General features: G+C 67.7%; 45 protein-coding genes and 1 pseudogene (1 of these 46 running past the window's edge). 18 read left to right on the top strand and 28 right to left on the bottom strand.

All coding sequences use genetic code 11. The annotated features are described in order from the left end of the window. Nucleotides 1-784, top strand: a pseudogene (locus F3H10_RS15920) (hypothetical protein); the annotation flags it as partial. A 121-nt stretch (nucleotides 785-905) separates the two neighbouring features. Here the strand turns inward: F3H10_RS15920 and F3H10_RS03385 are convergent. Continuing rightward, complete coding sequence (locus tag F3H10_RS03385) at nucleotides 906-1,889, bottom strand: glycosyltransferase family 2 protein (protein WP_149783428.1); 984 nt, start codon at nucleotides 1,887-1,889, stop codon at nucleotides 906-908. A 94-nt stretch (nucleotides 1,890-1,983) separates the two neighbouring features. On the opposite strand from F3H10_RS03385, the gene F3H10_RS03380 reads away from it, so the two are divergent. Beyond that, nucleotides 1,984-3,567 (top strand): hypothetical protein, encoded by a 1,584-nt coding sequence (locus tag F3H10_RS03380; RefSeq protein WP_149783427.1) that lies wholly within the window; start codon nucleotides 1,984-1,986, stop codon nucleotides 3,565-3,567. Nucleotides 3,568-3,610: 43 nt separating this feature from the next. On the opposite strand, the gene F3H10_RS03375 is transcribed toward F3H10_RS03380, so the two are convergent. Together F3H10_RS03375 and F3H10_RS03370 are read right to left on the bottom strand one after the other, a co-directional pair. Then, nucleotides 3,611-4,756, bottom strand: coding sequence for a glycosyl hydrolase (locus F3H10_RS03375; RefSeq protein WP_149783426.1), 1,146 nt, complete (start codon nucleotides 4,754-4,756; stop codon nucleotides 3,611-3,613). Next, nucleotides 4,753-6,642: a hypothetical protein gene (locus F3H10_RS03370; protein ID WP_149783425.1), complete on the bottom strand. Its 1,890-nt coding sequence runs from the start codon at nucleotides 6,640-6,642 to the stop codon at nucleotides 4,753-4,755. Before F3H10_RS03370 ends, F3H10_RS03375 begins: the two co-directional genes overlap by 4 nt. Nucleotides 6,643-6,838: 196 nt before the next feature. Between F3H10_RS03370 and F3H10_RS03365 the strand changes: the two genes are divergently transcribed. Next, on the top strand, nucleotides 6,839-7,774 hold the full coding sequence (locus F3H10_RS03365) for a polysaccharide deacetylase family protein (RefSeq protein ID WP_149783424.1): 936 nt from the start codon (nucleotides 6,839-6,841) through the stop codon (nucleotides 7,772-7,774). Next, nucleotides 7,767-8,846, top strand: coding sequence for a GNAT family N-acetyltransferase (locus F3H10_RS03360; protein WP_149783423.1), 1,080 nt, complete (start codon nucleotides 7,767-7,769; stop codon nucleotides 8,844-8,846). The genes F3H10_RS03365 and F3H10_RS03360 overlap by 8 nt, the downstream gene beginning before the upstream one ends. 642 nt (nucleotides 8,847-9,488) lie before the next feature. On the opposite strand, the gene F3H10_RS03355 is transcribed toward F3H10_RS03360, so the two are convergent. The 4 genes from F3H10_RS03355 to F3H10_RS03340 form a co-directional block, all read right to left on the bottom strand. Then, nucleotides 9,489-10,496, bottom strand: coding sequence for a prenyltransferase/squalene oxidase repeat-containing protein (locus F3H10_RS03355; RefSeq protein WP_223174179.1), 1,008 nt, complete (start codon nucleotides 10,494-10,496; stop codon nucleotides 9,489-9,491). A 476-nt stretch (nucleotides 10,497-10,972) separates the two neighbouring features. Beyond that, the gene (locus F3H10_RS03350) at nucleotides 10,973-12,061 is read right to left on the bottom strand and encodes a DUF354 domain-containing protein (RefSeq protein WP_149783421.1); all 1,089 of its coding nucleotides are present in this window, start codon (nucleotides 12,059-12,061) and stop codon (nucleotides 10,973-10,975) included. A gap of 240 nt (nucleotides 12,062-12,301) precedes the next feature. Next, nucleotides 12,302-13,249, bottom strand: coding sequence for a DUF1616 domain-containing protein (locus F3H10_RS03345; protein ID WP_149783420.1), 948 nt, complete (start codon nucleotides 13,247-13,249; stop codon nucleotides 12,302-12,304). Between the two features lie 244 nt (nucleotides 13,250-13,493). Then, entirely contained in the window at nucleotides 13,494-14,624 is a 1,131-nt protein-coding gene (locus F3H10_RS03340; protein ID WP_149783419.1) for a glycosyltransferase, read from the bottom strand. 216 nt (nucleotides 14,625-14,840) lie between these two features. On the opposite strand from F3H10_RS03340, the gene F3H10_RS03335 reads away from it, so the two are divergent. After that, on the top strand, nucleotides 14,841-15,974 hold the full coding sequence (locus tag F3H10_RS03335; RefSeq protein WP_149783418.1) for an FG-GAP repeat domain-containing protein: 1,134 nt from the start codon (nucleotides 14,841-14,843) through the stop codon (nucleotides 15,972-15,974). Between the two features lie 846 nt (nucleotides 15,975-16,820). On the opposite strand, the gene F3H10_RS03330 is transcribed toward F3H10_RS03335, so the two are convergent. From F3H10_RS03330 to F3H10_RS03320, 3 genes are all read right to left on the bottom strand, one after another. Next, nucleotides 16,821-17,705: a DUF7839 domain-containing protein gene (locus tag F3H10_RS03330; protein ID WP_149783417.1), complete on the bottom strand. Its 885-nt coding sequence runs from the start codon at nucleotides 17,703-17,705 to the stop codon at nucleotides 16,821-16,823. Between the two features lie 78 nt (nucleotides 17,706-17,783). Beyond that, complete coding sequence (locus tag F3H10_RS03325; RefSeq protein ID WP_149783416.1) at nucleotides 17,784-20,036, bottom strand: NADP-dependent malic enzyme; 2,253 nt, start codon at nucleotides 20,034-20,036, stop codon at nucleotides 17,784-17,786. Between the two features lie 199 nt (nucleotides 20,037-20,235). Then, nucleotides 20,236-21,588, bottom strand: coding sequence for a DUF7544 domain-containing protein (locus F3H10_RS03320; RefSeq protein WP_188127853.1), 1,353 nt, complete (start codon nucleotides 21,586-21,588; stop codon nucleotides 20,236-20,238). Nucleotides 21,589-21,832: 244 nt separating this feature from the next. Between F3H10_RS03320 and F3H10_RS03315 the strand changes: the two genes are divergently transcribed. After that, a complete protein-coding gene (locus F3H10_RS03315) occupies nucleotides 21,833-22,642 on the top strand; it encodes a DUF7117 family protein (protein ID WP_149783415.1) in 810 nt (269 codons plus the stop codon). 154 nt (nucleotides 22,643-22,796) lie between these two features. Continuing rightward, the gene (locus F3H10_RS03310) at nucleotides 22,797-23,024 is read left to right on the top strand and encodes a DUF7385 family protein (protein WP_149783414.1); all 228 of its coding nucleotides are present in this window, start codon (nucleotides 22,797-22,799) and stop codon (nucleotides 23,022-23,024) included. Nucleotides 23,025-23,053: 29 nt separating this feature from the next. Here F3H10_RS03310 and F3H10_RS03305 read toward each other — a convergent pair whose 3' ends face one another. The 3 genes from F3H10_RS03305 to F3H10_RS03295 form a co-directional block, all read right to left on the bottom strand. Then, nucleotides 23,054-24,619: an MATE family efflux transporter gene (locus F3H10_RS03305; RefSeq protein WP_223174178.1), complete on the bottom strand. Its 1,566-nt coding sequence runs from the start codon at nucleotides 24,617-24,619 to the stop codon at nucleotides 23,054-23,056. A 67-nt stretch (nucleotides 24,620-24,686) separates the two neighbouring features. Beyond that, nucleotides 24,687-25,694: a mechanosensitive ion channel family protein gene (locus tag F3H10_RS03300; RefSeq protein ID WP_149783412.1), complete on the bottom strand. Its 1,008-nt coding sequence runs from the start codon at nucleotides 25,692-25,694 to the stop codon at nucleotides 24,687-24,689. A gap of 57 nt (nucleotides 25,695-25,751) precedes the next feature. Beyond that, complete coding sequence (locus F3H10_RS03295; protein WP_149783411.1) at nucleotides 25,752-26,525, bottom strand: hypothetical protein; 774 nt, start codon at nucleotides 26,523-26,525, stop codon at nucleotides 25,752-25,754. 124 nt (nucleotides 26,526-26,649) lie between these two features. On the opposite strand from F3H10_RS03295, the gene F3H10_RS03290 reads away from it, so the two are divergent. Together F3H10_RS03290 and trmB are read left to right on the top strand one after the other, a co-directional pair. Further along, nucleotides 26,650-27,423, top strand: coding sequence for a proteasome assembly chaperone family protein (locus tag F3H10_RS03290; RefSeq protein ID WP_149783410.1), 774 nt, complete (start codon nucleotides 26,650-26,652; stop codon nucleotides 27,421-27,423). Between the two features lie 98 nt (nucleotides 27,424-27,521). Then, entirely contained in the window at nucleotides 27,522-28,574 is a 1,053-nt protein-coding gene (gene trmB / locus F3H10_RS03285) for an HTH-type sugar sensing transcriptional regulator TrmB (protein WP_149783409.1), read from the top strand. Nucleotides 28,575-28,636: 62 nt separating this feature from the next. Here trmB and F3H10_RS03280 read toward each other — a convergent pair whose 3' ends face one another. Continuing rightward, a complete protein-coding gene (locus F3H10_RS03280; protein WP_149783408.1) occupies nucleotides 28,637-29,758 on the bottom strand; it encodes a metal-dependent hydrolase in 1,122 nt (373 codons plus the stop codon). Nucleotides 29,759-29,883: 125 nt separating this feature from the next. Here F3H10_RS03280 and aroA point away from each other — a divergent pair, with 125 nt between their 5' ends. Further along, nucleotides 29,884-31,221, top strand: a complete 1,338-nt coding sequence (aroA, locus tag F3H10_RS03275) for a 3-phosphoshikimate 1-carboxyvinyltransferase (protein WP_149783407.1) — start codon at nucleotides 29,884-29,886, stop codon at nucleotides 31,219-31,221. A 24-nt stretch (nucleotides 31,222-31,245) separates the two neighbouring features. Here the strand turns inward: aroA and F3H10_RS03270 are convergent, their stop codons facing one another. Both F3H10_RS03270 and rocF read right to left on the bottom strand, forming a co-directional pair. Further along, on the bottom strand, nucleotides 31,246-32,331 hold the full coding sequence (locus tag F3H10_RS03270) for a sensor histidine kinase (protein ID WP_149783406.1): 1,086 nt from the start codon (nucleotides 32,329-32,331) through the stop codon (nucleotides 31,246-31,248). A gap of 83 nt (nucleotides 32,332-32,414) precedes the next feature. Then, nucleotides 32,415-33,320 (bottom strand): arginase, encoded by a 906-nt coding sequence (rocF, locus tag F3H10_RS03265; RefSeq protein ID WP_149783405.1) that lies wholly within the window; start codon nucleotides 33,318-33,320, stop codon nucleotides 32,415-32,417. 92 nt (nucleotides 33,321-33,412) lie between these two features. On the opposite strand from rocF, the gene F3H10_RS03260 reads away from it, so the two are divergent. Both F3H10_RS03260 and F3H10_RS03255 read left to right on the top strand, forming a co-directional pair. Continuing rightward, nucleotides 33,413-33,679, top strand: coding sequence for a hypothetical protein (locus F3H10_RS03260; protein ID WP_149783404.1), 267 nt, complete (start codon nucleotides 33,413-33,415; stop codon nucleotides 33,677-33,679). A gap of 95 nt (nucleotides 33,680-33,774) precedes the next feature. After that, nucleotides 33,775-34,308 carry an Rrf2 family transcriptional regulator gene (locus F3H10_RS03255; RefSeq protein WP_142987723.1) on the top strand — a complete coding sequence of 178 codons (534 nt, stop codon included), beginning with the start codon at nucleotides 33,775-33,777 and terminating at the stop codon, nucleotides 34,306-34,308. Nucleotides 34,309-34,970: 662 nt separating this feature from the next. On the opposite strand, the gene F3H10_RS03250 is transcribed toward F3H10_RS03255, so the two are convergent. From F3H10_RS03250 to F3H10_RS03235, 4 genes are all read right to left on the bottom strand, one after another. Next, entirely contained in the window at nucleotides 34,971-36,152 is a 1,182-nt protein-coding gene (locus F3H10_RS03250) for an NAD(P)/FAD-dependent oxidoreductase (RefSeq protein WP_149783403.1), read from the bottom strand. Nucleotides 36,153-36,278: 126 nt separating this feature from the next. Further along, complete coding sequence (locus F3H10_RS03245; protein ID WP_149783402.1) at nucleotides 36,279-37,121, bottom strand: nucleoside phosphorylase; 843 nt, start codon at nucleotides 37,119-37,121, stop codon at nucleotides 36,279-36,281. A 70-nt stretch (nucleotides 37,122-37,191) separates the two neighbouring features. After that, nucleotides 37,192-37,593, bottom strand: a complete 402-nt coding sequence (cdd, locus tag F3H10_RS03240) for a cytidine deaminase (RefSeq protein ID WP_149783401.1) — start codon at nucleotides 37,591-37,593, stop codon at nucleotides 37,192-37,194. 73 nt (nucleotides 37,594-37,666) lie between these two features. Then, on the bottom strand, nucleotides 37,667-38,266 hold the full coding sequence (locus tag F3H10_RS03235) for a GNAT family N-acetyltransferase (RefSeq protein WP_149783400.1): 600 nt from the start codon (nucleotides 38,264-38,266) through the stop codon (nucleotides 37,667-37,669). A gap of 420 nt (nucleotides 38,267-38,686) precedes the next feature. Between F3H10_RS03235 and F3H10_RS03230 the strand changes: the two genes are divergently transcribed. The 4 genes from F3H10_RS03230 to F3H10_RS03215 are packed head-to-tail and all read left to right on the top strand — an operon-like array spanning nucleotide 38,687 to nucleotide 43,575. Then, nucleotides 38,687-39,802, top strand: coding sequence for a BMP family lipoprotein (locus F3H10_RS03230; RefSeq protein WP_149783399.1), 1,116 nt, complete (start codon nucleotides 38,687-38,689; stop codon nucleotides 39,800-39,802). 52 nt (nucleotides 39,803-39,854) lie between these two features. Next, nucleotides 39,855-41,435 (top strand): ABC transporter ATP-binding protein, encoded by a 1,581-nt coding sequence (locus F3H10_RS03225; RefSeq protein ID WP_149783398.1) that lies wholly within the window; start codon nucleotides 39,855-39,857, stop codon nucleotides 41,433-41,435. Beyond that, nucleotides 41,432-42,565, top strand: a complete 1,134-nt coding sequence (locus tag F3H10_RS03220) for an ABC transporter permease (protein ID WP_394349700.1) — start codon at nucleotides 41,432-41,434, stop codon at nucleotides 42,563-42,565. Before F3H10_RS03225 ends, F3H10_RS03220 begins: the two co-directional genes overlap by 4 nt. Beyond that, the gene (locus tag F3H10_RS03215; protein WP_149783397.1) at nucleotides 42,562-43,575 is read left to right on the top strand and encodes an ABC transporter permease; all 1,014 of its coding nucleotides are present in this window, start codon (nucleotides 42,562-42,564) and stop codon (nucleotides 43,573-43,575) included. The genes F3H10_RS03220 and F3H10_RS03215 overlap by 4 nt, the downstream gene beginning before the upstream one ends. Nucleotides 43,576-43,617: 42 nt before the next feature. Here the strand turns inward: F3H10_RS03215 and F3H10_RS03210 are convergent, their stop codons facing one another. Genes F3H10_RS03210 through ligA form a run of 3 tightly spaced genes read right to left on the bottom strand, consistent with a single transcriptional unit; the run spans nucleotide 43,618 to nucleotide 47,217 of the window. Continuing rightward, nucleotides 43,618-44,352, bottom strand: a complete 735-nt coding sequence (locus tag F3H10_RS03210; protein ID WP_149783396.1) for an MBL fold metallo-hydrolase — start codon at nucleotides 44,350-44,352, stop codon at nucleotides 43,618-43,620. 35 nt (nucleotides 44,353-44,387) lie between these two features. After that, nucleotides 44,388-45,242 (bottom strand): hypothetical protein, encoded by an 855-nt coding sequence (locus F3H10_RS03205; RefSeq protein WP_149783395.1) that lies wholly within the window; start codon nucleotides 45,240-45,242, stop codon nucleotides 44,388-44,390. 49 nt (nucleotides 45,243-45,291) lie between these two features. Beyond that, nucleotides 45,292-47,217, bottom strand: coding sequence for an ATP-dependent DNA ligase LigA (gene ligA, locus F3H10_RS03200; RefSeq protein ID WP_149783394.1), 1,926 nt, complete (start codon nucleotides 47,215-47,217; stop codon nucleotides 45,292-45,294). Between the two features lie 82 nt (nucleotides 47,218-47,299). On the opposite strand from ligA, the gene F3H10_RS03195 reads away from it, so the two are divergent. Further along, on the top strand, nucleotides 47,300-48,841 hold the full coding sequence (locus tag F3H10_RS03195; RefSeq protein ID WP_149783393.1) for a hypothetical protein: 1,542 nt from the start codon (nucleotides 47,300-47,302) through the stop codon (nucleotides 48,839-48,841). A 104-nt stretch (nucleotides 48,842-48,945) separates the two neighbouring features. Continuing rightward, a complete protein-coding gene (locus tag F3H10_RS03190) occupies nucleotides 48,946-50,670 on the top strand; it encodes a histidine kinase N-terminal 7TM domain-containing protein (protein ID WP_149783392.1) in 1,725 nt (574 codons plus the stop codon). A 33-nt stretch (nucleotides 50,671-50,703) separates the two neighbouring features. Here F3H10_RS03190 and purK read toward each other — a convergent pair whose 3' ends face one another. From purK to F3H10_RS03165, 5 genes are all read right to left on the bottom strand, one after another. Then, entirely contained in the window at nucleotides 50,704-51,876 is a 1,173-nt protein-coding gene (gene purK, locus F3H10_RS03185) for a 5-(carboxyamino)imidazole ribonucleotide synthase (protein ID WP_149783391.1), read from the bottom strand. 72 nt (nucleotides 51,877-51,948) lie between these two features. Beyond that, nucleotides 51,949-52,866 (bottom strand): NAD(P)-dependent oxidoreductase, encoded by a 918-nt coding sequence (locus F3H10_RS03180; protein WP_149783390.1) that lies wholly within the window; start codon nucleotides 52,864-52,866, stop codon nucleotides 51,949-51,951. Between the two features lie 142 nt (nucleotides 52,867-53,008). Beyond that, nucleotides 53,009-53,752, bottom strand: a complete 744-nt coding sequence (locus tag F3H10_RS03175; protein WP_149783389.1) for a hypothetical protein — start codon at nucleotides 53,750-53,752, stop codon at nucleotides 53,009-53,011. Nucleotides 53,753-53,826: 74 nt separating this feature from the next. After that, nucleotides 53,827-54,996, bottom strand: a complete 1,170-nt coding sequence (locus F3H10_RS03170) for an FtsZ/tubulin family protein (protein WP_149783388.1) — start codon at nucleotides 54,994-54,996, stop codon at nucleotides 53,827-53,829. A gap of 25 nt (nucleotides 54,997-55,021) precedes the next feature. Beyond that, on the bottom strand, nucleotides 55,022-56,088 hold the 3' portion of the coding sequence (locus tag F3H10_RS03165) for an AI-2E family transporter (protein ID WP_149783387.1). Its footprint extends 163 nt past the window's final position; the window shows 1,067 of its 1,230 coding nt (coding positions 164-1,230); its start codon lies beyond the right edge, outside the window — the gene reads right to left on this strand; its stop codon occupies nucleotides 55,022-55,024.

Below are 56,088 nucleotides of genomic sequence, written 5' to 3'. Positions count from 1 at the left end.
CTGGCACTCGTTCGTCATCGACGGCGTGGACTCGAGCACGTGGACCGACTACGAGTTCATCGTCGACGGCGAGGCACGCGAGAACACGGAACTGAGCGAGTACGGCTCGGTCAACACGATCGAGTCGCTGAACGACGGGACCGTTCGGGTCGCGGGAACCATTCGATCCGGCGTCGACGCGTTTGATTACGCCGGATACGTCCGGAGCTTCACGGCCGGCTCGGACGTGCTGTTCGAGCGCGACGGAGAGCCGATCGGCCGCGACGAGGTCGTCGACCGAGAGTTCGAACACGACCTTCGGGTCGTCGGCACCGGAACGGCGTCGGAGTACGAGTTCACGGTCGACGGAGAACTCGTTGCGGACCCGGCGTGTGGAGACGTCTGCGTGGACACGGTCTCCGGAGCGAGCGCCGCCGGTGAGGTCTCATCGGAGGCCGTCAGGTTCCTGTTCGACGGATCGGTCACCGAGTTCGCGCTGGAGGGCGATGCCGCCGTCTACGTGGACGGCACGCAGGTCGACGCCTTCCTCCTCGGAACCGGCGAGGACCCGGTGCTCGACAACTGGCTGACCGTCGACGGCGTCGAGAGCGAGACGTCCTACCAGTTCTCCGTCTCCGGGAGCCTCTACAAGTCGCCCGACCTCGGATCGACCGAGGCCGACGACACGATCAGCGGCGGAATGGTCGTCGGATCCGTCACCGACGACGTCGACGGGTACCGGTTTAGCGGGAACTTGACGATGATGCGGATCCAAGGAACCGCCGACCTGGAGTTCAACGAGTAGCGACCAGCCTCCACACCGGACCGGTCAGTCACGCTAACGGACCGACCGGCGATCCGGACCGGGTCGCCAGCGAGGATCGCGGCGCGAACCTGACGGGCTCCCTTCGACCGTTCGCTGCCCGTTAGGGGGCGTCGGACGTCATGGCGCTTAGCTTCCGCTTGAGCCGACTCGCCGGCTTGAACGTGATCGGACCGCCGAGGGCCAGACACAGGTACAGGTACGCCTTCGGATCGAGCGGGTAGTTCTTTACGGCGATCAGCAGGTACTTGATCGCGTCCCGGTAGTAGCCGTTCGAGAGCCCGGAGAACCCCAGCGCCCGCGAGAGACCGGCGACGAACTTCCGCTCGGCGAGCGGGCCCTGCTGGGCGGCAAACGCTCGATGCTTCTCGAGGAACCGTGGATACGAGACGTCCCGTTTCCGTTCGAAGTCGTCGCTGATACGACCGTTCGAGTCGATCCGTCGCTCCACGAGGATCGACCGTTCGGAGGCGAACGTACCGTGTTTCGCGAGCCGGAGGTACCATTCGCGGTCCTGCCAACTCGGAAACGACTCGTCGAGGAGCCCCGCCTCGGAGATCGCGTCCGCCCGGACCATCACTCGCGAGAACGATCCGACCATGCCGCCGTACAGAAGCGATCGAACGGCGTTGCCCTCGACGGAGGACCGTTTCTGCCCGAGTTGGTTGCCGTCCTCGTCGACGATCCGGCTACCGACCGTGACGACCCCCAAGTCGTTCGGGCCCTCCCGAAAACGACTGACCTGTCGCTCGGTCTTCTCCGGGAGCCAGCTGTCGTCGTCGTCGAGAAACGCGATGAACTCACCGTCCGCCAGGCGGATTCCGGTGTTACGAGCCGCGTTCGCGCCGCGGTTTTCGTCGTGACGGACGCACCGAACGCTCCGTATCGAGTCCGTGTTCACCTCCTCCAGCGTCTCGGCTGCGGGCTCGGGCGACCGATCGTCGATCACGAGGAGCTCGATGGCGGGATACGTCTGGTCGGACACGCTTCGAATCGCTCGTTTCAGGTACTCCGGGCGGCCATATGTTGGAACGACGACACTAACGAGGGGCGAGTCGTCACCGAGTCTTCCGTCACTCTTCGTCACGGTACGGGACGTGACCGGTCAAATTCTTAGTTAGTTCTCGGCTAACGGAGAAAACAGCAGCTAACAATATACGTAACCGTAGAATCGATCGGAAATGAGGTTGAGTCGCAGGAAGGCCCTCGGAACACTCACAGCCGGCATCGTCTCGTTGAGCGGGTGTAACAGCGCCGACGACACCGACGACGGAGACGGGAGCTCTTCGATCGATGAGAGGGACGGTGACGGAGGAGAAGACCCGGTTGACGACGACGGAGGAGGGGCCCCAGCGGCTGACGACGAGGTCGCGGGCTTCGATGCCGAGGGGTACGGTATCGAGTTCGATCGCGTCGTGAACGCGGTCGATGACCTCGGCATGGACCCGACCGGTGAGGAGCCCATCGACGACGCCCTCGACGACGCCATCGAGACCGGGACGCGTATCGAGTTCCCTCCCGGGGACTACACCGTCACCGAGGAGCCGCCCACGAAGCCGGCTCGCAGCACCTCTCGACTCGGTCTGGTCGGGCTGGGCGAGTCACAGCGGGACGTCCAGTTTCATTTCCCCACCGCCGGCGAACGGGAGGACGGGTTCTGGTTCGTCAACCAGGCCGGAGGGGAAGACGTCCTCCTCGCCAACTTCTCCATCCAACTGTCCGACGACCTCGAGACGTCGGTCTCGATCCGTCTGGACACGAACGACAACGGGATCGCGGAAGACCTGGAGTGGCTCGGGTTCATTCCGGCACAGATCCAATCAAAGGGGTCACTGCTTCGCATGAATGTCTCCTCGCGGAACGGCGCGACGACGGATGGCGTGAACGTCGTGCGTCGGGTCACGATGGGGCGACAGGGGTCGTACATGGGCGGTCACGCGGCGGACACCGGAACGACGCCCGGATCGACGTTCATGCGTCACACTCCGAACCACGTCGGCGAACTCCGTCTCGAGGACGTTCACTTCGAGCAGTGCGGCCACAACGCCGTGCGCTCGATGAACAATCCGGGCGTCGTGACCGTCAAGGGCGGCTACTTCCTGAATTGTGACGTGTCCACCCTCCGGTTCCAGGGCGGGGGTCATCCGACGAAGACGTCGCTCATCGAGGGGGTCCACATCGAACAGGACCACTCGAAGCTCAACCGGACCGCCGGAACGGAGCCACACGAGGCCATGGGGATCCTCGTCGACAGTTACGAAGGACACTCCGGGCTGGTGATCCGCGACTGTGACATCGAGTACAAGGACGTGTCGGTGGCGACGGAGAACGCGGGGGCACTGTGGGGAATAATCCGCTGTACGAACACGGGTGCGAGTAATCCGGGCGGGTTCACGGTGGAGAACTGCCGGATCCGAAACGACACCCGGGCACAGACGTTCTGGATCCAGTCCACGAACGACGGAGTCGAGGGTCCGCCGGGAGTCAAACTGAAGGACCTGGACGTGACGATCACCGCCGACAGACAGGCGAGAGGGTCCGTCTGTGCCATCATGGACGGGCGCGACGGGTCCAGCGTCTCGAACTGCTGTATTCAGGCGCCGAACGGCAACTTCCACGGGATCACCGTCAACGGCTGTTCGGACGTGGTCGTCGAGGACTCGAACATCAACGTCAACGGATTCGCCATCAGCATGATCGACTCCGACGGCGATACCCGGAACATTAGCGTCAACGAGTCCTGTGACGACACGACCGTCGAGTAACGCCGGGGGACTTCCCCCTTCACCTATCGTCTCATCGAGCCCGTTACGCCACGTCGCCGGCGCCCGTCGACGACCGAGGTGCCTCCGTGAACGACTCCGGACGACGAGCGAGTACGTCCCCGTCGTTCCGCCTGGTGTTATACGGGTTGATCAGGAGCGTTCCGTCCGGGGTCGTCCCGAGGAACGCGTAGGCGTTCGCGGTCGGGATCCGCGGTGTAACCCGGCCGAGCGTGACCGCCCGGTCGACGGCGACCAGTTGGTACCACCGCTCGTATCCGGACCGCCGGGAGGCAGCGACGACTCTGACGGGCTGTCCCCCGGTTCCGGCCGTTTCGGGTCCGGTACTGTCGGGTCCGGTCGTCGACGCGGTCGAGATCACGACCCAGGTCGTCCCGTCCCCCCGAACCGTCTTCGCGTAAAACACCGGCGCGTCGACGGTCCCGACGACCTCCGGAACGGGCGGGTTCGCTGGCGTCTCGTCGGCGGGTGGGATCTCGTCTCGCGGGAGACGGAGGACCTCGATCCGCGGGGCGTACGCACAGTCCATCCCCCACAGTATCGAGTCCGGCGTGAACGCCAGTTCGACGGCCCGCCAGGTCTGGCTGCCCGTGCCGACCGCTCGAAACTCGCCGTCCACGAACCGCCCGATCGCGCTCTCGTCGTCGGTATCCCCCGTGGTCCCCCAGAGCGAGTCGGAGTAGGGGTCGTGAAACACCCCGTGGAAGTGTCTCACGTCGGACCGACGCACGAACGTCGACCAGCGCCGCCCGTCCTCGCTGACCAGCACCTTCGCCGCCTCGCCGTCAAGCGGGTATTCGGCGAGGTAGACCCGCCCGTCGTGACGACAGACGGCGGTCGGGAGCACACCCATCGGACCGGACGACTCGGGAAGCCGATGGACCAGCCGCCACGACCGCCCCCGGTCGGTCGACCGGAACACCTCGTTTCCGACGGTCGCCAGTAGCCGGTCGTCCCCGATCGGCCAGAGGTTCGTCGTCGTGATCGACCCGATGACACGGTCGAGCACCGGCCCGACGGCGGGCGCGTCGGAGAGCCGCGCGACGACATCCGACGCCGGGAGCGACCCGTGCCGCTCGAACCCGCGGGCCCGACTCCAAGTGCCGGTCGACAACCCGCGCGTCGCGTGGACGATCCCGTCCGCGACTCCTCCGAGCTTCAGTCCGGTCATTCGGTCTCGCCGTCCACCGTTTCGCCGTTTCGCGGCGTGACGTAGTAGAGATCGAACTCGCCGTTGTCGTGGACGTGATGGACTCCGGCTTGGCCGCCGACCGACTCGAGCGTCGCCGCCGAGTAGCGGATCTCGCGGTACGCGATCACCTCCCGGTCGATATCGGTCTTCGTCACCGCCAGATACCGAGGCTCGTCCGCCGCTCCCCCGAGCAGCAACCGGAGTTCGTCGTCGCCGTTCGTGGACACGCCCGTACTAACCGCGGGGCGGCTGTACATTCCGACTCCCGGCACTAAGGCGTCGAACTCCCGGCCCGGACCTCGCCGGATTCCACTCCACTGGACGTCCTCAGCGCGGTTCTCGATCGCCGTCTCGTAGCCGCTCATGTGCTGGTCGCTCACGTGGTGTGAGGCGTTATACATGTACGGCGAGGCGAACAGCGTCAAAAGCGACAACACCAGTGCGACGGCCAGGAGGCCGAGCACGAACGGCTTGGCCGCGGTCAACCACCGTCCCGTCGGAATCAGCGCCCCGAGCCGATGGATCATGACGGCGCCGAGAACGGCGACGAACACCATCGCGAACCCGTAGTGTCTGAAAAAGAGGTGCGATATCGGGCCCATGAAATGCGCCAGGAAGAACGGACCGAGAACGAGGCCCGCGGACCCCAAGTAGGTGACGACGGACCGACCCGCTCGTTCTCCCTCCACGGACCGGTCGCTTCGATCGGTACCGACCAGGGGACTCCGGAGCGACACCACGACCGCGAGGAGCCCGAGCAGCGAGTACACCGCCGGTACGAGAAAGAGCTTCGCGAACAGCTCCAGGAGAGTCGCCTCGACCGACCGCGCCGAATCGACCTGCGTTCCGACGTTCCCCCCACCCGCCTGTGCCGCGCCGAAGATCGTATCGTACGTCGCCAAGAGAACCCGTTCACCGACGTTGAACACCTGGCCGAACTGGAGCACCCACGCCCCCCAACAGACGGCGAGGAGAACGAACACGCCGTAGACCGGACGGAGATCCGAGATGAACAGATCGTAGCGATTCCGGAGGGCCAGGTGTAACGCCACGAGAGTTCCGAGGAGGATGACGACGTTTAACGCCAGTTGCGGATGGATGAGGATCAGGACGGTTCCGAGGACCGCGAGCACGACGTTCCACACGCCGATGCGTCCCAGGATCGATCCCGTATCCGGCCTGCTCGTGAGGTGTTTCACCAGCGCGTAGAGGAACACCGGGAAGAACAGCATCGCCATCGAGTAGGAGTGGAAGTAGAGCCCGCTGCTGATCTGGTTCACCGGTAACACCATAAACGCGGAAAACGCCGCGATGACCGTCAGACGACGGTCCTCGAAGAGTGCCATCGCAACGAGCGGAACGAACACTACGTGGAGCACGAAGTACAGCGCCGCAAAGAGCAGCATTCCGCGTTCGATCGGAACTCCCATCGTATCGGTCAGCAGCGCGGTCGTGCTGTGTCCGCCCGGATAGAACACCTCGGTGAACCGCATCCGTCCCGCCATCAGTTCGGCAGCCCAGCCGAGGTGGGTCATCGAATCGGCGCGCCCGTAGAACCGGTAACTGCGAACGACGGGGAGAGAGCCGATCGCGACGGTCGTCAACGTTCCAAGTCCTACCGCTATCCCGGCGACCCCGTCGCGACACGACGCCAGCGTGACGACCGCCGCGGAGAGAAAGCCGATCGACACGCCGACCCAGAACGGCAGTGGCGTGCCGGCATAGATGGACACCTCATATCCCGTCGCCGGCGACCGCCACGCGACGACCGTGCCGACGGCCACGGCGACGAACCCGACGGCGAGGAGCAGCTTCCGCCATTCCTCGTTCGAACCGCCACGATCCGGCCCCGTATGTAGACTCATCAAGCACACCACGGGGTTCAACGACGATTGTTATCAGCGTCCTAATCGCATCGATGCGGCTCGGAAGGCGAACTCGTCTCGATTCGACGCGTATCGGATCCTTTGCCGCCGCCGGACGTCGAACCATCGAGGACCGAAACCGTCCGTGTTATCGTCTATATAGTAAATAGATTACCGACGGTCGTAGGTATAGCCCATGTTCCCGGACAGAACGGTCGTTCTCTCGCTGGATGCGGAACTGATCTGGGGGTTTCACGACCACGCCGAGATCCCGACGGAACGAGTCGAGCACGCGCGGGAGTCGTGGGTATATCTCCTCGAACTGTTCGACGAGTACGGTCTTCCGGCAACCTGGGCAGTCGTCGGACACCTGTTTCTCGACAGTTGTGACGGGGTTCACTCCGACTCGCCCGTCGGCGAAGACTGGTACTCGCGCGATCCGGGCGGCGAACTCGCACCCGATTCCGTGTGGTTCGGGCGGGATCTGATCGACGCCATCCGTGACAGTAAAGCCGATCACGACATCGGGTCACACTCGTTTTCTCACGTCGAGTTCGGTAGCAAACGGGTTTCGGAGGAGGTCGCCCGAGCAGAGCTCGAGCGGAGCGTCGAGGTCGCCGAGGAGTACGGTATCGATCTCGAGTCGTTCGTCTTTCCGAGAAACAAGGTAGGACACCGCGGTCTGCTGGCCGAGTACGGATTTTCGTGCTACAGAGGTCGTTCACCCGATCGGTGGTACGACACGGCACCGATCAGACCCCTCGGAAAACTCGCCACCTACGCGCTCGGCGCGTCGAGCCCGCCGATCGTTGACCCGAGAGTCGACGACTACGGCCTGGTAAACGTCCCGGCGTCGATGTATCTGTTCACCTTCGAGGGGTTCGTGAGGAAGGCCCTCGAAACCGTCGCCGGCGACCCCGTCGCCAGACAGGTCGAACTCGGTCTCGAACGGCTGAAAGAGGAGGATCGGGGGGTGTTCCACCTCTGGCTCCATCCGAACAACGTCACGACCGAGCAGGATCGGAGACGACTGGAACGGATCGTTTCGATGATCGCCGAGTACCGCGACCGGTACGACATCGACGTGATGCCGATGTCTCGGGTCGCAAACCGGGTGAGAACCAATGAGTGAGTACGAGGTCCGTGAGTACCAGCAGAGCGACAGGAGCGGGTTCCTCTCCCTGTACCAGACCGTTATGGGAGACGAGAAGAGCGGGGACTGGTTTGACTGGAAGTACGAAGGGAATCCGTACGTCGATCACGTGCCGATGATCGTTACCCTCGACGAGGGGACGATCGTCGGAGCAAGGCCACTGTTCGCACTGCCGATACGGCTCGGTGGAGAGCGAACGGTGGCGTTTCAACCCGGCGATGCGATGGTCCATCCGGACCATCGACGACGGGGACTGTTTTCACGCATGATGGAACGGATGATCGAGCGATACTCCGGAGAGTACCCGTTCTATTTCAGTTTTCCCAACGATCTATCGGGACCGGCACACATCAAACACGGGAGTCGGGTCGTCTCGAAGCGCTCGTCCTACTATCGGATCGAGGACCCGGCGAGCATAGCGGACGCACGGTCCGACCGAAGCGCGATTCGGCTCATGAGCGGACTCGCCACGCCGATCGTAAGCGCGTACTATGGCATTCGAGACCTCACTACGGCGGGAGAACGGGGCGTTACGGTTCGAACGGAATCGGAACCCCCCGCCGGAGAACTCGCGGCCATATATCGGACCGCGGTTCCCGAGGGGATCCACGCGGCTCGCGACGAACGGTTCTACCGGTGGCGCTTCGAGAACCCGGACTGGGAGTACGAGACCTACCTCGCCGACGGGAACGCCGGTCCTGTAGCGGCAATCGTCGCTGGGACCTCCGTCGGTTCCGACTCGACGACGACGAAGCTGACCGACGTCGTCCCGTTAGAGACGGCTCCGGAGCCCGTTCTCGTGACCTTACTCGACCGGATCCTGCGGGATCACTCCGAGACCGATCTGTTCGTCGCACCCCCCCAGGGGATCCCCTATTCGGTGCTGAGGAAGTTCGGGTTCCACGCGGACACCACCCCTCCGCTCCCGTACCTTACGTCTCAAACGACGCACGTCGTGCGAACGCTCACGGACAGATGGACACCGAAGGGCGTGGACATCACGAACGCGGACAACTGGCTGTTGACGTTCGTTGAGGAGGACACGAGTTAATAGATCACGTCTCGATTCCGTTGAAACGTACGGCATCTGGTGGGTTTTGGCTCGGTTGCGGTCAGTACAGACGAAGGAACAAGCGATCCGCGGTGCGGTGGCGCGCCTCCGAGTGGCCGCGTGGACGCGGCCACGAGGAGTCCGCGAGGGACGCGGCGAGCGGTGAAACCGCGAGCCGCGAGGCTGGGGAGGCGTGAGGTGCGGTTGTGGTGTGGTTCAGGGGGGACTCAAAGGGGCAGTCGCGAGGGCGAAGTCCGACGAAGCAAGCACCGAAAGGAGCGAACGGAGTGAGCGACTGAGGAGCACAGCGAGTCGCACGAATCCTCGCGACTGGGGCTTTGGCGGTATTCTTCCCAATCGAGTTCACCGCCCCAGCAACGATCCCATTCCAATCAGCCCGATCCCCATCGAAACAACCGTACTACAAGCACTTTTCAGTGACCGGTATATTCCGAGGAGAAGGTCCCCAATAATACCGCTTCATCGGAGCTGATCTATCGTATAGACGGAATCGGACGCTCGTTTCGACAACTGAGGCGTGCTCCGTTGGGCCGGTTACTGCCGAAACGCCCCTCAGTCGAGATGTCTCTCAGTCGAACGTCTCTCGATCGAGACGTCCCTCAGTGATGGTGGAGAGACGTCTCAGCGACCGCCCAGATACTCCGACAGCGCCAGACACATCCAGCCCTGACTCCAGCGGATGTAGGGCGTCTCGTCGGTTCTCATCCGCCCGATTCGACGGTAGAAGTACCCCTCGGAGTCGTACAGCCGGTCCAGCGTCCACGCGAGGACCGTACTGGCGAGCGCGGCATCGTCCGGGTCGTCTCGCCGAGTAAACGTGATGAGCGCCTGCGCGGCGGCATGGACGTCGTAGGGACGTGACTGGTCGTCCTCGAACTTCGGCGCACCGTCCGTCTCGAAGTGGTTCTCCCGGTGGAACTCCATTCCGCACTCGTACGCCTCTCGGGCGGGGTGGTCGGCGTCCTTCTCCCGAGCGTACCGGCTAAGGCTCTCGAGGACGAACCCGGTGTGGAAGTTGTCGTACCCGAGATGCGAGTCCGAGGCCGGGACCGAATAGTGCCACCCGCCAACCTCGGTCTGGGCGTCGACGACGAACGCGAACAACTCCCGCGCGCGGTCGAGAAACCGCTCCTCATCGAGTCGCCGACCCACTCGCCAGAGGAGGTCAGCCGCGAGAGCGTTCGCGTTGATCGCCACGTACGAGTCGTACGGCGTGTACGTGAGCACCTCGTAACCGTTGACGAACTCCGTCCCGATGTCTTCGAGGAGAAACGTGGCTGCGTCTCGAGCCACCTCGAGCGACCGATCGAAGCCCGTCAGGTCGTAGTGCCGGAGGAACGGTCGGGCACAGAACACGGTGACGACCCCGCAGGGGTGGGTCGCCGGGAGGTAGAACTTCGTCGAGTTCTGCCAGTCGAAGTTGTATCCCCACGACGAACGGTCGAATGCCGGCGACCTGTTGTCCGCGAGCCACTCCAGCAGCCGTTCCGCCTCTCGGAGCGCGGCGTCCCCGTCCGCCCGTTCGTCCTCGTCCGCTCGTTCGTACTCGTTCAGGTACGCACTGGCGAACAGACCGATCCCCTTCGGGTTCCGTTGCTCGGGGATGCCGAGGTACGGTCTGAGGTTCATCGGAAACTTCTGAACGCCGTGGATCGACAACAACCGGAGGAGCCAGTGCCGGGAGACGGCTGAAAGAACCGGACTGTTCAGTCCGTCGTACGGGTCATACCCGGCGTAGTCACGCTCGCGAGCCCAAGCGAGAGCGGTTCGACGGACGGCCGAGACGTCGTATCCCGCGACGACCGGTCCTCCTCGGACGCCGGCGTCGTCATCGGACTCCCGATCCGCTTCTTCGGGGAGATCGGGGTTCGGTCGTCTCCGGTCCGTCGCCACTGGAGGTTCCCATTCCGGCGCGGTCGCTCCGTCGGCAGCGTCGGTCCCGACCGCCGACCGCGTTCTCGATCGAAGGGTGTCGTCATCCGTGGTTCGGGCGTCCTGATCCATCCTGTCCACCCTCGGATCGGTTTCGGAAAGTTATGGGGCCGTTTCCATCACGTCACGTCGGGCCTCGATCGGGTCCTACGGAGCGTTCGCTCGGTCCGGCTTCAGGCCCAGTCGTTCGACCGGCTCGGATACGAGCCGAGCGCCGGGTTCTCAGGGTTCTCGATCAACGCGCGTACGAGCGAGGACGCCTCCTCTCGGACCTCGAAGCACCGGCTCCGATCCGGCGTCCGGTCCGTGGTACCGACGGACTCCAGATACGAGACCATCTCGTCGGGATCACGGGAGTGAACGATCATCCCCTCCTCGACCATCGATCGGTCGACCGACAGCAGCGGCCCGGGAAAGAAAGAGACGGCCGGCTTCCCCATACAGGCCGCCTCTCGGGCCATCGTTCCCGATCCGGTCAGGACCCCGTCCGAGTGCCAGGCGAGCTGTAGGCCATCGAGCGCACCGTCGGGGACGTACACGCGGTCTTCCGGGTAGGGATCCGCGTACGCACGATCCCCCTGTCTGCGCGGGAGGTAAACGACGTTCGTTCCCGTCGCATCGAGCGCCTCCAGCAGGTGGGGGACGAGCGATTGCCCTTCGTCGACGTATGCCGCACCCAGCGCCTCGGGACGGAGCACCACGAAGGTATCGAACGGCAGCCTCTCGGGAAACGTCTCGTCGGGCTCGAAGCTCGCGACGTAAACGTCCTCTTTGTAGCCGTCGTACGTGTGGATCCGTTCCGGGTCCGCACCCCACCGCGTCAGCTCCGAGGTCCGAAACGCCGACGGCACGACGTGGTGGGTGGCGGTCGACCTGAAGCGACAGAACGCCCGCTCGACGAGCGGTGCGTCAATGTATGCCGTGATGTCGTTATCGGTGAAGTGGATCGACGGGAGTCGCCGCGCTCGCGACGCCAGCACGCACATCGCGTTTCGAGCCGACAACGACACGTCTGCCGTCGGTGCCTGTACGGAAGCCTGGATCGTTCGAAGCGGAACCGCCGCCGTCCGCAAGGCGACGTTCTCGAAGTCGCGTCCCATCGTCTGGAAGTCGAATCCCGCCTCACGAGCCAGGTCGACGGTCTCGGTCTTCCGTCGGACGGTCGTTCGAAGCGTGACGTCCTCCATGTCGTCCAGTAACCCCGCAAAGAAGAACGGATGCGACGGGCTGATCAGATCGAGCCACGCCGTGACCTCGGTCATCTCGGATCCCACCGAGTCCCTCTTCCGTTCGCACCGATGGCGAGGACGCCGTTGGCCGGGTTCGATTCGGATCGACGCTTCGGGTCTCGAGAACGTTTTCTGTACATGATATGTCTCGTCTAATATACCGCAGGCGTGTCCCGACCCTGCGACAGTACTCGATTTGACTGCCCATACACACTTCGTTATGGACGGCCTCACGGATGCGGCCGAGACCGCTCGGAGCGTCCAGTCGTTCGGCTATTCGCCGTCAACCCAGACGTGAACCGTCCGGTAGGCGGTTTCAGGCTGCGGTTCGGTCGGCGGTTCGTCGCGGTACAGGAGGAATCGCAACCGGACGTCGTCACCCGTCATCGATCGGGTCACGCCGTAACTCTCGACGACGGTCTCGCCGGACTCCACGGCCACTGAGAACCCATCCGCGTCCTGAATATCCGTTACAGTACCGTCCTGAACCCGCTCGAAGCGGGCGACGACGTGGTACTCCGTGGATTCGCCCTCGTTGTTCTCGATGAGCACGGCCGTCTCGGTGCTCTCGCCCACCGCGAGGCCCTCGGGATAGCCATCAGTGACGAACTCGCCCCCCTCCTCGGTCCCGACGGCGAAGTCGGTGAACGTCGCACCGTTCTGCGGGACGGCAAAGCCGATACCGACGGCCCCGACGGCCAGCACCACGCTTCCAGCGAGCACGACGTTGACCACGGCGGTCCTCGTCGAATCGTCTTCCACCGCCATCGCCATCCCGTCGAACCATCGTACGATCGGGATCTCGAAGCGGTCACGCTCGAGCAACCGCGACCGCCGGACTCCTCCGAGGAGCGCCATAACGGCCGAGAAGACGGCGGTGACGACGACGATCGGGCCGGCGACCCGGCCGAGAACGAGGTCGAAACCGAACGCGAGAAGCGGAAGTAGTCCGGCGCTCAGTCCCACGGAGAGTGCGACACGTTCGATGAGACCGAGCCGGGAGACCTCGGTTTTCACGATCGACCCGTCTTCGGCGGGTCGTCCCGGGAACAGCACCGTGCTGAGGGTGAATCCGGGCAGGAACAGCAACATCGGCGTCAGGAGAACGATCCGGATCGGTGAGGGAAGTACGATCCACTGGAGCGGGACGACCGCCGCGGCGTATCCGAGGACCGCGATAACGTCCCACGAGAGTGTTCGTTTGGATGGGATTTCGATCATCTGTGAGGTCTGTTGTGCCGTCCCGCCTACACGCTCGTTCGAGAGATCCCTCGGTCGAGCGGACCGTCGAGGGATCGATGCCGATGCCGATTCGACTTCGATGCGGGATCTGAGGCCGGACACACGGCTCTTTCGTAGCCACGATAGGTCGACCGTGGGCTTCGTTAAGCGGTACCTTCACCCGGATCTCGGTCCGTCGCGTGACGGTACCCCTTCCGGGCTGACACGATCCGACGGTGTTCCGTCATCCGCTATCCGCCGACCGGTGACCTGCTCCCCCTACATCGAGCGTGTACACGTTCCGCGTCCGTTCTGCGACCCGATCCCAGTCGAACGCTTGAACGGTTTCGCGGTTTCGCCGTCCCATCCCTCGTAACTTCTCGCGATCGTCCACCGCCCGTCGAAGCGCAGTCCGGAGCCCTGCGGAGTCTCCGGGGTCGTACAGATATCCACCCTCGGATCCGATCAGTCCGGGGAGACACCCCATCAACGGCGCCACGACGGCGCGGCCGAACGTCATCGCCAGCACCGCGCTGCCGGAGGTGAGCACCGAGTCGAAGGGGAGCACCACCGCGTCCGCAGCGTACATGTACACCTGAATCTCGTCCTCGGGGACGTACTCGAGGACCGTGTGTACCCGGTCATCACCGGTGCTGGCCGCGCGCACGCGACTCGCCACGTCCTCGTTCCACGGGTTCCCGACGACGAGGAGCCGCGCGTCCCCGGGAACGCGCTCGAACGTCTCGATCAGTTCTGGGACGTTCTTGTAGGGTCGGATCAGTCCGAAGAAGGCCATGACGGGCACGTCGGGTGGAAGTTCGAGTCGCTCGCGGGCCGTCGACTGCGATACGTCGTTCTCGTAGACGCCCAGGAAGTTGCCGTGGGGAACGACACGGACACGATCCACGACACGTTCGGGAAGCCGGTACGTCTCTTCGACCGATTCGACCGCCTCCTCGCAGTGAACGACGATCCTATCCACGAGGCGCGCGACTGCGTGTCTGACCGCGAGTTCGCTGCGCGGGGTGACCCGCTCGTGGTCCAGGAGGTTGTGAACGGTCCAGACGATCCGGACCCCGAGCGCCCGCAACAGCACGAGTTCGAAGACGAGCCTCACGCCGAGCAGCACGGTGAACACGGCGGCAAACCGGCGTTCCGTGATGACGAAACGGTGGAGCCAGTGGAGATGGAGGACGTCCGGCACCCCGTGACGACGGACGCCCGCGAGGAGCGGAAACGCCCAGCCTGCATCCGTTGCCCCGACGTCGACGCCGCGGGCCTCTAACGCCGCGATCAGCTCGGACTGATACGGGTTCGATTCCCTGTAATCCGGGCACATCAACACCGTGATCCGGTCGTCGTCGGGATCAGTCATGCCACCGTCCGGCCGTGCTCTCGAAGGTCATACAGGCGAGGAGACCGACCACGGATATTGTTATGGGGTTTTGAACGTCGGCATCGCCGTTTTACACCGGGAGTCGCGTACTGATCCCGGACTCGACGGCAGGCCGGACGATGGACGGAACGGATCGAGCGGGCCGGTTTCGTTTAACGCCAGCCTACCCTTAACCGAACGTCCCGAAACGCCGGTATGGAGTTCCAACACGAACGCATCGATGATGACCCTCCCTGCGGTCGGCTCTCGTTCTGTCTCACGTCCGATCTCACCGGAAACGGGCGACCTGACGTGATCGTCGGCGGAATGGGCGCGAAGAAGGAGGTGAACGTACTCGGGAAACGGGTCATACTCAGGTACCTGCCGGTCGTCGGGACCGCGCTCAAGCGGCTGGAGTCCAACGTGTTCTGGTACGAGAATCCGGGTTGGGAGCGCCACGAGGTCGCACGGATTCCCGATCTCTCGGTCGGCGGATCGCTCGGCGACATCGACGGCGACGGGACGCCCGAGCTGGTGATCGGACAGAACGGCGAGACCGACCTCTACTGGTTCGACATCCCGCCGGACCCGCGGCAGACCTGGACCCAACACCTGATCACCGACGAGTTCCGGAAGTACCACGACACGGCGATCGCCGACATCGACGACGACGGCGACCCGGAGGTCGTCATCCTTTCACAGCAGAGCGAGACGGTCTGCTACTACGACGTTCCCGAAGACCCCGCCGTCTCTCCCTGGCCCGACGATCACCGGCACGTGATCGCCGAGGACCTGAACGTCGAAGGCGTCGCCGTGATCGACCTCGACGGCGATGGGACCACCGAACTCGTCGCCGGACCGAACGTGTTTCGTCGGAAGGGGTCCGGGGACGACTGGGACCGCGAACGCCTCGGCGACGACTGGCAGTGGACGCGGGTCGACGTCGCGGACCTCGACGGTGACGGCGACATCGAGATCGTCGTAACCGAGGGTGACCTCCCGTACCACGGTGACCGACGGGGACGGGTCGGAGTGTTCGATCCGCCGGACTGGTCCGTGACGACGCTCGACGACGGCCTGTCTAACCCACACACGATCCAGATCGCCGATTTCGACGGCGACGGCCGACCGGACCTGCTCGTCGCCGAAATGGGACTGGAGGGCGGGGAGATTCCACGGATGTTCGTCTACCGGAACGGAGACGAGGGGTTCGACCGCGTCGAGATCGACCGCGGAGTCGCGACTCACGAGGCGAAGACGGCCGACCTCACCGGCGACGGTTCGCTCGACATTGCCGGAAAGTCGTACGGTCCCGACTGTCACGTCGACGTCTGGTACCGCCGAGACTGAGCCTCGTAATGGAGTCGTGGAGACACACACCGTGTTTCCGGTGAAATGGGGTGATCGGTGGGGTGTGGGGATTCATCGGAAACGAGGTGTGGATCGGATCGAAGTTCAGCGGAGAGGAGATCGCCAAAGCACGAATCCACAAACAAAGCACGAATCCACAAACAAAGCACGAATCCAACGGAGAAGGAACCACGAGTCCGCTGGGATCACGAACGATCGAGGGTCCCACGGGTCCGGACGCGACTCGCATCGAACGCGGAATAGCCGTCGAGACGGGGCAACTCTCACCGCAGGACCGTACGAAACCCGAACCGAGCGCCGAGCGCAAGTACAGTGAGTACACTGACACCGGGGGCACACCATCACCGCGAGCACACCGATACAGCGAGCACCACAGAAACGGGTCGATCGTGAGAGAAAACGAGCAGACATCGAGCGGCATCGAGTAGATCTCGACTTTCTAGCAGTACGGGCGATGAAACACCACTACCAACGACAGCACCGACGTGAATAGGTCGAGCCTTCCGCTGAACGGTGGGTGACTACACAGTGTTCGTCTAATGACTACATCCGACTTACTGAGATTTTCTCAGCTACAGTATTTAATTACTTTGGAATAAAACCATGTTTCTTCAGAGTAGAGAGAAAGGAACTCGAGACGAGAGACCACCGACCCCCATTTCACCGGAAACACGGTGTGTCCCTCAATCGCTTCATCAACGCATTCGGATCACCGGATCGGATCGGATCCGAGGCGGTCCGTCGAAGGCTGCGCGGATCAGTACTCGACGTCAGTACTCGAATCGAGTAGGTAAACGAACGTCCGGACAGGAAGGAACGGTGATCTCAGGAGGAGTCATCGAACGGGTCGTGTACCTCGTATCGAACCCCGCGTTCTCGAAGCTGGGTCGTGTGACGCGAGAGTTCGTCGGTGGACACGAGGAGCAACACGTCCAATCCGCGGAGCGCGGCCTGTGGGACGGCGTCGACCGTCCCGAAGCGGATCTCCGGACGGATCCCGGCCCGCATCGCCAGCGCGTACGCCTCGGTACCGGCTATCGCGACGAACTCCCCGCCGTTCATACGCTCCGTGACGGCCTCGACTGACGGCGGCTCGCCCTCGGTCACGGCCGGAACGGGGATCACGGTCACGACGCCGGGATCGTACTCGACGACGCCCTCGAACTCGGTTACCCCGACCGCCTCCCCGGCGGACCCGCCCGAGACGACGACCCCGGTTGCCGATGTCCCTTCGACTGCCGTATCCCCGTCGACTGTCGTATCCCCGTCGACTGTCGTATTCTTCTCAGCGGTAGTCTCTCCTCCCCGACCGGCGATCGCGTGAAGGACGCCGTCGCGCATCGCCAGTCGAACCTCATCGCCCTCCGAAACCGGGTCGACGGCGATCGCGGCGTCGACGTCGACGCTCCCGAGGACGTCCTCGGATACACGAGAGACGAACTCCGAGAGCGCGTCCGTCCGCGTGATGAGCCAGTCGACGCCCTCCTTCGTCACCTCGTATCTCCCTCGCCCGCGTTTCTCCACGTACCCCCGCTCGACGAGTTCGCGAACGTAATCGCTCACCGCCTGTGAGGTGACTCCGAGAACGTCGGCGATCTCGCCCTGACTCACCGCCGGCTGACGAGCCGCGATCTCGACGAGCACTCGGTACTTGCTGGCGTCGCGCTTGTTATCGAGCACCCGTGGGGCGACGGTCCCCTCGTCGTCCATAGCAACGATAGTGGTGTTGAAAACAAGTATGTTTGGTGTTCGGGACGACCAGGACGATCCGGGGAAGGATCGCTCCCCTTACTCCTGTGCGTCGACGACGGCGACGCCGGCCAGGTTGACGATGTCCTTCACTTCGTCGCCGCGCTGGAGGACGTGGACCGGCTCGTCCATCCCGACCAGCATGGGGCCGATCGCCTCCGCACCGCCGAGCCGCTGGAGCAGCTTGTACCCGATGTTACCGGCCTCGAGGTTCGGGAACACGAGCACGTTCGCGGCCTCGTCGAGCTCGGAGAACTCGTAGGTCCCGTTGAGTATCTCGTCGACGACGGCGGTGTCCGCCTGCATCTCCCCGTCGACCGGGAAGTCGACCTCGGGGTCGTCATGGAGGAGCTCGACCGCCTCCCGGGGCTTTCGAGTCCCCTCGTTGTCGACGCTCCCGAAGTTCGAGTACGAGAGGACGGCCGCGCGCGGCTCGACGTTGAACCGACGGGCGAGGTCGGCGGTGTGGCGGGTGATCTCCGCGAGCGTCTCCCGATCGGGGTCCTGGTTGACGGTCGTGTCCGCACAGAACACCACCCGGTTCTTGAACGTCAGCATGTAGACGCCCGCGACGGTATCGGTATCGGCCGCCGAGCCGATCACCTGAAGCGGCGGTCGCAACGCCGACGGGTAGTGGTGGGTGAGTCCGGTCAACATCGCGTCCGCGTCGCCCGCCTTCACCATGACGCTCCCGAGGAAGTTCGTGTCCCGCCGAACGAGCTCGTTCGCCTCGCGTCGGGTGATCCCCTTCCGTTTCCGGAGTTCGTACAGCCGGTCCCCGTACGCGCTGACGTCCCGCTCGTCGGGGTCCACGATCTCCGGTTGGAACGAGAGCCCGAGGCCGTCCGCCGTACGAGCGATCTCCTCGGAGTCGCCGAGCAGCACCGGCTCGGCGATCCCCTGCTCCGAGAGTTGGTAGGCCGCCCGGATCATCTTCTCGTCGGTCCCCTCCGCGAGCGCGATCCGCTTCGGATCGCTTTTCGCCTTGTTCAACACGACCCGCATCATCTCGCGGGACTTCCCGAGACGTGCCTCGAGCCGCTCGCGGTACTGCTCGAGGTCGATCTCGGTCCGCGCCGACCCGGAGACCATGGCCGCCTGCGCGACCGCGGGCGCGACCTCGAAGAGCACGCGGGGATCGAGCGGTTTCGGAATGACGTAGTCGGGGCCGAACTGGAGCGGGTCGTCGCCGTACGCCTTCACGACCGCGTCCGGAACGTCCTTACGCGCCAGTTCCGCGAGCGCCTCCGCCGCCGCCCGCTTCATCTCCTCGTTGATCTCCGTCGCGCGCACGTCGAGCGCGCCGCGGAACAGGAACGGGAACCCGAGGACGTTGTTCACCATGTTCGGGTAGTCGGACCGCCCCGTCGCCATGATGACGGTGTCGTCACGGGCGGCCTTGGCGTCGTCGTAGGTGATCTCCGGGTCCGGGTTCGCCATCGCGAAGAGGATCGGGTCCGACGCCATCGAACGGACCATCTCCTGTGAGACGATCCCGCCGACCGAGAGCCCGACGAACACGTCGGCTCCCTCCATCGCGTCCGCGAGGTCGCCGCCCTCACCGTCGCTCGCGAACTCCCGTTTGTACTCGTTGACTTCGCCCGCGTCGGCCCGCTCCTGTGTGATGATGCCCGAGGAGTCACACATCGTGATGTTCTCGCGTTTCGCGCCGAGGGAGACGTAGAAGCGCGCGGTCGCGATCGCGGACGCGCCCGCGCCGGAGAAGACGATCTCGAGTTCGGAGAGGTCCTTGTCGGCGATGTCCGTGGCGTTCATCAGCGCCGCGCCGGAGATGATCGCGGTCCCGTGCTGGTCGTCGTGGAAGACGGGGACGTCCATCTCCTCGCGGAGGCGCTCCTCGATCTCGAAGCACTCGGGCGCCTTGATGTCCTCGAGGTTGATCCCGCCGAAGGTGGGCTCCATCGCGGAGACCGCGGTACAGAACGGGTCGACCTCCTCGATGTCCAGTTCGATGTCGAAGACGTCGATGTCGGCGAACCGCTTGAACAGGACGCCTTTCCCCTCCATGACCGGCTTCGACGCGGCCGCGCCGATGTCGCCGAGTCCGAGCACGGCCGACCCGTTCGAGACGACCGCCACCATGTTGCCCTTGGCCGTGTACTCGAAGACCGACTCCGGGTCGGCGGCGATGTCCCGACACGGTGCGGCGACCCCCGGAGAGTACGCCAGCGAGAGGTCTCGCTGGGTGTTCGTGGGCTTCGTCGTCGAGATCTCTATCTTCCCCGGCGGCTCCTGCCGGTGGTACTCGCGTGCGTCATCGTCCAGTCCCATGGTTACCCCCTTTCGGGAACGGAGTAAAAAGCTATCCGTACCCGTCGAAGCTTACGTTCGACGTTCGTCTAACCCACCGACACGATCGATCCGCTCGATCCTCGGACCCGTCTCCGTTTCCCAACCGGTCCCGCTTCCCGACCGGCCCCGCTTTCCTGACCGACCCCACTTCCCGACCGGCCCCGCTTTCCGTTTCCGCTCACGGGTCCTTCTCGAAGAGGTCACCGGATCGATCGGTCGAGTCACGGTCCTCGTCCGCGGAACCCCACAGGTCCGAGTCGTCCGCGTCCCTCGATTCACCGGATCCATTCGACCCGCCGGAACCGTCCGGCCCGCTACCGTTCCCCACACCACTCGACTCACCAGAACCACCAGAACCACCCGAACTACCTGAACCACCAGAACCACCCGACCCACCGGAACCACCCGGTCCGTCCGATCCGTTCGGATCGATCGCCGGGTCCAGCAGCGCGAGTTCCGGATCGATACCGCCCAGCGTCGAGACTTCGTAGGCGATCAGGTACGTCCGTGTGAGGACGCGGACCGGAAGCAGGAGGATCAGGAGCGCGATCAACGAGACGGCGACGACGACCACGAGCATCGCGACCCCGGCGGTCGTTCCGGTCACCGCGGAGAGCCCTCCCAGTAGCCCCCCGGCGATCAACACGGTGACGCCGGCGAACACCGCGACGAGGCCGCCGACGAAGAGGAAGACGAAGCTCTCGGCCACGGATATCCCGACACCCAGGAAGAAGTGGACGACGAGATACAGGAGGAACTCGACCCACGACCCGCGGAGCGTCGGCCAGAACCGAGTCCAGCCCGCGAGGACGCCCTCCTCACGGAGGACCATCACCGGGACGACGAACTCGTAGGTGAACCGGAGCACGAAGAGGACGACGATCGCGAGCAGCACCGCGAGCGCCACGAGCACCCCGGTCCCCCACGTCGGAAGCCCGGCGACCGCCGCCCCGAGCGCGTCCGCGGGGCCCCAGCCGACGGTCACCTCCGCCAACACGGCGACCACGACGGGGATCGCCATCGTCAGGCTGACCAGCGTCGAGAAGACGAACAGCCCGAGCGCCTGCCGAAGACGACCGACGAACGGCCGCCAGAGGCGGACCTCGTTCGTGCGTAACGCGTCGTAAAACACCAATCGCAGCGAGAGCGACGCGATCGAGATCGCGATCGCGACCACGACCACGACCGCGACGATCGCGACGAGGAGGTTCACGTCGGCCGCCTCGAGTCCGGAGAACTCGCCCTGGACGCCGTTCGGTCCGAAGAGCGGTTCCCCGTTCATACCTTCCGGAGCACTCGTCCCGCCCGATCCGTCCGCCCCGCTTCCCCCGTCCGAGCCACCGGGAGTTCCCGGACCGGTTATGAACTCGGGGTTCGGGAAGAACGGGACCGAGACGTTCGTCTGTACGCCACCTCCCATCAGGAGGACGAGGAGGGCGAGCTTCGCCCAGCGAACGAAGCTGAACGGGAACAGGAACCGACGGGTGGCCTCGACCGCGTCGTCCACGGCGTCGACGGCACTCCAACTCATGTCCGGCGTTTCTCGGGCCTCACATATATATCATCTTCACGGCGATCGAACGTGAGACTCGATCTCGATCCGACGCACGCGCCACCCACGATGGGGCCCCACACCCACGACGGGATCCCACACCCACGATGGGGCCCCACACCCACGACGGGATCCCACACCCACGACGAGTTCTCACACCGACGACGGGGTCCCGGGATCCCGACCCGCAGTACTTTACCGCGGAGGCGACGAACGGCAGGCAATGAAGGTCCGCGGCGAACGGGAGTGTCGCGACTGCGGGAGCCGCTGGTCGTACTACGAGACCGGAAGCGTCGAGTGTCCCGACTGCGGGAGCCTCAAGAGCGTCGGGACCGCCGATCGCGCGGTTCACACCGACGCGCCCGTCTCCCTCGAGTTGAGCCCCCACCGTACGCGGTTCGGCGAGGCGCGCGGGACCCTCCCCACGGAGGGCGTCGACGACCTGAAACGCGACCTCCGGGAGTACGTCCGCAGGCGAGGGTTCGTCCGCGGCGGAGAGCTCCGCCCGCTGGACTCGACGTACCTCGCGGCGCGCGAACTGCTCGAGGCGGTCGACGTCTACGACCGCCTCCGCGACCCGACCGACGCGGACCGGGAGTACCTCCTCGCGCTGCTCGCCGGTGCCGACGAGGGGGACCGACCGGCAGCGGCCGCGGTTCCGGAAGCCATGCGCGAAGCGAGGGGAACCGCCGCCGTTCGCGCCGTCGACGAGTACCGCGAGGACCTCGCGACGTTCCTCGAGGAGCTGGCGCGTGAGGGATCGGAACGCGATAGGGGATCGGAACGCGACGAGGGATCGGTGACGGTCTCCGACGCCGACGGCGACCCGGCGGAACGCGTCGCGCCGGCACGCGACGTCCTCGAACGCCTCCGCGACCGAGCGAAGCGCGTCGGGGCGCTCAACGGCGACGTCGGGCCGGAATCCGCGGACGCCCTCGTCGACGCGGCAAACGCCCTCGGCGACTACGTCCGGTCCGGGGAGACCGCGTCCCTCGACGGCGCTCGGGACCGGATCGACGAGATCGAGCCGTAGCGGATCGATGGGATCGAGCCGTAGCGGATCGACGAGATCGAGCCGTGGCGGATCGACGGGATCGAACCGTCCTCGGCGGTCGTTTCCACGTCCTCGCTCTCACGGCTGATACTCACGTGCGTACGTTCAAACGCTCGGCGTCGAAGCCCGGAACATGCCCGGCTTCGACGTCCACGAGCACCGACACGCCCTGAAACAGCTCCGGGACACCGGCGACACGAGCCTCTGGGAGAACCGGAAGGCGATCGCGTGCCCGGCCTGCGAGGAGCCCTTCGACCGACTCTTTACGACCCGTCGGTCCGCGACCCGGTTCCCCGAGAACGACGGGGCGCGCTTCTGTCTCGTGCGCGGGGATGACGCGATCCACGTGTTCCGGCACTGATCCACTGGCACACTCCGACACAGGTCCGATCAGTCCTCGCCGACGGGATCGATCTCGGGTGCGGGCTCCTCGATGTAGCGGTTCGCCCACGTGCCGCGTGAGAACCACGCGAGCCCGACGATCGCGCCGAGGACGTTTCCGAGCGCCATCCCGACCCAGATGCCGGTCTCGCCCCACCCCGCGACGAACACGAGGTACCCCACGCTGGCGACCCGACCGACCCAGAGCGTGAGGATCGATATCACCATCGCGGTCTTGGTGTTCCCGGCGCCGCGGAACGCCCCGAGGATCACCTGTGAGACGCCGATGAAGGCGAACTCCACCGACCGGATCCTGACGTACTCGACGGCGTACGAGACCGTCTCGGGCGCGTCGGGCACGTCGCCGAGGAAGACGGAGACTATCGGCTCGGTGAACGCCACCGCGAGCACGGCGACGAGGAACATCACGCCGGCCCCGGTCGTCGCGGCGACGCGAACGGCCCGGCTCGCGCGGTCCGCGCGGTCCGCACCGAGGTTCTGTCCGACCATCGTGTCGATGGCGCGGCCGAGTCCCATCGCCGGGAGGAACACCAGCGAGATGAGCCGGTTCCCGAGCCCGTAGGCGGCGACGACGGGCGGCGAGAAGGTGACCACCATCGCGGTGAGCGTGATCATCGCCATCGCGCTCGTCGTCTGCTCGACGCTGGAGGGGAGTCCCAGCCGGAATATCTCCTCGATGAACCCGAGGTCCGGCCGGAGGTCAGCGATCCCCACGGCGGGGCCGAGGTCGGTCGCGAACATCGCCCAGATCCCGATCCCCGTGGCGACTCCCCGAGCGAGGATCGTCGCCAGCGCGGCCCCCTCGATCCCGTACCCGGTGAAGCCGGTCGCCGCGAACAGCGACGCCTCGATCGCGACCGGGTCGAGTCCGACCGGATCGAGCGCCGCGACCCCCGGCAGCGACGCGAGCCAGCCGAACAGCGGGTTGTCGGCGAACCCGAAGATCAGGAACGGGTCGAGGAGGACGTTCAAGAGCACCGAGACGAACATCACCGCCATCGGAGTCCGGGTGTCGCCGTACCCCCGCATCAGCGCCGAGAAGACGAAGAAGCCGAACATCAGCGGGATCCCGAGGAAGATGATCTCCATGTAGTCGGCCGCGAGCGGGATCACGGTCGCCGCGGTCTCGGCGTCGCTCGGCAGCAACTCCAGGGCCGGGCGAGTGTAGAAGTAGCCGCCGATCCCGATGAACACCGACAGGACCGCCACCGTGAACATCGTCTGTCCGGCGACGAGCCCCGCCGAGTCGTCGCCCTTCGCTCCCGTGTACTGCGCGACGAGGATCGCGCCCGCGGTGGTGAACCCGCCGGCGACCGCGATGAGCAGGAAGATCAACGGGAACGCGAGGCTGATCGCGCCGACGGCCTCCGCCGAGAGCCGGCCGAGGTACAGCGTGTCGACGACGTTGTACGTCACCTGGAGCAGCTGGATGACGACTATGGGCCAGGCGAGCCGGAACAGCGGCCGGAGGAGGCTTCCCTCGGTGATGGAGTCCGCGGACGACCCGTCGTCGTCAGGGACGTCTCCGGGCGGGTTGGAGGGCTCGTCAGTCACTATGGAATAACCGGGGAGTCGACGTATCAGACTTCCGATCGGAGAACTTCGACCCTTTCAGGCCGTCTCACGGGCGTTCCTCTCCTTCCATCGGACCGGCGTTCGACTCCGAGCCGGAGTCCGGGTCCGACCCGGTTTCGACCCGGACGTCGGCCGTCGTATCGGGCTCGGAGGCTCCCTCGCGGACGCCGACCTCGGCGACGCCCGAGGTGTCGTCGAAGACGAGGTGGCGGTGGGGGTACGCCATCTCGATGCCCGTGTCCGCGAGCCGCTCGCGGATCCGGATGTTCACGTCCGACTGGACCTTTCCGAGCTTGTAGGGCTTTTTCACCCAGTAGCGGAGCCGCAACAGCACCCCGTCGTCGCCGAACTCGTGGATCCGACAGTCCGGGCTCGCGGTGTACCGGGCCACCCCGATCCGGATGTCCGGACCGCCGTCGATGACCGCCTCGCAGTCCCGGGCGGCGCGTTCGATGAGCCGGCGAGCCTCCGTCACGTCGCACTCGTAGGTGACGAGCACGTCGATGCTGCGGCGGGTCCGCTCGTCCTCCGCGGAGTAGTTGATCACGTCACGCTCGCGCATGGTCCCGTTCGGGACGACGAGGAAGGTGTTGTCGAGCGTGAAGATCTTCGTGTAGCGGATGGTGATGTCCTCGATGAACCCCTGGGTCCCGTCGTCCAACTCGACCATGTCGCCGATCTCGAACGGCTGGTCCGCGAGGATGAACACGCCATTGATGAAGTTCCCGACCAGCGGCGCGAGGATGATACCGACCACGGCGGAGAGGACGGCGGTCCCGATCAGGAGGTCGGTGAACTGGAACCCGACGACCCAGAGCCCGGTGAGGAACGAGGCCGTGATGGTGCCGACGCGAACGCCGCGGACGACGGTCTGTGCGACGCTCTGACGCGAGAACCGCCGGGCGACCGGGCGGCCGATGACTCGGACGATGACCCGTGCCAACAGCGCGCCCGCGGCGACCGAGAGGACGACGACGAGCAGCCGGACCCCGGGGATCGCGGCGAGCCACGAGGACCACTCGACGATCGGGGCGGCTCCCGCCGGTTGTGCCATACCTCAACCGCGTCGTCCATCCGAAAAAGCGTTTCCTCCCGGCCCCCGACGACGGCGTCAACCGATCCGGCGATCGTAGACGTACAGTCCGATCCCGAGACACAGCGCGACGACTCCGGCCGCCGCGACGCCCAGACCGACGACGAAGCCGGAGAATCCGGGACCGAAGTCGTCGACGTGACCGGTGACGTACACGCCGTAGAGCGTGTCACCCTTCCAGATCGGGGTCGGGAACCGGTCGACGTAGGGGGCGTCCGCCCTCGGCCGATGGCCCGGGTCCGCCTCCGTGGAGCCGTTCAACACGCCGTCCACGGTCCGGCGCTCGCCGTCGGAGAGGTCCTCGTATCGGGGTGCTTCCTCGGCGACGGCGTCGGCCACGGGAGCGAGCGAGACGGGTTCGGCGCGAACGCTCGATCCGTCCTCGGCGACGCGCAATCGGTAGTACCCCTCGGTGCCGTCGTCGGTGTCGTGGAGGAACGCGTACTCGTCGGCGATCGCCCGGAGGTCCGCGCGGGCACCTGCGTCCGACACCGTCGCCGAACCGGTCGCCATCGCCGACTCCAGCGCGCGGCGGGTGGCGTTGACCGACCGGTACTCGTCCGCGTGGCGCGCGGCGAGCCGATAGTCGCCGATCGCGACTTCGTCGCCGTACCGGTCGACGAACCGCTCCCGGTCGGATTCGTCCTCGAGATCGACCGGCTCGGCCGCGTATACCTGGGACGTCCGTGCCGGCGATGACGTGGCCTCCGCCGCCAGGCCGAGGTACTGCGGTGCCGGGAGGCACAACAGTCCGACGACGACGAGCAGGAGGGCTACTCGGCGACGGTCCATCGGCGGGAGCGTTCTCGCCTCGGTTGCAAGTGCTTTGTGGGGACCTGCCCCTTCGACGATCGAACTCGCGGGAGGGCCACGGTGGGTAGTACTAACACGTAGCCGGTCGAACTCCGACTCACCCATGCCTGACGCCGCCGATCGACCGAACGACGGGACCCGTCGTCCCCCCGACCGTCGTCCGACCTTCAACGTCACCCACGAGTCGACGCCCAGCGAGACGCTCATCGCGGGCTTCTCGGCGTACGGTCTCGCGGGGCTCACCGCCGTCGACTACCTGATCGAACGCCTCGAATTGGAGGTTCGGGGCCACGTCACTGCCGAGGGACTCCCCTCGATCACGCCGTTTCAGAAGGGTCGGCCGCGCCACCCGACCCGACTGTACTCCGCGGACGACGTGGACGTGACGGTCCTCGTCTCCGAGCAGTTCGTCCCCTCGGTCCTCGGCGAGTCGCTCGCGACGTCGGTCCTCGAGTGGACGGCCGCGAACGACGTCGACGAGGTCGCCGTCCTCTCGGGGGTGCCGATCCCGCACGGTCCCGACGCCCACCGGACGTTCTACGTCGCGACGGACGACTACCGCGAGACGCGGCTCACGGACGCGGACGTCCCGCCGATGGAGTCCGGATTCCTCGACGGCGTGAACGCCGCGCTGCTCGAGCGCGGCATGGAGTCCCCGCTCGGGGTCGGCCTGTTCGTCACGCCGGTCCACGCGCAGGCACCCGACGTGGAGGCGGCAGTCAGGCTCGTCGAGACGGTGACCGACCTCTACGACCTCGACGTCGACGCCGGTCCTCTCGAGACGTTCGCGGCCGAGATCCGTCGCCACTACGAGGACCTCGCCGAGCGGATCGAGGAGCGCGAGCCGGAGGGTACCTACGACCGGATGTACATGTAACCCGTCCCACGCGTCGTCGCCGACGTATCCGCCTCTAGAATCGGGTACAACTCATCTCATAGTAAAAAGCTATACCGGATGCGACCGTCGGACCGGACATGGCAGACGATCTCCGGGCGACGCTCGATCACGTCGGGGACCGGTTCAACCTGGGAGAGTACGAGATCGACGCGTACCTCGCGGTGTTGGAACACGGCGAGTTGACGGCGAGCGACATCGCCGACCGGACCGACATCCCGCAGCCGCGGGTGTACGACACGGTACGGAGCCTCGCCGACCGCGGGCTCGTCGAGCTCCGCGAGTCGCGTCCGATGAAGATCGTGGCGGTCGATCCGGACGACGCGTTCGACGAGCTCCGTTCGTCGTTCACGGAGATGGTCGACGAGCTCGAGGCCCGATACACCGCGCCGACCCGCGAGACCGAGGCGGTGTCGCTCGTGAAGTCCCGCTCGACGATCCTGCGCTATCTCGAGGAGGTGATACACGGCGCGGAGTACGAACTCGCCGTCTCGCTCACCCCCGACCTCCTCCGCCGGTTCCGCGAGGAGCTGAAACGGAAGGTCGAAAACGGCGTCAGCGTCGAACTCCTCGTGACGCCGGCCTCCCGTGCGCCCGACCCCGAGGAGTTCGACTACCTCGAGGTCGCGACCATCGCACGCTCGCGACGGGGGATCACCACGCCGGTCCTCGCGGTCGGCGACGGGGAGTACTCCGTGTACGCGACCCAGGACGCCCTGCGCGACGACCGCGAGCGGTACGGCGTCATCTTCAACCGCTCCGCGCTCGGCTTCCTCGTCTCCGGGTTCTTCGGGACGGTCCTGTGGACGACCGCGGAGACCCTCGCCTCGAACGGGAAGGCCCGACCCTTCCCGCGCCGGTACGCCTCGATCCGTCGGGCGGTCAAGGACGTCCGCGAGTTCGACGGCGACGACTTCTACGCGACGGTCGAGGGTCGCGACATCGAGACGGGCAGGTCGGTCACGGTCCGCGGGCGGGTGGTCGACGTCGCGTTCGAGGACACCGAAGAGGTCGCCTCGCTCGTCGTCGAGACCGACGACGGTCCGGTCGAGATCGGCGGCCGCGTCGCCGCGCTGGAGGACGTGGAGGGACAGGTGATCGTCATCGGTCGCGAGGAGCCGCCCGAGATCTGATCGGTCCCGTCTCGAACGCACGGAAGGTCACGGCGTCCGGAACCGCGCGTCGGACCCCGGTTTCACGCCGGAAGGACGCCGCCGATCGCTGCCGGGAGGAGCTCGGCCGCGACGTACACCGCCGCGTAGCCGACCAGCGCGGCCGTGATCCCGGCGAGCGCGGTGAACGTGACCGCGAGCGCCGACGGCGGGACGGCGACCCGGCGGCGTAATCCGTCCAGACTCGGAGCCGAGAGGCCGGAAGCGAGCGTTCGCGATCCCGCCGTCTCCGGCACCCACGTTCGCCACTCCGTCGTCCCGGGCATCCACGTTCGCAGTCCCGCCGGACCGGGCGCGACGGACAACCCGCCGCAGACGACGCCGACGGCGAGGATCGAGAACACGAAGTGATACGACACCTCGAGCGTCGGCGGCGCCATGAGGACGGCGGCGACGCCGTAGGCCAGCCCGGCGGCGGCGCGCGGGTCGATCGCGTCCCGCCACGACCGGTCGGTCACGGTCGCGACCGCGACCGCCGCGAGCCAGATGACGGCCAGCTCGAGCGCGAACGCGCCGAGGAGGTGGACCGTCGGGTCGCCGTGGAGCAGCACCCGTCCGTCGAGGAGACGAGCGCCGAACGGATAGAACAGTTTCGGGGGTTCGCCGGTGACCAGATCGCCCCACGGATGCGAGAGCAGTCCGAAGACGGCCGCGACCGCGACGGCCCGTCCGGAGAGGTCGGTCCGGAGCCGACCGAGCGTCGCGAGCGCGAGCCCGCCGACCGCGAACGCCCCGAGGACGACCAGTCCGAGCGTGCCGTTCTGTGCCGAACCGACCCCGACGAGCGCGGCCAGAGCGGCGATCGAGAGGACGGAGCCGACCGCTCGGATCGAGGGTCGACGGTCCCACACGACCGCCCAGAGGCCGAACGCGCCGCCCGCGAGAAGCGAGACGACGAGCGAGTGGGTCAGCGCGCGGTGGACCTCGCGGGTGGCGTCCCAGAGGGTGCTCGGTCGGGTCAGCGAGGCCGCGGTGAGGCTCCCGAGGTCGATCGCGACCGCCGCGTACGCCATGTCGACGTCGGGGAGGGCCGCGAACGCCCCCGCGACCGCCCCGAGCGCCAGCGCGCGATCGGCCGACCAGCCCAGCCGGTCCGCGAGGAGGGTCGCGAGGGCGAACGCGAGCAGCGCGTGGCCGATGAACACGTCGGCGGGAATACGACCGCGAGGGAGATAAACGGCTCGCAGGTTCGGTGTGACCCATCCACACGCCGTCGTGCGAGCGTGTCTCATCCGGTACCCACTTACCGACGCGCGCGACAGGGGACGGTATGGACGTTCACGTCACTCGATCCGCGGTCGGAGGAACGGCCCGCGCACCGCCCTCGAAGAGCTACACCCACCGGGCGCTGCTCGCGGCGGGGTACAGCGCCGGCGCGACGGTGGCCTCCCCGCTCGTCTCCGCGGACACGCGCGCGACCGCCCGCGCCGTGACCGCCTTCGGCGGCTCCGTCGAGCCCGTACCCGACGAGTGGGAGTCCGACCAGGACGCGCTCGACGTCGACGGCTTCGACGGCCGGCCCGCGGTCCCAGACGACGTCATCGACTGCGGGAACTCGGGGACGACGACCCGCCTCGTGACCGGGACCGCCGCGCTCGCCGACGGTGGCACCGTCCTCACCGGCGACTCGTCGCTCAGATCGCGCCCGCAGGGGCCGCTGCTCGAGGCGCTCGACGATCTCGGCGTTCGCGCCGAATCGACCCGCGGCAACGGGCAGGCCCCTCTCGTCGTCTTCGGGCCGCTCTCGGGCGGCGAGGTGGCGATCCCCGGCGACGTCTCCTCGCAGTACGTCACCGCCCTGCTGATGGCCGGCGCGGTCACCGGCGACGGGATCGAGGTGTCGCTGACGACGGAACTCAAGTCCGCCCCCTACGTCGACATCACGCTCGAACTGCTGGCCGACTTCGGGATCGACGCCGAACCCGTCGGCAGCGAGACCGCCGACGGCGCCGAGGGCTTCGTCGTCCCCGGCGGACAGACCTACGCCCCCGAGGACGGCCGGTACGCGGTTCCGGGGGACTTCTCGTCGATCTCGTACCTCGTCGCCGCGGGGGCGGTCGCGGCCGATCCCGACGGCGCCGTCCGGATCGAGGGGGCGCGACCGAGCGCGCAGGGGGACGCCGCCATCGTCGATGTCGCGGACCGGATGGGCGCGGCGATCGACTGGGACCGCGAGGCGGGCGTCATCACGGTCAAGCGCTCCACGCTCTCGGGCGTCGAGGTCGACGTCGGCGACACGCCGGACCTGCTCCCGACGATCGCGACGCTCGGGGCGGTCGCTGACGGCGACACGCGGATCACCAACTGCGAGCACGTCCGCTACAAGGAGACCGACCGGGTGGCCGCGATGGCCGAGGAGCTGGAGCGGCTCGGCGCGGAGACCACCGAGGAGCCCGACGTCCTCACGGTCCACGGCTCGGAGAGCGACCTCCGCGGCGCGACCGTCGACGGCCGGGCGGACCACCGGATCGTGATGGCGCTCGCGGTCGCCGCGCTCGCCGCCGAGGGGACGACGACGATCCGCGGGGGCGAACACGTGGACGTCTCGTTCCCGACCTTCTTCGAGACGATGGCGGACCTCGGCGCGACGGTCGACCGAACGGAGTGACCTGATCGGGACCCGAACGACCGCCTACCCGTCGGCCGCGGGCAACCGCACCGTGACGACGCCGCCCTTCCCGTCGGACCGGTCCCCGATCGAGAGGCTCCCGTCGTAGTGTTCGATCACCCACTTGGCGAGCCACAGCCCGAGCCCGCTGCTGTGTTGGAGCTGCGTCTCCGTCCGGTCCTCGTTGATGAGCGCCATCTCGTCGTCGGGGAACCCGTCGCCGTCGTCGAGGATCTCCACTCGAACCGCGCCGTCGGTCCGGGTTCCGCGGAGGGTGACGCTCGGCGGGTCCCCGCCGTACCGGAAGGCGTTGTCGATCAGTTCACCGAGGGCCGTGTCGAGGTGCTCACCCGCCCTCGCGGTACAGGTCGGATCGATGTCCGTCTCGAGGGTTCCGTCGGGGTACTCCTCCTCCCACTCGGCGCGCTCGTCGTCGACGACCGTCGCGAGGTCGACCGGTCGCCGGTCGTTCTCGCCCTCGAGGAGGTCGTCGAAGACGCGGATCTGCGACTGCGTGTTCCCGAGGTCCGATCCGATCTCCGTGATCCGCCGACCGAGGTCGAGTCCGTGGTCCGGTCCACGTTCGTCGCCCGCCTCGTCTCCGCCGTCCGCCGAGAGCTGTTCGCCGTAGCCGATCAGGAGCTGGGCGGCGTGTCGCAGGTCGTGACGAACGAACCGGTTCATCACGGCCGCCTTCTGGCGCTGTTTCACGAGTCGCCGGGCGCGGATCCGCCGCACGTCGTTGAAGCCGATCAGGACGTGCGCGAACGCGCTGACGGCCACGACGATGGCCCCGGAGACGAGCGGCTCCACCACGTTCCCGCCGCCCGCGACCTGGAAGGAGTACACCAACACCAGAACGGCACTCGTCGCGACGACGCCGAGCGCGTTCCACCCGGCGATCCGGAGCAGGTGTCGCGACTCGACGTCGGCGCGGTACCCGATCGGTCCGGTGAGCGTGAAGGCGACGCCGAAGAGGAGCGTCACGCCCGTGACGACCGCGTCGACGACCCCTGTCGTGCCGGTCGTGAACCCGCGGACCGCGATCGCCGCCAGCCCCACGCCGGTGAAGCTGATGACGAGCGCCCCGGTGAGACGGCTCGTGTCCATGGTCTCCCTGTCACCGAGTCACACACATAATCGTGATGGATCGGATCGTTTCGGAACCTCGAAACGATCCGCGGGGCCGTCGCCTAGATCACGCGCTTGCCGAAGGCGCTGGCGGCCAGTTCCGTCGCGAGCTCCGCCGTCTCGTTGTGCTGGTCGAGCGTCGGGTTCACCTCGACGAGCTCCATCGACCGGAGACAGTCCGCGTCGTCGACGATCTCCATCGCGCTGTGGGCCTCGCGGTAGGTGACCCCGCCGCGAACCGGCGTCCCTACGCCCGGCGCCTCCTTGGGGTCGAGCCAGTCGAGGTCGAGGCTGACGTGGACGCCGTCGACGCCCGCCGAGGCGGCCGCGAGCGCGTCCTCGGTCACGTCCGTGATCCCCCGCTCGTCGATGTCCGACATCGTGTAGGCGGTGAATCCGTGTTCGCGCAACAGCTCGACCTCGGCGCCGTCGACCGACCGAAGCCCGACGAGCGCGACGTTCTCCGGGTCGAGTCCCGACGCGTTCGCCCACTCGGTGTCCGCGAACTCGCCGATCCCGAGCGCCGCCGCGAGCGGCATCCCGTGGACGTTGCCCGAGGGCGTCGTCGAGGGGGTGTTGAGGTCGGCGTGGGCGTCGAACCACACCGCGCCGACGTCGGCGTTGCGGGCGGCGCCCACGAGCGACCCGATCGCGATCGAGTGGTCGCCGCCGAGCGCCAGCGGGACCGCCCCCTCCGCGAGGGTCCCGTCCACCTCGTCGGCGAGCCGCCGGCAGACGTCGGCGACCTCGTGGAGGAACTTCGCGTCGCCCTCCGCCGGCGCGTCGGTGTCCGGGTCCCGCTCCTCGGCGCGGGGGACGGGAAGGTCCCCCGCGTCGACGACGTCGACCCCCGCGTTCGCCAGCTCGTCGGCCAACCCGCCGTAGCGGATCGCCGACGGGCCCATGTCGACCCCGCGTCGGTTGGCTCCGTAGTCGGTCGGCGCGCCGATGATTCTGACTCTCGTCATACCGGTAGGGGGACTCCCCACCGCTTGAAAGGTGTGGGTTCGCGAAGCGCCGGATCCGTCACGGTTTCGTCGTCGACGCCGAACGAACGCACATGGGAGGAAACGACGCGGGGGAGAACGACGCGGACGGGAACGACGCCGACGGAGGCGGCCGCGAGCCGGGGCCGGTCGATCCGGAGGAGATCGGCCCGGCCGGAGCGATGATCGCCGTCGCGTTCACGGGGTCGGTGATCGCATTCGTCGGGTTCGGACTGTTGGTTCTCCTCGGCGACGTCGGACTCGTTCTCGCCGGGGTCGGGCTCCTCGTCGTGCTCGCGAGTCCCGCGGCGTATCTGCGGTACCGGCAGCTCTACCGGTGAACGACGGCGAACGCGAGGGTCGTGGTCCGCCACGGTCGATCCGTTTATAAGTGACTTCCATCGCCTTTATGCGGGGCCGCCATGTACTCGGATCCATGTCATCGATCGAACTCACGTCGAGCCAGAAAAGCATCCTCTCGGCGCTCATCAACCTCTACGGTGAGGAGGAGGACGCCGTCAAGGGGGAAGCGATCGCCGAGGAGGTCGACCGGAACCCGGGGACCATCCGGAACCAGATGCAGAGCCTGAAGGCGCTCCAGCTCGTCGAGGGCGTTCCCGGCCCGAAGGGCGGGTACAAGCCCACGTCGAACGCCTACGAGGCGCTCGACATCCAGCGGATGGACGAGCCCGCACACGTCCCGATCAAACACGAGGGCGAGACCGTCGAGGGCGTGAACGTCGACGGCATCGACCTCTCGAGCGTCCACCACCCCGAACTCTGCCGAGCGGAGATCCACGTCCAGGGGTCGGTACGTGACTTCCACGAGGGCGACTCCGTGACGGTCGGTCCCACGCCCCTCTCGAAGCTGCTCATCGACGGCACCGTCGACGGGAAAGACGACACCGCGAACGTCCTCATCCTCCGGATCGACGACATGCACGCGCCCGCGGGAGAAGCCGCGCACTGACACAGCGGGAGGAGCCACTGAGGGGTGCGACCGACACGGATGGTCGTGAATTCGTTTTCGTGCTCGCTATCCGAGAGCGACGCGGCTCGGCGTCGATGAGTGGAGGATCGAGGATCTGGTTCCTGCGGGGTCCCGTTTTCAGACGCGGCATCGAGTGAAACTGCCGGTCGCTGAATAGTGCTTGTAGGACGGTTGTTTCGATGGGGACCGGGCTGATAGGAATGGGATCGTTGCTGGCGCGGTGAACACCGCCAAAGCCCCAGTCGTGAGGACGCCGCACGCTCGCTGTGGTCCTCGGTCGCTCACTGTGTTCGCTCCCTGCGGTCCTTACGTCGCGTGCGGCGTCCTCACGACTGCCCCTTTGAATCCCTCCCCGTACCACGACCGCACCGCACCTCACGCCTCCCCAGCCTCGCGGTTCGCACTCTCCGAGTGCTCACCGCATCCCTCGCGGGCTCCTCGCGCCCCTCCGGGGCACTCGGAGGCGCGCCACCGAATCGGTCATTACTTCGACTGTAGTGAGCATCCACGAGCGAAGCGAGCGGTTCACCGACGGAGCCGTCGAAGACGGCGGAGTCGGCTTTTTCCCTCCAGGTTTTTCGAGGAGGGGTTCTCGAAGTGAACGCAGTGAGCGCCGGGAACCCGACGAGAAAAAGGTGGTCTTACATGTCGCCGAACGCGCTCACGCCGCGTCCGGTCGAGGAGACCTTCGCGATCCAGCGCGAGGCGATCGCCTTCTTCAGGAGCTTCGCCGGGGTGCCGCCGAACGTCTTGATCGGCATCCCGACCACGTCGTGAGCGACCGCCTCCTCACCGACGGAGACCACGGTCCCCTTGTCCTCGTGTTGCCACGACTGGAGCGGCGCGCCGCGGGCGGCCCGAGCGAGGTTCTCGCCGGCGATCTCCGCGGCCTGCCAGGCGGCCTGCGCGGTCGGCGGCGCGACGTCGTCGCCGCCCTGGTCGATCAGGGCGGTGTCGCCGATGGCGAACACGCGGTCGTCGCTCGTGGTGAAGTCGGACTCCGCGAACACGCGGTTCGAGCGGTCGTCCTTCTCGATCTCGACCGCGTCGAGCTCCTCCTGGCCGGTGATCCCGCCGGTCCAGATCAACACGTCGTAGGCCAGTTCCTCGGGCTCCTCGTCGTCGCCGCCGCCGAGGTACACCGCGTCCTCGTCGGCCTTCGAGATGAAGTCGCCGGTGAGGATCTCCACGTCGGCGTCCTCGAGCCGCTGGCGGAGCGCGCCCTGGACCTGCGGGTCGTTGCCGGGGAAGACCTCGTCGAGCCCCTCGACGAGCTTGACGTCTATGGGGGCGCGGTGCTTGTCGCGGTACTCCGCGATCTCGCCGGCGGTCTGGATCCCCGAGAGGCCCGCGCCGCCGACGATGACGGTGGCGGGCTCCGACCGGGTCGCGTTCCCGGCCGCCTCGCGGACGTCCTCGTGGATCGCCCGAGCGTCGTCGAGGCTCTTGAGCTGATGGGCGTGTTCCTTCAGGCCGTCGATGCCGAAGAAGGCGGTCGTGGAGCCGATCGCCAGAAGCAGGTAGTCGTACTCGACGGTCTCCTCGCCGTCGGTCTCGACCACCTGCTCGTCGGTGTCGACGTCGACGACGCGATCCTTGAGGAACTCGCCGTCCTCGGACATGATCTCGCCGACGGGGATGGTGATGCTGTCCTCGACGGCGGGGTTCCGGATCGCGCGGTGGACCTCGTGTAACACGAGGTGGTAGTCGTGTTCCGAGATCCAGGTGAGCTCCGCCTCGCCCTCGCCGACCTCGTCTTCGAACGCCTTCACTGCCCCGGCACCGGCGTAGCCGGAGCCGACGACGACGACCTGAGTTGTCATGGGTGCCGATCCGCGGTCCGCGGGTAAAGACGCTTTGGAACCGCACTCACACGGAGCCGACACGTTTGGAGCCGCTCTCGCGTGGAGCCGCCGCGGGATCGTCGACGCGTCCGCTCCGCCGCCCGCTCAGATCGAGAGCCCGGCGTGCCAGCGATCGACGCCGGCCTCCCGTTTGATCTCGTCCATGCGCGCGAGCAGCTTCACGGCGAGGCTCGCGGTCTCGGCTGCCCGCGACTCGCCCTCGGTCCGGAACTCGCCGGTGACGCGGTTCGCGTACACCGAACAGACCGCGCCCGCGCGCAGGCCGTACACGTTCGCGATCGTGAGGATCGCCGACGCCTCCATCTCGATGTTCTTCACGTTCGCGTCCCGGAGCGCCGCGACCAGTTCGTCGGAGCCGGCCGCCTCGAACCCCTCGAACCCCGGACGGCCCTGTCCGGCGTAAAACGAGTCGGCACTCATCGTGATCCCGGCGTGGTAGTCGTAGCCGAGCCGTTCGGCGGCGGCGACGAGCGCGGAGACGACCTCGCCGTCCGCGGTCGCCGGGTAGTCCTCGCGGACGTACTCGTCGCTCGTCCCCTCCTGGCGGACCGCGCCGGTCGTGATCACCAGGTCGCCGACGTCCATGCCCGGCTGGATGGCGCCGCAGGAGCCGACCCGGACGAACGTGTCGACGCCGACGCGCGTCAGTTCCTCGACGGCGATGGCCGCGGAAGGGGACCCGATGCCGGTGGAGGTGACGGAGATCGGCGCCCCGTCGTAGGTCCCGGTCGCGGTGCGGTACTCGCGGTGGGAGGCGACCTCCTCGTGGTCGTCCCACAGGGAGGTGATCTTGTCGACCCGCTCGGGGTTTCCGGGGAGCAGCACGGCGTCGGCGACGTCGCCCGCGCCGACCTCGAGGTGGTACTGGACCTCGTCGTTCGGATCCTCGCTGTCGCCGGCGGCTTCCGCGTCACGCTCGTCGGTCATGTCCCCGACCTTCGACGAGGCGTTTAAAAGTAGTTCCGCCTCGGTCCGAGAGCGGCTGACGGCTCCGCGTTCACGGCGTCCGCGCGTCGTCGAGCGTTCCCTCGCTGATCGTGTTCGGGAGCAGTTCGCCGAGGGTGTACTCGCTCGTCCCGTCGTCGCCCTCGTCACAGACGACGGGGAGGTCGTCGCTCGCGAACTCGGCGAGGCTCTGTCGGCACATCCCACAGGGCGTGACGCCGTCGCGCACGCCGGAGGAGACGGCGAGCCGATCGAACTCGCGGTGGCCGTTCTTCACCGCCTCGGCGAGCGCGACCTCCTCGGCGTGGAGGCTGTTGGAGTAGTTGGCGTTCTCGATGTTACAGCCGGTGTAAACCGTGCCGTCGGCGGTTCGGAGCGCGGCGCCGACGCGGTACTCGGAGTACGGAACGTGGGCGTCGTCGAGCGCGTCGCGGGCGGCCTCGATGAGGTCCATGCCCCTCACTCGACCGGCGGACCGATAAGCGGCCGGGTCGCGGTTCGAAGCGGTCGGGGACGGTCCGAGCCGATCACCGGCCGGTGTCGTACTTGTAGGTGGCCGACTCCGGGTCGATCCCGAAGTCCTCGGCGGATTCGGTCGACTCATCGGCGTCGGGTTCGTCCGCAGGCCCGCCGCCGGCGTCGGCGTTCTTGAAGACCTCCCGCAGCCGCTCCGGCATCTCGAAGTCGTCGACGTCGGCGTGGAGGCCGACCACGCCGCCGCCGAGGAACTCGCGCTTCTCCTCGAGCCGGTCGGACAGCGCCGCCGGGAGGTCGTCGGTGTCGACCTCCTCGAAGCCGAACTGCGTCAGGTACTCGGGCTGGTCGGTGAGCACGTACACCGTCTCGAACCCCTCGGCGGCCGCGGTGTCGACGAGCCGCTCGACGACGTGTGCCCCGACGCCCCGGCCCCGCCACTCCGGAAGGACGCCGATCCCGGTGAGTTCGATCCGTTCCGCGTCGTCGCCCCGGTGGAGCCGAAGCCGCCCGAATCCGGCCCGATCGCCGGTCTCCTCGTCGACCGCGATCACGTAGTCCCGTGACCGGAAGGCGACGTCGTCGAGCCCCAGCCGCTCGATCGCGTCCAGTAACCACGCCTCGTCACGGTTCTTGGCGTCGCGGACGTACATACGCCGTCCTACGAGGCCGAGGATAAAAACGGTTCGCCGGTCGCGGTGGAGCGGCCGCCCTCGCGAACGGATTCGACCGCGAGATAGGTACTAATTATTATATGAACGGCGAAAGGGCGCCGATCTGGCGGTCGGAATTCGGCGTGATCCGCCGTCAGTAAAGAAACGAAGCGAGGCGAACGGGGTCCCTGATGACACGGATCCGTCCGAACATTCATAAGATAAAATATGTTTACATCGATCGATACGAGATCGGCACTCGACGGATTTCAAATGAAATTACGGGAGAATTCGTCTGATATGAAAGAGTGATGAACGATATCAAAGACATTTCATCCAGTATCGCCCGGTTTCGGCCGAGACAGCAACTCATTAATAAGTAAATTTATAATGGAGGATGCGAGACTACTGGATACATCCATGACAGATAGACGGACGAAAGTCGACGAGTCGGCGGAAGTGAATCGTCGGATGCTCCTCGCGTCCGGCGGCGCGCTCGCGACGGGAACGGTCTTCGCCGGATGTCTCGGCGGCGGAGGCGGCGGAAGCGACGACGGCGGCGACGGCGGGTCGACCACGCAGGTCGCGATCATCTCGAGCCCGGCCGGGTTCGACGACAACGCGTTCAACGACAACGCGGTTCAGGGACTCGAGCAGGCGTCCGAGGACCTCGACCTCGAGTACACGACGGTCGAGGAGACCGAGGAAGCACAGTACGAGTCCGTCCAGGCCGACGTGGCCGAGAGCGGCTACGACCTCATCATCTGCGTCGGCGACAACCACACCGACCCGCTGACGACGAACGCCGGGGAGTATCCCGACCAGAACTGGATGCTCATCAACAACGTCGTCGAGGACGCCGACAACGTCTCGGGCTGGATCGAGATGAACAACGAGATGTCGTTCCTCGCGGGCGTCGCCGCGGGCGTGATGACCCAGGAGGACTTCGAGTACGAGGGCAGCTCCACCGACCCCGACGGGTCGACGGTCGGCTTCGTCGGCGGCGAGGACATCCCGCTCATCAACGCGTTCGAGCAGTCCTACATCGAGGGCGTCGAATGGGTCGACGACGGCATCGAGGTCCTCACCGGCTACGGCGGGAGCTTCTCGGACACGGGCGCGGCCAACGACGTCGCGTCCTCGCAGATCGACGACGGCGCCGACATCGTCTGGCACGCCGCGTCCGCGGCGGGCGGCGGTGCCTTCTCGGCGGCCCAGGAGGCGGGACGCTTCGCGCTCGGCGTCGACGTCGACCAGTCCGTCACCGAGGAACAGTACCAGGACGTCATCCTCGGTTCCGCGGTCAAGGCGCTCAACGAGGCGACGTACACCGTCTCGGAGGCGGTCGTCAACGGGAACTTCTCCGAGTACGTCGGCGAGCAGAACCTCTCCGTCGAACAGGGCAGCATCGACTTCGTCGTCGGGCAGGCCTTCGAGGGTGAACTCCCCGACGCGCTGAACCAGAACATCCAGGACGCGAAGGACGGCTTCGAGAACGACGAGATCGAGCTGACCTGCGGCCCGACCAGCTGCTGAACGGTTCCTCGCGGTCCTGTCCCAATTTATAATCATTCACCATGAGAACACGATGACGCGTAACGCACCCGCGGTCCGTCTCGAGGGGATAACGAAGCGGTTCGGCGACGTGGTCGCCAACGACGAGGTCGACTTCACGCTCGAGAACGGGTCGATCCACGCCCTCCTCGGCGAGAACGGATCGGGCAAGACGACGCTGATGAGCGTCCTGTACGGCCTGTACGACCAGAACAGCGGAACGATCCACGTCGACGGCGAGGAGCGGACCTTCGAGTCGCCACGGGACGCGATGGACGCCGGGATCGGCATGATCCACCAGCACTTCCAGCTGGTGAAGCCGATGACGGTCCTCCAGAACGTCATCCTGGGTCACGAGCCGACGGAGGGCGGAACCGTCGACGAGGCGAGCGCCAGAGCCGACATCGAGGAGATCTGCGAGCGATACGGGTTCGACATCGACCGACACCTCGACACGGCCATCGAGGACCTCGACCTCGGCGCACAACAGCGCGTGGAGATCGTCAAGAGCCTCTACCGGGGTGCGGAGATACTCGTCCTCGACGAGCCCACGGCGGTGCTCACCCCCCAGGAGGTCGACGGTCTGATGGAGGTGATGAACGACCTCCGTGCGGACGGTCGATCGCTGATCTTCATCTCCCACAAGCTGGACGAGGCCCTCGAGATCGCGGACGACATCACCGTCCTTCGGGACGGGAAGGCCGTCGGCACGGTCCCCGCCGCGGAGACGACCGAACAGGACCTCGCCCGGATGATGGTCGGCCGCGAGGTCCTCTTCGATCGCCTCGAGCGGGAACCCGGAACCGGCGGTCCCGTCCTCGAAGTCGAGGGGCTCCGCGTGCCGGGCGACCGCGGCCGCGAACAGGTTGAGGGAGTCGACCTCACCGTTCACGAGGGCGAGATACTCGGCATCGCGGGCGTCCAGGGCAACGGACAGAGCGAACTCATCGAGGGCGTCACCGGGCTGCGTCGGCCGTCCGCCGGCACCGTCCGGCTGAACGGGACCGACATCGCCGACCGGAGCCGCCGCGACCGGATCGAGGACGGGATCGCCTACATCCCCGAGGACCGACAGACCGAAGGGCTCGTCCAGGAGTACACGCTCCAGCGGAACGCCCTCCTCGGCAACCAGACGATAGAACCGTACGCCGAGAACGGGATCCTGAACTGGGAGGCGGTGAACGACCACGCCGCAGACGTCATCGAGGAGTACGACGTCCAGCCGCCGAACCCGGAGACGGACGCGGAGTCGCTCTCGGGCGGCAACCAACAGAAGTTCATCGTCGGGCGGGAGATCGGCCACGACCCGGAGGTCCTCGTCGCGTCGCACCCGACCCGCGGCGTCGACATCGGGTCGATCGAGTTCATCCACAAGCGGTTGATGGAACTCCGGGACGAAGGGGTCGGAGTCCTGATGGTCTCCTCGAAGCTCGAGGAGATCCAGAAGCTCTCCGACCGCATCGCGGTGATGTACGAGGGCAAGTTCATCGACGTCGTCGACCCCGAGGCAGTCACCGAGTCCGAACTCGGACTCCTGATGGCCGGCCGGACGCTGGCGGAGGGATCGGGTGACGGATCGGAGTCCGCCGACGCCGACGGAGGTGTCTCGTCGTGAGCGGTTCCGAGACCGGATCGGACGGCGGCGCGCTCGGCGCGCTCGCGGCCCGTCTGCTCGACGCGTCGGTGCTCGAACGGATCGGGATCGGGATCGCGTCGACGGCGCTGGCGCTCCTCATCGGGCTCGTCATCGCGGCGGCCGCCGGCTACGACTCGATCCGGTTCGCCAATCAACTGCTCGTCGGGGCGTTCGGGAGCGAGCGGGCGATCGCCCGGACGCTCCGGAGCACGACGATCTTCGTCATGACCGGCGTCGCGGTCGCGGTCGCGTTCCGCGCCGGCGTGTTCAACATCGGGGTTCAAGGACAGTTCGTCGTCGGCGGGTTCTCCACCGTCGTCTCGATCGTCTGGCTCGGCGCGTTCGTGCCCTCCGGAGCGGTCGGCGGGATCGTCCTGATGCTCTTCGGGACCGCCGTCGGCGTCGTCGCCGGCGGCCTCTACGGCGCGCTTCCCGGCGTGATGAAGGCGTACGGGGACGCGAACGAGATCATCACGACGATCATGTTGAACTTCATCGCCACCGGGTTCGTCGGCTGGCTCGTCGCGGGTCCGTTCGGGGCTCCGGAGGCGACGGCGACGCGGACCCGGCGGCTCCCCGAGAGCGTGGGGCTTCCCCAGGTCGTCTTCGGCGATCCCAACCTGTCGATCGTCGGGATCCTCCTCATGCTCGGCGTGGTCGCGCTCATCGCGGTAATCATGACGCGAACCCGATTCGGGTACGACATGGTGACGAGCGGGTATCAGGACACCGCGGCGACGTACTCGGGCGTCGACGCGAAGCGGATGGTCATCTCGACGATGGCGCTCTCCGGGATGGTCGCCGGGCTGACGGGCGCGCTCTTCGTTATCATGATCCAGGGATACTACACCGACCCCTCCGGGATCGGCAACTACGGGTTCGACGCGATCGCCGTGAGCCTGCTCGCGGCCAACAACCCGGTGGGCGTGCTCCCGGCCGGGCTGCTCTTCGGCGGACTCGAATCGGCGGGCTCACACGTTCAGATCAACAGCGACATTCCCGTCCAGCTGATCGACGGGATCGTGGGACTCGTGGTCCTCTTCGTCGCGGCTCCGGAGCTGTTCCGGATGATCGCTGCGCGCACGGGACTCGGAGGTGACGCCGAATGAGCGGCTCCGAGTACCTCGACGCCGCTCGGCTCCGGCTCGGCGGGATCACGCTCGTCGTCCTCGCGGCGCTCGCCGCGGTCCTCGCTCTCGGGTTCGACGTCGACCTCTCCCGGCTGATCACCTGGGGATTCGTCACTCGATCGCTTGAGATGGCGACCCCGATCGCGCTCGCGGCGATCGGCGGGCTGTACGCCGAGAAGAGCGGCGTGTTCAACATCGGCCTCGAGGGGTTCATGATCATCGGCGCGTTCACCACGGCCGGCACGATGTTCGCGCTCGGCGGGACCTCGCCGACGCAGGGACACGTCTGGGCCGCGATCCTCGTCGCGGTCGCCGTCACGACGCTCCTGACCGTGATCTTCGCCGTCCTGTTGATCCGGTACAAGGCCGACCAGATCGTCGCCGGGCTGGCGGTCTGGTTCGTCGGCCTCGGGTTCGCCCCGTTCGCGGCGGCGCTCATCTGGGGGAGCCGGTCGAGCCCGGGGCTCACGAACATCAACGAGCTGGCGCTCGGGCAGTCGCCGCTCGTGTTCCTCACGATCGTCCTCGTCGGCGTCGCCTGGGTGTTCCTCTACCGCACCCGGTACGGCTACTGGATACAGGCCGCCGGGGAGAACCCGGAGGCGCTCGACACCGCCGGCGTCGACGTGAATCGCGTCCGCTACGCGACGGTGGTCTTCTCCGGCGCGATGGCGGGACTCGGCGGTGCCGTGCTGCTCGCTCACGCCGGGAACTTCGTGGGAACCGGTTCGACGATGGTCGACGGTCGCGGCTGGATCGCCATCGTGGCGTACCTGTTCGGCAACTACAACCCGGTCGGTGCCGCGGCGGCCGCGCTGCTGTTCGGCGCGCTGGACATGCTGAACGTCCAGTTCCAGACGGTCGGGATCGAGGTCTCGGCCCGGCTGGTCAACCTGCTGCCGTACGTCGCGGTGCTCGTGGTCCTCACGGCCTACGGGAAGACCCGGATCCCGGCGGTCGTCGGCGAGCCCTACGAGACCGAGGAGTAGGTTCCGGGGTCACCCCCACCCGTCGTGCGTCTCGAGGCTCCCTCACCCGTTCGTGGAGCGCTCGTCGAGCGCGACCGGGATCGACCGGGACGCGACGTCGCCGGCGAACGCCTCTCCGTCCGCCTCCAGGTCGTCGAAGGTGTCGTAGTGGATCGGGACGACTAGCTCGGGAGCCATGCGTTCCGCGAGGTCGGCGGCGGCGTGACGGTCGGAGACGATCCCGCCGCCGCCGATGTTCGCGAGGAGGACGCCCACGTCGAGTTCGGCGAGTCCGTCGAGCGCGTCGCCGTCGCCGGGCCAAAGCACGGTCCGGTCTCCGACCGAGAACAGGAAGCCACAGCCGAACCCCTCCGGGTGCGGGACCGTCCCGTCGTCGCTCGCACAGGGACCGTTCGGCTCGTTGTGCGCGGCGACCGTCCAGACGGTGACGGTTCCGTCGTCGGTCTCGACGTCGATGCGGGCCTCGTCGTCGACGCGAACCACGTCGTAGTCGGCGGAGAGCGCCTCGATCGACTCCACGTCGCGACCGATCCGCTCCGGATCGACGGCGTCGTAGATCACGAGCGTCGCGTCCGCGTCGGCGACCGAGCGTATCCCCGCCGGATCGTAGTGGTGGTCGTGGGTGACGACGACCACGTCGCCGTCACGAGCCCAGTAGTCGTCGAGAACGCCGTATCGACCGGGGTCCGTATACACCACCGGCCCGTCGTCGGCGGAGACGCGGGCGGTCGCGTATCCGAGCCACTCCACGGAGAGGTCGTCGTACCTGACGGTCATGCCCCGCGATCCGGGCGCTCGACCCTTGAGGGTGACTATCCGCCTCCGATACGCTCCCCGACGACGAGGTCCCACGCCTCGTCGACGTCGACGTCCGGCCCGACGACGTGTTCGGGAACGAGCGGCATCGGAACGGGGACGTATCCCGCGGCACGCATCGGCGCGAAGCCGCTCACGGTCTCGACGACCGTCCCGTCGTCGCCGCGACGGACGCGGAACCGCTTGTCCGCCGGATCGCGCCGGTAGACGTACGGGAACGCCTCGGATGGCGGCGTCCGAAGGCTCTCCGTACCGCCGAGCACGGCGACGGGACGGTCGTCGACCTCGCAGATCAGTCGAGGGACGGCAGGTCGTCCGTCCGGGTCGATCGCGGCCGAGTCGACCCCGGCTACGGACGGGACCGGGCCGACCGGGGTGTCCGTCTCCCGCCAGCGGAACGCGGGATCCGCGTCGATCCCCGACTCCCGACCGGCGAGGTCGTCGACTCGAACGCAGGCGTACCCGCCGGCGGCCCCCGGGATCCCGCCGGTGTCGACGGGGATCCTGTCGGGACCCGCGTGGAACGTCCGGCGACCGTCGGACTCGGCGACGAGGAGCGGCGGGTCGGTGAGGAACGACCGAACCGCGTCCGCGACGGCGGCGTCGGCGACGACGAACAGCGCTCGTCGGTCGCGGTCGAGCGCGTGACCGAGACGGGAGACGACCGTGGTCGGCGTCGCGTCCGCCTCGGTGAGCGGCTCGATCCCGAGCGCCTCCTCGCCCCGTACGGCGAGCGCCGGCGGCTCCGCTCGGGTCTCCGGTCGGGAGACGTCGTACCCGCGCGCCGCGAGCCGGTTCGTCGCCGCCTCCGTGAGTCGCCGGCGCGCCGCGTCGCCGAGGGGGTCGGGCATGGGCGTCGGTACGGGCCCGACCCGGAAGCGGCTTTCGCGTGCGTCGCGCTCAACTCGGGCCGGCGTCGGCCGAGTCGGCGTCGTCACCGTCGGCCGCCCGGGCCTCGCCGTCGGCGAGCCTCGCGACCCGTTCGAGGGTGTCGGCCGCCTCGGCGGACTTGTCCTCCCGGACGCCGACGAACCGGGGGAATCGGAGGGCGTAGCCGGAGCCGTACGTCGGGGACGTCTGGATCTCCTCGTAGCCGACCTCCAGGACGACCTCCGGGCGGATCCGTAGCTCCGTCCCGGACTCGGCGACGACGTGCGGCTCCAGCCGCTCCGTGAGTCCTTCGAGCTCCTCGTCGGTCAGTCCCGTCGCGACCTTCCCGATGGGTTCGTAGTCGTCGCCGTCGCGGACCGCGAGCAGGAACGTCCCGAACAGCTCCGCGCGACGGCCCTCGCCCCACTCCGCCCCGACCACGACCGCGTCGAGCGTCTCCACGTCGGGCTTCCGTTTCAGCCAGTCGCGCCCGCGGTTCCCCGGCGTGTACGCCGACGCCGGGTTCTTCAACATGACGCCCTCGTGGCCCGCCTCGAGCGCCGCGGACTCGATCCTCGCGACCGCCTCCGCGTCGTCGACGATCCGGAGCTCCGCGGCCGCGTCGGGCAGGACGTCCACGAGCCGGTCGTGGCGGACGCGGAGGGGTTCCTCGAGGAGGTCGATCCGGTCGTCACCGGCGGCGTCGCCTCCGGAACCGTCGTCGCTCTTGGCGTCGGAACCGCCCGCGAGCAGGCAGTCGAACGCGTGGAGCCGACAGGTCACCGCCTCGCGCATCCGGTCCACGTCGTGTTTCCGGCGGAACCGGCGAAGCACCTCCTGAAACGGCAGCGGCGAGCCGTCGTCGTCGACCGCGACGACCTCCCCGTCGAGGACGACCGGGACCTCGACCCGGTCCGCGACGTACTCGACGATCTCCGGCAGCGCGTCGGTCACGTCGTCCATGTTCCGCGAGTAGAGCCGCGGCCCGAACCCGTCGGGCCCCGGCGCGTAGTGGATCTGGACGCGGGCCCCGTCGAACTTCGTCTCGACGGCGACCTCGCCGAACGAGTCGACGGCGTCCGCGGCGGTCCCCGCCTGCGCCAGCATCGCCTGGACCGGCCTGCCGACCCGGATCCGTTCCCCGTTCAGTCCCTCGATACCCTCCTCGCGGGCGAGACGCGCGACGTGCCCGTAATCGTTGGTCACCTGGAGCGCGCGCTCGACGGCCGCGTACGCCTCGTCGGTCGCCCGGTTCGCGGCATCACCGTCCTCGCCGTCCTCATCGTCGGTCTCGGTCGCCGGGTCATCGTCCCCTTCGCCGTCGGTCGCGTTCGCCGGGTCATCGTCCCCTTCGCCGTCGGTCGCGTTCGCCGTGTCATCCTCCTCGTCGTCGGTCTCCACGAGGAACGCCTCGGCGACCGCGTCCCGGACGGTCCCCTCGCCGACGCCGATCCGCATCTCGCCGAGCACGAGGCGTGCGAGCGTCCTCGCCTCCGCGGGGTCACACCGGTTGAACAGCCCGAAGAGGGCGTCGACCTTCCGCGACTCGCTCCCCTCCCCCGTCGCGGCTGCGAGCTCCCGGAGCGTCCCGTCGACTTCGGCGACGGTGAGCGAACTCCTGCCGTCGCCGAACGCCGAGAGCCCCCGCTGTCCGCCGAAGTCGAACCCGGCGGCGACCGCGCCGATCTCCCCGCGCGCCGCGAGCCGCTCCTCCACGTCGTCGGCGGTGACGTTCGGACCGGCGGCGCGGGCGATGGCCTCGCGACACGACGCGGGACCGATATCGAGGGTTCGGTCGTCGTGTGCGGGGTACGTCCGACCGAGCAGGAACCGGGTCACCGTCCCGAGGTCGTCGCCGGCGTCGACGAGAAGGCCCGCGACGATCGCGGTCGTCTCGAGGTCGGCCGGCTCGGCCTCCAGTTCCTCCACCCGCTCGGCGAACGCGGCGAACTCCATGTCCCGGCTCGGCGATCGGTGCTCAAAAGCGAACCGCTCCGGGTCGGGGCTCTTTTATTACAGGGGTTCGTCCGGCCATCGCATGAGCACCGAGTCGACCCTCGCCGACGGCGTCCGGGACGCGCTCGCCGTCGACGCGGAGGAGTTCGCCGCGCGCGCCGAGGAGGAGGCGGAGGTCGTCAAACAGGGACTACACGACGGGGCGTTCGACAACCACCAGTCGATCGTCGGCTTCGAGTACGAGTTCTACGCGGTCGCCGACGGCCGCTGGAGCGAGGAGTCCCGCGCCGGGGAGTACGCCCTGATGCGGGTGCCGCGCCGCCTGCTGGAGCTGATGGGATTCGAGAAGGAGCTCGGGCTCCACAACGCCGAGATGTCGACGAGCCCGCAACCGCTCTCCGATCACGGCCTGCGCGCCCAGCTCGCCGAGGTCCGCGCCCGCCTGGAGGCGGCGGAGAACACCGCGGGGGTCGAGGGGATGCGGCTCGTCTCCGACGGCGTCTGGACCATCCCCCCCGCCGGCGAGACGGCCCGCGGATACCTCACCGACAGCGTCGACCTCGACGGCGTGACGGTCGCGGCGAACATGAGCGACGCCGTCCGCTACCACGCGATGGCGAACGCCGGCGACGAGGCGGCCGTCACCCTGGAGGCCCCCGGCGTCACGCTTCGGGCCGACACGGTGATGCCGGAGAGCCTCATCACCTCGATCCAGCCGCACTATCAGGTCGCACAGGCCGACACGCTGCCGATCCACTTCCGGTACGCGCTCCGGATCGCGGGGCCGCTTCTCGCGCTCGGCGTGAACTCGCCGTTCCTCCCGCCGGACCTCTACGACGACGACTGGGACGCGGAGCGGGTCCTCGAGGAGGGCGCGACGGAGAACCGGGTTCACGTGTTCGAGTCCGTCCTCAACGCCCGGACGGACGCGGAGAAGGTGCGGTTCCCCCACGACCTCCACGACGTCGAGACCGCCGTCGACCGGATCGCGGGCGACGAGACGCTCGTCCCCCTGCCCGAGTCGGACGGAACCGACCGCTTCGACGACGCCTTCGCCACGTTCCGAACGAAACACGGCACCTACTGGCGGTGGGTCCGCCCGGTGTTCGAGGGGGCGAGCCGCTCGAGCGCGAACGCCCGGATCGAGTTCCGCCCGGTGCCCGCACAGCCGACCGTCCGGGACTCGATCGCGTTCCAGGCCGCGTTCGCGGGATTGATGGGCGCGCTCCCGCGACACGAACACCCCGTCATCGGACAGGAGTGGGAGACCGCACGGGACAACTTCTACGCCGCGGTCGCGGACGGGCTGGACGCCGAGATGGAGTGGATCGGCTACGACGGCGAACACACCACTGACGCGACGGAGATGTACGAGGACCTCCTCGACCACGCGGCCGCCGGCCTCCGGACCGCCGGCTGTTCGGAGACGGAGGCGGAGTCGTGGCTCGCCCCGCTCAGATACCGGGTCGACCACGAGGTGACGCCGGCCGCATGGAAGCGCGCCGGCGTCCGGTCGCGGCTCGCTGACGGCGAGTCGTTCGCCGACGCGGTCCACGACACCCAGCGGGCGTACATCGAGCGGCAGGCCGACACCCTCATCGACGGCGGGTTCTCGGAGTGGTAGTTCGGACGTGACGGCGGACCTCCACCGATCCGGGAGGGCCGGCGCGGTCGCGTTGTCGGCCGATTTAAGTGCCGGTCGACGAACGTTCCGGTAGATCCGAGCACATGCCGTGGCAGTCGACCCCGTACGTTCTCCTGCTCTTTCTGTCGTCGCTGGTGGCGTCGCTGTGGGCGGGGTACGCGATCCTGGCGGTCCCGGAGGAGCGACGGAGCCGCACGGTCACCGCGTTCGTCGTGCTCTGTCTCTCCGCTGCGGTGTGGGCCGCGACGTACGCGATCCAGATCGCGAGCACCGGCCTCGAGGCGAAGCTGTTCGTCTACCGACTGTTACACGTCGGCGCGGCCGCCACCCCGTCCGCGTGGCTGGCGTTCGCGCTGGCGTACACCGGCCGGGGTGACCGGCTCACGCCGCCCGTCGTCGCGGCGCTCGCGACGATCCCCGTCGTGCTGGTCGCGTTGCTGGTCGCGAACCCGTACTCGTTGGCGCTCGTCGACGTCGAACTCGTCACGACCGGGTCGCTGACCCGACTCGAGACGACGCTCGGCCCGGCGTATCAGTTCCACCTCGCCTTCTCGTACGTCGCGGTCGTCGCCGGCGCCTCCCTGATCGTGGGGCACGCGCTCCGCTCCGGCGGGCAGGTGAAACGGCAGGCCGCGCTGCTCATCTGCGGCGCGTTGATCCCGCTCGCGTTGAACGTCTTCGAGGTCCTCTCGCTGCCGCCGTTCGGAACGGGACCCGTCAACCTGACCCCCGTCTCGTTGTCCGTCTCGACGGCGTGTTTCGGCGTGGCCGTGTTCCGCTACCGGCTCTTCGATCTGACGCCGATCGCCTCGCGGGTCGTCCTGTCGGAGATGGACGACGGCGTGGTCGTCATCGACGCCGACGGGACGGTAGTCGACGTCAATCCGGCCGCGGAGGCCGTCGTCGGCGACCGTGAGACGGCGATCGGCGCGGCGGTCTCGACGCGGCTCCCGGAGTACGACCGGCTCGAGACGGCCGAGGACGACGTCGTCCTCGCGACTCGCGAGGGTCCCGACGGGGACCGGTTCCTCCGGTTGAGCCGGTCGCCGCTGCGGCGCGGCGGCGAGACGTACGGGTGGGTCGTCCTGATCGGGGACGTGACCACGATCGAGACGCAGCGCCGGACCCTCGAGGAGCGAAACGAGCGGCTCGACGCCTTCGCCGGGATCGTCTCACACGACCTCCGGAACCCGCTCTCGGTCATCTCGGGATACGCGGAGATCGCGAGCGAGACCGGCGAGGAGGAACACTTCGAGACGATCCAGGACACCGTCGACCGCATGACCGAGTTCCTCGAGGACCTGTTACAGCTCTCGAGGCAGGGCGAGACCGTGACCGAGTTCGAGCCGGTCCCGCTACGGGGCACGCTCGAGGCGGTCGAGACCGGGATCGCGGACGGCGACCTGACGGTGATCGTCGACGACTCTGCCGCCGACGCCGTCGTCCTCGCCGACCGTGCCCGGTTGTATCAGGTCCTCGACAACCTCCTCCGGAACGCCCGCGACCACGCCGACGGGCCGGTGACGGTGACCGTCGGTCGACTGCGGGACGGGTTCTTCCTCGCGGACGACGGTCCCGGAATTCCCGAGGCCGACCGCGAGGCCGTCTTCGACGTCGGCTTCACGACCCGCGAGTCGGGGACCGGATTCGGACTGACGATCGTCCGCGACGTCGTCGAGGCCCACGGCTGGTCGATCGAGGCGACCGAGGGGGAGGACGGCGGTGCGAGATTCGAGATCACCGGGGTCGAGTTCGCCGGGTCCGAAGCGGTCGACGCGGCGACCGAAGCGCCCGCCGACCCGGCGTGAGCGGCAGTTCTAACCCGGAACGTGGCCGATCTCCTACTCCTCGCGGAACGTCAGCCCGTCGCGAAGCTCCCGTGCCCGCGACAACAGCGCGTCGCGGGCGGCCGTCTCGGGCTCCGTCGTCCCGTCGGTCAGCGTCAGGTGACCCATCTTCCGGAGGGGGTACACGTCCTCCTTCCCGTACCAGTGGAGGTCGGCCTCCGGCGCGTCGAGGACCGTCTCGACCCCCCGGAGGGTCGCGGGGTGGGTCTCCTCCACGTCGCCGAGCACGTTCGCGGTGACCGCGGGCGCGACGAGGTCCGTCGGGCCGAGCGGCCAGCCGAGGACGGCGCGGACGTGGTTCTCGAACTGCGAGGTCCGCGTCCCCTCGATCGTCCAGTGGCCGGAGTTGTGCGGACGCGGCGCGATCTCGTTGACGAGCACGTCTCCCTCGCGGGTCTCGAAGAGCTCGATCCCGTAGACTCCTCGCCCGTCGAGGAAGTCGAGGACGTCCTCCGCGACCGCCTCGGCACGCACGACGGCCTCGTCGTCCGCGCGGGCGGGAGCCACGCTCTCGCGGAGGATCTCCTCGCGGTGGATCGTCTCCGTCACGGGGTAGGTCCGGGTCGCGCCGTCCGCGCCCTTCAGTCCCATCACGGCTATCTCGCGCTCGAAGTCGACGAACCGCTCCGCCATGGCGTCGCCGCCGACGGCCTCGAGCGCGTCGGCCGCCTCGTCGGGCCCGTGGACCGGGACGTTCCCCCGGCCGTCGTACCCGCCGCGGCGGGCCTTGAGCATGACGCCGTCGAACTCCTCGACGACGCGCTCGAGGCCGTCGGCGGTCGCGACCGCGGCGAACTCCGGGACGGGGATCCCCGCGTCGGCGAGCGCCTCCGTCTGGACCAGCTTGTCCTGGATCGTCTCGAGGGTCCCCGGATCGGGGTGGACGGGCACGTCGTGTTCCGTGCCCGCCGCCGCCAACACCTCGGGGTCCGCGAGCTCGATCTCGAAGGTGAGCGCGTCGACGCGCGCGGCGAGCTCGTGGATCCCGTCGGGGTCGTCGAAGTCGGCGACGACCTGGTCGCGGGCGACCCCCGAGGCGGGACACGCCGGCGTGGGGTCGAGGACGACCACGTCGACGCCGAGCGGCGAGGCCGCCTCCGCGAGCATCCGTCCGAGCTGTCCGCCGCCGACGACGCCCAGGGTCGGGCCGGGCAGGGTGATCGACATCTACGCCGGGATACCGCACGTCGGCGAATAAATATTCCTGAATCCACCGATCGATACCCACGTTCGTGGATATCAGTTCCCGCCGTCGACCCGCGCCTCCTCGCCCGCCAGCATCTCGAGGACCTGCATCACGCCCGAGTTGTCGTCGCGTCCCATGTCGTTCTGGACCATCGACTTGTACAGCTCGTGGGCGAGTTCGGTCTGAGGCATGGGCGAGCCGAACGCCTCGCCGGCGTCCGTCGCGATCCGGAGGTCCTTGTACTGGTACTCCGCGAAGAAGCCCGGGTCGAAGTCGCCGCGGATCATCGACTCGGCGCGGTTGTCGAGCGTCCAACACCCCGCCGCGCCGCCGCTTATGGCGTCCACGACCGCCTCGAGGTCCGCGCCCGCGTTGTGTGCGAACACCAGCGCCTCGCTCACCGCGACCATCTGGGCGGAGACGACGATCTGGTTACACGCCTTCGTCGTCTGTCCGGCCCCGCTCGGGCCGCAGTGCGTCACCGTCTCGCCCATGGCCTCGAGGGCGTCCACGTGCTCCGCCAGGACATCCTCGTCGCCGCCGACCATGATCGAGAGGGTTCCCTCGATCGCGCCCGACTCGCCGCCCGAGATGGGCGCGTCGAGCGCGTCGACGCCCTCCTCGGCGAGCCGCTCGGCGACCGCCTCCGCGACCGTCGGCGAGATGGTCGAGTGGTCCACGAGGGTCATCCCGCTGCTCACGCCGTCGATCACCGGGTCGGACTCGTCGCCCTCGCCGAGCACGACGTCCTCCACGGCCGGCGAGTCGGGGAGACACAGGAAGACGACGTCGCTCCGCTCGGCGACGCCCGCGGGCGATCCGCCGTCCTCGCCGCCGTACGCCACGAGCTCCTCGACCGGCTCGTCCGATCGGTTGTGTCCGACGACGGCGTACCCCGCGTCGAGGAGGTTCTTCGCCATCGGCAGGCCCATTATCCCCAGTCCGACGAATCCGGCGGTTGCTGTCGGCATACTCCCTGTGTCGCGGAACGACGCATAAAACTGATCCCGGCGGCCGTCGACGCCGGTGCCCGCCGGCGACCGCGTCGACCGTTCGCGGCTCGGCGGTCGGTCGCGGCTCGGTGGTCGGTCGCGGCTCGGTGGTCGGTCGCGGCTACACCGAGACGGTCTCGAGGTCGCTCTCCAGTCCCTCGACGAACTCGTTGTACGCCTCGACGAAGCCCGCGAACGGCTCGGCGTACTCGCGCACGTCGGCGGCGGAGGGAGCCTCGTACTGCGAGAGGAGGTAGAGCCCGCCGGAGCCGCCGACGCGGAGGTACGACACCGACCCCTCCTCCCACTTGAGCTCCCAGCGGTCGCCGGCGACGCGGGCGGTGAACGTCCCGTAGTCGTCGCCCTCGTATCGATACACCTCGCCGGCGATGACGCCGCAGGTCTCGCGGATCGAGTCGAGCACCCGGTCGCGCTCGGCGACGACGCCGTCCGTCGAGGCGGGCTCGGGGAACTCCGCGGAGACGCCGTCGAGCACGCCCGACAGCGAGTCGACGTACGCGTTCCAGGCGGCGACCATGTTCGGATAGTCCTCGAGGGCAGCCGAGAGCCCCGACGGCTCCGGGGGCTGTTTCGTCGAGACGACGTAGGTGTCCGAGCCGCGTTTCGGGGAGAACAGCAGGAACTCCAGCTCGCCGGCCTCGTGTTTGACGGTCCACTCGCCGCCCGCCGTCGACAGCTCCGTTCGGCCGTAGTCGCCGCCCTGGAGCTTCGCGAGCCGGTAGGCGATCCCGCCGGCGTGGTCGCGGACGGCCGCGACCAGTTCGTCACGCCGGTCGGCCACCGCCTCGACGTCTCTGACGTCGAGGTCGATGCCGAGCCCGGCGGTCTCGGAAGGGGAACTCACGTCCGGAACGGGGCGACGAACGGGGTTAACGGGTTCGGTCGCGGATCGCCGGGCGGGGGCGATCCGGTCGCGGACTACTCGGTGCGGTCCGGGATCGAGTCGCGGATCTCGCGTATCCGCTCGGGGTCGTCGATCCCCGACCGGAGCACGAGCGCGAACACCGCCTCGCCGTCCGGAACCGGCGCGTCCCCGCTCAGGATCGCGCCGGAGCCGGTCTCCTCGGCGAGCCAGCGCCGCCCCTCGGCGATCGCCTCCCGGTTGAGCCAGGCGGGCGGGCCGCCGACGACGAGCAGGGTCCGGTCGGCGCGGCCCTCGGGCACCTCGATCGTGTTCTTCCCGCGGGTCGCCTTCCGGATCACGGTCTCGACGGCCGACACTGCGGCGCTCGTGTCCACCTTCTCCGGCTCCGAGGAGCCGAACAGCCCGAGCCCGAACCGGGACTCGGTCTTCGGCGGCTCGACTTCCTGGGTCGCATACCCCAGCGCCGTGAACTCGCCGTCGTCGCCGACCGCCCGTGCGACGTCGCTCGCGTCGAGCACCTGTTGGGGGGTGACGGCGTCGGCGTCGGTCTCGCCGGCCCCGAACAGCGCCGCGACCCGATCGGCGACGATCCCGTCGAGGCGGTCGCGAGCGCCCGGGATCGTCTCGCCGGGACCCAGCCACGCGTCGGTGTCGAACGGGAGGACGGCGGCCGTCCGCTCCGAGAGCGCCTCGAGCGTCCGGGCCGCGTTCCTCTGTGCGAGGGGTCGTCGCGGGGTCGACCCCTCGTCGCCTCCGGCCGGCGGGGCCGCCTCCGTGCCCGGACCCGTCTCCGCGTCCGGGTCGCTCTCGGCCGGGGTGGGGAGGACGGCGACCGAGTACACCGGCGCGTCGTACAGCGTTCCGAGCTCCTCGGCGAGCGCGGGGGCGGCACCCGCGCCGGCCGCGCCGCCGACCCCGACGACGAGGACGAACGCCTCCGCGAGCGACGGCCGTTGGTCGTCGAGCGCGCGCCCGAGCTCGCCCGCGTGGACCTCTCCGAGCTCCCGGCCGGCGTGGAGGTCGCCGTCGAGCCCGTCGCCGCCGGCCGCGTCCCCGAACCGATATCGCCGGTCCTCGCCGAGCGACCGGAGCGAGCCGAGCGCCTCCATGTCCGTGTCGAACGCGGAGACGCCCTGGAGGAAGCGATCCCCGTCGTGGTCGGCCGCGAGCCGGTCGACGATCCGGCCTCCCGCTCCGCCGAGGCCGATGACGTGTACGCGCATACGTCTCCGGTCGGCGAACGAGGATTTATGACCTTCGGCCGGTCGCGGGGCGGTCGCGGTCGCCCGGGACTCCGGGCCAATCGTCGTCGTCGTTCCGAGCGGGACCCGACGGGCCGGACGTCCCGGAGGCGTCGCCGGCGGAGACCGTCCACTCGAACTCGTCGAGGCGGCGCTGGCCGTCGGGGAGCCGCTCCGCGGGGTCCGGTTCCACGCCGAGCAGCCGCGGCAGGGCGGTGTCCGCGAACGTCAACACGAGCACCAACACGATCGGCGCGAGGAACAGCCCGTGGAACCCGAAGACGACCGGGCCGAAGATGTACGCGAGCATCAACAGTCCGACGTGCGTCGTCTTCCCGCTGAAGTACGGCCGCAACACGATGTCGGGGATCGTGTCGACGACGACGACCGCCACGAGCAGGAACGCGCCGACGTACACCAGCAGGCCGGTGTCGTTCCCCATGATCGCCGGGACCGCGGTCGCCGCCGCCAACGGCAGGTAGACGATCTTCATGCCGATGACCGGGATCAGGCTCGCGACGCCCGTGAACGCGCCCGCGAGCGTCGGATACGGAACGGCGACGGCCTCGGGCGCCACCAAGTTGTAGCCGGTGTACGTCGCGATCGCGATGATCGAGATGGCGATGACGTTGAGCAGGTTTCCGTACAGCACGGCCTCGAGCTCCGCGTCGGCAGCCTCGAAGTACTCCCGAACGATCGCGTCGTCGTCGAACCGGAGCACCCACTCGTGGAACTTCGAGCCGTCCAGAAGCAGGTAGTAGGTGACGACGACGGTGATGAGGAGGTTGAGGAGTAGTCCGGAGACCGTGTTCGTCAACAACGCGGCGTTGTCGACGAGGAAGTCGATCAGCGGGTCGAACTGCCCCGACCGGTACGCCTCGACGACGTTCCCGACGGAGAGGTTCGACAGCTCACTCAGCCGCTGTACCCACTGGTTACCCGACCCGAGCGTCTCGGCGAGCGGGAACTCCTCGATGAACCGCCGCGTCTCGACGACCAGAAGCACCACCGCGGAACTCAAAAGCAGGATGAGCGGAACGGCGATCACCGAGAGCGCGGTCATCGCGCGGACCC

The organism is Halorubrum aquaticum (genome assembly GCF_900113615.1).
Lineage (GTDB): Archaea > Halobacteriota > Halobacteria > Halobacteriales > Haloferacaceae > Halorubrum > Halorubrum aquaticum.
This window is presented reverse-complemented; position numbering and strand designations above follow the sequence as displayed.

What these genes read in the sequence shown, in the direction of transcription:
- F3H10_RS03380 (WP_149783427.1), top strand. Translation starts at nt 1,984, where the DNA reads ATGAGGTTGAGTCGCAGGAAGGCCCTCGGAACACTCACAGCCGGCATC.
- F3H10_RS03375 (WP_149783426.1), bottom strand. Translation starts at nt 4,756, where the DNA reads ATGACCGGACTGAAGCTCGGAGGAGTCGCGGACGGGATCGTCCACGCG.
- F3H10_RS03370 (WP_149783425.1), bottom strand. Translation starts at nt 6,642, where the DNA reads ATGAGTCTACATACGGGGCCGGATCGTGGCGGTTCGAACGAGGAATGG.
- F3H10_RS03365 (WP_149783424.1), top strand. Translation starts at nt 6,839, where the DNA reads ATGTTCCCGGACAGAACGGTCGTTCTCTCGCTGGATGCGGAACTGATC.
- F3H10_RS03360 (WP_149783423.1), top strand. Translation starts at nt 7,767, where the DNA reads ATGAGTGAGTACGAGGTCCGTGAGTACCAGCAGAGCGACAGGAGCGGG.
- F3H10_RS03355 (WP_223174179.1), bottom strand. Translation starts at nt 10,496, where the DNA reads ATGAACCTCAGACCGTACCTCGGCATCCCCGAGCAACGGAACCCGAAG.
- F3H10_RS03350 (WP_149783421.1), bottom strand. Translation starts at nt 12,061, where the DNA reads ATGACCGAGGTCACGGCGTGGCTCGATCTGATCAGCCCGTCGCATCCG.
- F3H10_RS03345 (WP_149783420.1), bottom strand. Translation starts at nt 13,249, where the DNA reads ATGATCGAAATCCCATCCAAACGAACACTCTCGTGGGACGTTATCGCG.
- F3H10_RS03340 (WP_149783419.1), bottom strand. Translation starts at nt 14,624, where the DNA reads ATGACTGATCCCGACGACGACCGGATCACGGTGTTGATGTGCCCGGAT.
- F3H10_RS03335 (WP_149783418.1), top strand. Translation starts at nt 14,841, where the DNA reads ATGGAGTTCCAACACGAACGCATCGATGATGACCCTCCCTGCGGTCGG.
- F3H10_RS03330 (WP_149783417.1), bottom strand. Translation starts at nt 17,705, where the DNA reads ATGGACGACGAGGGGACCGTCGCCCCACGGGTGCTCGATAACAAGCGC.
- F3H10_RS03325 (WP_149783416.1), bottom strand. Translation starts at nt 20,036, where the DNA reads ATGGGACTGGACGATGACGCACGCGAGTACCACCGGCAGGAGCCGCCG.
- F3H10_RS03320 (WP_188127853.1), bottom strand. Translation starts at nt 21,588, where the DNA reads ATGAGTTGGAGTGCCGTCGACGCCGTGGACGACGCGGTCGAGGCCACC.
- F3H10_RS03315 (WP_149783415.1), top strand. Translation starts at nt 21,833, where the DNA reads ATGAAGGTCCGCGGCGAACGGGAGTGTCGCGACTGCGGGAGCCGCTGG.
- F3H10_RS03310 (WP_149783414.1), top strand. Translation starts at nt 22,797, where the DNA reads ATGCCCGGCTTCGACGTCCACGAGCACCGACACGCCCTGAAACAGCTC.
- F3H10_RS03300 (WP_149783412.1), bottom strand. Translation starts at nt 25,694, where the DNA reads ATGGCACAACCGGCGGGAGCCGCCCCGATCGTCGAGTGGTCCTCGTGG.
- F3H10_RS03295 (WP_149783411.1), bottom strand. Translation starts at nt 26,525, where the DNA reads ATGGACCGTCGCCGAGTAGCCCTCCTGCTCGTCGTCGTCGGACTGTTG.
- F3H10_RS03290 (WP_149783410.1), top strand. Translation starts at nt 26,650, where the DNA reads ATGCCTGACGCCGCCGATCGACCGAACGACGGGACCCGTCGTCCCCCC.
- trmB (WP_149783409.1), top strand. Translation starts at nt 27,522, where the DNA reads ATGGCAGACGATCTCCGGGCGACGCTCGATCACGTCGGGGACCGGTTC.
- aroA (WP_149783407.1), top strand. Translation starts at nt 29,884, where the DNA reads ATGGACGTTCACGTCACTCGATCCGCGGTCGGAGGAACGGCCCGCGCA.
- F3H10_RS03270 (WP_149783406.1), bottom strand. Translation starts at nt 32,331, where the DNA reads ATGGACACGAGCCGTCTCACCGGGGCGCTCGTCATCAGCTTCACCGGC.
- rocF (WP_149783405.1), bottom strand. Translation starts at nt 33,320, where the DNA reads ATGACGAGAGTCAGAATCATCGGCGCGCCGACCGACTACGGAGCCAAC.
- F3H10_RS03260 (WP_149783404.1), top strand. Translation starts at nt 33,413, where the DNA reads ATGGGAGGAAACGACGCGGGGGAGAACGACGCGGACGGGAACGACGCC.
- F3H10_RS03255 (WP_142987723.1), top strand. Translation starts at nt 33,775, where the DNA reads ATGTCATCGATCGAACTCACGTCGAGCCAGAAAAGCATCCTCTCGGCG.
- F3H10_RS03250 (WP_149783403.1), bottom strand. Translation starts at nt 36,152, where the DNA reads ATGACAACTCAGGTCGTCGTCGTCGGCTCCGGCTACGCCGGTGCCGGG.
- F3H10_RS03245 (WP_149783402.1), bottom strand. Translation starts at nt 37,121, where the DNA reads ATGACCGACGAGCGTGACGCGGAAGCCGCCGGCGACAGCGAGGATCCG.
- cdd (WP_149783401.1), bottom strand. Translation starts at nt 37,593, where the DNA reads ATGGACCTCATCGAGGCCGCCCGCGACGCGCTCGACGACGCCCACGTT.
- F3H10_RS03235 (WP_149783400.1), bottom strand. Translation starts at nt 38,266, where the DNA reads ATGTACGTCCGCGACGCCAAGAACCGTGACGAGGCGTGGTTACTGGAC.
- F3H10_RS03230 (WP_149783399.1), top strand. Translation starts at nt 38,687, where the DNA reads ATGACAGATAGACGGACGAAAGTCGACGAGTCGGCGGAAGTGAATCGT.
- F3H10_RS03225 (WP_149783398.1), top strand. Translation starts at nt 39,855, where the DNA reads ATGACGCGTAACGCACCCGCGGTCCGTCTCGAGGGGATAACGAAGCGG.
- F3H10_RS03215 (WP_149783397.1), top strand. Translation starts at nt 42,562, where the DNA reads ATGAGCGGCTCCGAGTACCTCGACGCCGCTCGGCTCCGGCTCGGCGGG.
- F3H10_RS03210 (WP_149783396.1), bottom strand. Translation starts at nt 44,352, where the DNA reads ATGACCGTCAGGTACGACGACCTCTCCGTGGAGTGGCTCGGATACGCG.
- F3H10_RS03205 (WP_149783395.1), bottom strand. Translation starts at nt 45,242, where the DNA reads ATGCCCGACCCCCTCGGCGACGCGGCGCGCCGGCGACTCACGGAGGCG.
- ligA (WP_149783394.1), bottom strand. Translation starts at nt 47,217, where the DNA reads ATGGAGTTCGCCGCGTTCGCCGAGCGGGTGGAGGAACTGGAGGCCGAG.
- F3H10_RS03195 (WP_149783393.1), top strand. Translation starts at nt 47,300, where the DNA reads ATGAGCACCGAGTCGACCCTCGCCGACGGCGTCCGGGACGCGCTCGCC.
- F3H10_RS03190 (WP_149783392.1), top strand. Translation starts at nt 48,946, where the DNA reads ATGCCGTGGCAGTCGACCCCGTACGTTCTCCTGCTCTTTCTGTCGTCG.
- purK (WP_149783391.1), bottom strand. Translation starts at nt 51,876, where the DNA reads ATGTCGATCACCCTGCCCGGCCCGACCCTGGGCGTCGTCGGCGGCGGA.
- F3H10_RS03180 (WP_149783390.1), bottom strand. Translation starts at nt 52,866, where the DNA reads ATGCCGACAGCAACCGCCGGATTCGTCGGACTGGGGATAATGGGCCTG.
- F3H10_RS03170 (WP_149783388.1), bottom strand. Translation starts at nt 54,996, where the DNA reads ATGCGCGTACACGTCATCGGCCTCGGCGGAGCGGGAGGCCGGATCGTC.